At 64.0% G+C, this 57671-nt stretch carries 55 protein-coding genes (2 of these 55 cut by a window edge); 32 read left to right on the top strand and 23 right to left on the bottom strand.

Annotation, left to right across the window (positions count from 1 at the left end; genetic code table 11):
• From QQK43_RS04435 to QQK43_RS23455, 16 genes are all read left to right on the top strand, one after another.
• Positions 1–405, top strand: partial view of a TrbL/VirB6 family protein gene (locus tag QQK43_RS04435; RefSeq protein WP_079364884.1) — the 3' end only. It extends 663 nt beyond the left edge of the window; the window shows 405 of its 1068 coding nt (coding positions 664–1068); its start codon lies beyond the left edge, outside the window; it ends in the stop codon at positions 403–405.
• Positions 406–430: 25 nt separating this feature from the next.
• Positions 431–1126: a TrbJ/VirB5 family protein gene (locus QQK43_RS04430; RefSeq protein WP_284306833.1), complete on the top strand. Its 696-nt coding sequence runs from the start codon at positions 431–433 to the stop codon at positions 1124–1126.
• 23 nt (positions 1127–1149) lie between these two features.
• Positions 1150–1920 (top strand): VirB8 family type IV secretion system protein, encoded by a 771-nt coding sequence (locus QQK43_RS04425; RefSeq protein WP_284306832.1) that lies wholly within the window; start codon positions 1150–1152, stop codon positions 1918–1920.
• A complete protein-coding gene (locus QQK43_RS04420) occupies positions 1917–2837 on the top strand; it encodes a TrbG/VirB9 family P-type conjugative transfer protein (protein ID WP_284306831.1) in 921 nt (306 codons plus the stop codon). The genes QQK43_RS04425 and QQK43_RS04420 overlap by 4 nt, the downstream gene beginning before the upstream one ends.
• Entirely contained in the window at positions 2834–4153 is a 1320-nt protein-coding gene (virB10, locus tag QQK43_RS04415) for a type IV secretion system protein VirB10 (RefSeq protein ID WP_284306830.1), read from the top strand. Before QQK43_RS04420 ends, virB10 begins: the two co-directional genes overlap by 4 nt.
• A 20-nt stretch (positions 4154–4173) precedes the next feature.
• Complete coding sequence (gene virB11 / locus QQK43_RS04410) at positions 4174–5295, top strand: P-type DNA transfer ATPase VirB11 (RefSeq protein WP_284306828.1); 1122 nt, start codon at positions 4174–4176, stop codon at positions 5293–5295.
• Positions 5296–5360: 65 nt separating this feature from the next.
• A complete protein-coding gene (locus tag QQK43_RS04405; protein WP_284306826.1) occupies positions 5361–7343 on the top strand; it encodes a type IV secretory system conjugative DNA transfer family protein in 1983 nt (660 codons plus the stop codon).
• Positions 7340–7984: an OmpA family protein gene (locus QQK43_RS04400; RefSeq protein WP_079364891.1), complete on the top strand. Its 645-nt coding sequence runs from the start codon at positions 7340–7342 to the stop codon at positions 7982–7984. The genes QQK43_RS04405 and QQK43_RS04400 overlap by 4 nt, the downstream gene beginning before the upstream one ends.
• 39 nt (positions 7985–8023) lie before the next feature.
• A complete protein-coding gene (locus tag QQK43_RS04395) occupies positions 8024–9193 on the top strand; it encodes an LPD7 domain-containing protein (RefSeq protein WP_284306824.1) in 1170 nt (389 codons plus the stop codon).
• A 9-nt stretch (positions 9194–9202) separates the two neighbouring features.
• Entirely contained in the window at positions 9203–10516 is a 1314-nt protein-coding gene (locus QQK43_RS04390; RefSeq protein WP_284306823.1) for a DUF1173 domain-containing protein, read from the top strand.
• Positions 10517–10588: 72 nt separating this feature from the next.
• On the top strand, positions 10589–11749 hold the full coding sequence (locus tag QQK43_RS04385; protein WP_284306822.1) for a Fic family protein: 1161 nt from the start codon (positions 10589–10591) through the stop codon (positions 11747–11749).
• 251 nt (positions 11750–12000) lie between these two features.
• The gene (locus tag QQK43_RS04380) at positions 12001–13350 is read left to right on the top strand and encodes a metallophosphoesterase (protein WP_284306821.1); all 1350 of its coding nucleotides are present in this window, start codon (positions 12001–12003) and stop codon (positions 13348–13350) included.
• Positions 13351–13365: 15 nt separating this feature from the next.
• Positions 13366–14433: a GTPase-associated system all-helical protein GASH gene (locus tag QQK43_RS04375; RefSeq protein ID WP_284306819.1), complete on the top strand. Its 1068-nt coding sequence runs from the start codon at positions 13366–13368 to the stop codon at positions 14431–14433.
• 4 nt (positions 14434–14437) lie between these two features.
• Positions 14438–15460, top strand: coding sequence for a TRAFAC clade GTPase domain-containing protein (locus QQK43_RS04370; protein ID WP_284306817.1), 1023 nt, complete (start codon positions 14438–14440; stop codon positions 15458–15460).
• Positions 15453–16376, top strand: a complete 924-nt coding sequence (locus QQK43_RS04365) for a TRAFAC clade GTPase domain-containing protein (protein WP_284306816.1) — start codon at positions 15453–15455, stop codon at positions 16374–16376. Before QQK43_RS04370 ends, QQK43_RS04365 begins: the two co-directional genes overlap by 8 nt.
• A gap of 7 nt (positions 16377–16383) precedes the next feature.
• On the top strand, positions 16384–18441 hold the full coding sequence (locus QQK43_RS23455; protein WP_370465217.1) for a GAP1-N1 domain-containing protein: 2058 nt from the start codon (positions 16384–16386) through the stop codon (positions 18439–18441).
• Positions 18442–18515: 74 nt separating this feature from the next.
• Here QQK43_RS23455 and QQK43_RS04360 read toward each other — a convergent pair whose 3' ends face one another.
• From QQK43_RS04360 to QQK43_RS04315, 10 genes are all read right to left on the bottom strand, one after another.
• Entirely contained in the window at positions 18516–19487 is a 972-nt protein-coding gene (locus QQK43_RS04360) for a relaxase/mobilization nuclease domain-containing protein (RefSeq protein ID WP_284306815.1), read from the bottom strand.
• A gap of 16 nt (positions 19488–19503) precedes the next feature.
• A complete protein-coding gene (locus QQK43_RS04355) occupies positions 19504–20076 on the bottom strand; it encodes a hypothetical protein (protein WP_284306814.1) in 573 nt (190 codons plus the stop codon).
• Between the two features lie 321 nt (positions 20077–20397).
• Entirely contained in the window at positions 20398–21354 is a 957-nt protein-coding gene (locus QQK43_RS04350) for a ParB/RepB/Spo0J family partition protein (protein ID WP_079364932.1), read from the bottom strand.
• The gene (locus QQK43_RS04345) at positions 21335–22192 is read right to left on the bottom strand and encodes a ParA family protein (RefSeq protein WP_079364933.1); all 858 of its coding nucleotides are present in this window, start codon (positions 22190–22192) and stop codon (positions 21335–21337) included. Before QQK43_RS04345 ends, QQK43_RS04350 begins: the two co-directional genes overlap by 20 nt.
• A 225-nt stretch (positions 22193–22417) precedes the next feature.
• Positions 22418–23278 carry a DUF932 domain-containing protein gene (locus QQK43_RS04340; RefSeq protein ID WP_284306813.1) on the bottom strand — a complete coding sequence of 287 codons (861 nt, stop codon included), beginning with the start codon at positions 23276–23278 and terminating at the stop codon, positions 22418–22420.
• A gap of 77 nt (positions 23279–23355) precedes the next feature.
• Complete coding sequence (locus tag QQK43_RS04335) at positions 23356–23805, bottom strand: single-stranded DNA-binding protein (protein ID WP_284306812.1); 450 nt, start codon at positions 23803–23805, stop codon at positions 23356–23358.
• Between the two features lie 703 nt (positions 23806–24508).
• Positions 24509–25045, bottom strand: a complete 537-nt coding sequence (radC, locus tag QQK43_RS04330; protein ID WP_079364936.1) for a RadC family protein — start codon at positions 25043–25045, stop codon at positions 24509–24511.
• Between the two features lie 393 nt (positions 25046–25438).
• Positions 25439–26095, bottom strand: a complete 657-nt coding sequence (locus QQK43_RS23645; protein WP_256861422.1) for a hypothetical protein — start codon at positions 26093–26095, stop codon at positions 25439–25441.
• Entirely contained in the window at positions 26083–27459 is a 1377-nt protein-coding gene (locus QQK43_RS04320; RefSeq protein ID WP_284306810.1) for a ParB/RepB/Spo0J family partition protein, read from the bottom strand. Before QQK43_RS04320 ends, QQK43_RS23645 begins: the two co-directional genes overlap by 13 nt.
• Before the next feature lie 439 nt (positions 27460–27898).
• On the bottom strand, positions 27899–28291 hold the full coding sequence (locus QQK43_RS04315) for an ATPase (protein ID WP_284306809.1): 393 nt from the start codon (positions 28289–28291) through the stop codon (positions 27899–27901).
• 383 nt (positions 28292–28674) lie between these two features.
• On the opposite strand from QQK43_RS04315, the gene QQK43_RS04310 reads away from it, so the two are divergent.
• Positions 28675–28995, top strand: a complete 321-nt coding sequence (locus QQK43_RS04310; RefSeq protein ID WP_079364937.1) for a YnfA family protein — start codon at positions 28675–28677, stop codon at positions 28993–28995.
• Between the two features lie 28 nt (positions 28996–29023).
• Here QQK43_RS04310 and QQK43_RS04305 read toward each other — a convergent pair whose 3' ends face one another.
• Entirely contained in the window at positions 29024–29461 is a 438-nt protein-coding gene (locus QQK43_RS04305) for a Cd(II)/Pb(II)-responsive transcriptional regulator (protein WP_079364938.1), read from the bottom strand.
• 90 nt (positions 29462–29551) lie between these two features.
• On the opposite strand from QQK43_RS04305, the gene QQK43_RS04300 reads away from it, so the two are divergent.
• The 9 genes from QQK43_RS04300 (at position 29552) to QQK43_RS04260 (ending at position 36380) form a co-directional block, all read left to right on the top strand.
• Entirely contained in the window at positions 29552–30196 is a 645-nt protein-coding gene (locus QQK43_RS04300) for a cation efflux transmembrane domain-containing protein (protein ID WP_079364939.1), read from the top strand.
• Positions 30180–30563, top strand: coding sequence for a DUF3703 domain-containing protein (locus QQK43_RS04295; RefSeq protein WP_284306808.1), 384 nt, complete (start codon positions 30180–30182; stop codon positions 30561–30563). The genes QQK43_RS04300 and QQK43_RS04295 overlap by 17 nt, the downstream gene beginning before the upstream one ends.
• A 579-nt stretch (positions 30564–31142) precedes the next feature.
• Positions 31143–31571 (top strand): signal peptidase II, encoded by a 429-nt coding sequence (gene lspA, locus QQK43_RS04290; protein ID WP_241559594.1) that lies wholly within the window; start codon positions 31143–31145, stop codon positions 31569–31571.
• A complete protein-coding gene (locus QQK43_RS04285; RefSeq protein ID WP_066159776.1) occupies positions 31568–31984 on the top strand; it encodes a disulfide bond formation protein B in 417 nt (138 codons plus the stop codon). The genes lspA and QQK43_RS04285 overlap by 4 nt, the downstream gene beginning before the upstream one ends.
• A complete protein-coding gene (locus QQK43_RS04280; protein WP_066159774.1) occupies positions 31981–32685 on the top strand; it encodes a DsbA family protein in 705 nt (234 codons plus the stop codon). The genes QQK43_RS04285 and QQK43_RS04280 overlap by 4 nt, the downstream gene beginning before the upstream one ends.
• A gap of 100 nt (positions 32686–32785) precedes the next feature.
• A complete protein-coding gene (locus QQK43_RS04275; RefSeq protein WP_066159771.1) occupies positions 32786–33325 on the top strand; it encodes an SCO family protein in 540 nt (179 codons plus the stop codon).
• Between the two features lie 63 nt (positions 33326–33388).
• On the top strand, positions 33389–34693 hold the full coding sequence (locus QQK43_RS04270) for a M23 family metallopeptidase (protein WP_164868435.1): 1305 nt from the start codon (positions 33389–33391) through the stop codon (positions 34691–34693).
• A 20-nt stretch (positions 34694–34713) separates the two neighbouring features.
• A complete protein-coding gene (locus QQK43_RS04265) occupies positions 34714–35973 on the top strand; it encodes a L,D-transpeptidase family protein (protein WP_164868434.1) in 1260 nt (419 codons plus the stop codon).
• A gap of 122 nt (positions 35974–36095) precedes the next feature.
• A complete protein-coding gene (locus QQK43_RS04260) occupies positions 36096–36380 on the top strand; it encodes a CopK family periplasmic copper-binding protein (protein ID WP_066159762.1) in 285 nt (94 codons plus the stop codon).
• Between the two features lie 47 nt (positions 36381–36427).
• Here QQK43_RS04260 and QQK43_RS04255 read toward each other — a convergent pair whose 3' ends face one another.
• The 10 genes from QQK43_RS04255 to QQK43_RS04210 all read right to left on the bottom strand — a co-directional run bounded on the left by QQK43_RS04255 (position 36428) and on the right by QQK43_RS04210 (position 45889).
• Entirely contained in the window at positions 36428–36952 is a 525-nt protein-coding gene (locus QQK43_RS04255) for a metal-dependent hydrolase (RefSeq protein WP_127806697.1), read from the bottom strand.
• A gap of 30 nt (positions 36953–36982) precedes the next feature.
• A complete protein-coding gene (locus tag QQK43_RS04250) occupies positions 36983–39319 on the bottom strand; it encodes a heavy metal translocating P-type ATPase (protein ID WP_084397535.1) in 2337 nt (778 codons plus the stop codon).
• 4 nt (positions 39320–39323) lie between these two features.
• A complete protein-coding gene (locus QQK43_RS04245) occupies positions 39324–39557 on the bottom strand; it encodes a DUF2933 domain-containing protein (RefSeq protein WP_066159755.1) in 234 nt (77 codons plus the stop codon).
• 20 nt (positions 39558–39577) lie between these two features.
• Entirely contained in the window at positions 39578–40993 is a 1416-nt protein-coding gene (locus tag QQK43_RS04240) for a multicopper oxidase family protein (RefSeq protein ID WP_066159752.1), read from the bottom strand.
• A 281-nt stretch (positions 40994–41274) separates the two neighbouring features.
• Positions 41275–41775 (bottom strand): hypothetical protein, encoded by a 501-nt coding sequence (locus QQK43_RS04235; RefSeq protein WP_084397553.1) that lies wholly within the window; start codon positions 41773–41775, stop codon positions 41275–41277.
• A 159-nt stretch (positions 41776–41934) separates the two neighbouring features.
• Positions 41935–42297 (bottom strand): c-type cytochrome, encoded by a 363-nt coding sequence (locus tag QQK43_RS04230; protein WP_084397532.1) that lies wholly within the window; start codon positions 42295–42297, stop codon positions 41935–41937.
• Positions 42298–42437: 140 nt separating this feature from the next.
• Positions 42438–42776: a copper-binding protein gene (locus QQK43_RS04225; protein WP_066159747.1), complete on the bottom strand. Its 339-nt coding sequence runs from the start codon at positions 42774–42776 to the stop codon at positions 42438–42440.
• A 49-nt stretch (positions 42777–42825) separates the two neighbouring features.
• Positions 42826–43317 carry a cupredoxin domain-containing protein gene (locus tag QQK43_RS04220; RefSeq protein ID WP_066159744.1) on the bottom strand — a complete coding sequence of 164 codons (492 nt, stop codon included), beginning with the start codon at positions 43315–43317 and terminating at the stop codon, positions 42826–42828.
• Positions 43318–43377: 60 nt separating this feature from the next.
• Entirely contained in the window at positions 43378–44766 is a 1389-nt protein-coding gene (locus tag QQK43_RS04215; RefSeq protein ID WP_066159741.1) for a multicopper oxidase family protein, read from the bottom strand.
• Between the two features lie 13 nt (positions 44767–44779).
• Positions 44780–45889 (bottom strand): TolC family protein, encoded by a 1110-nt coding sequence (locus tag QQK43_RS04210; RefSeq protein WP_127806696.1) that lies wholly within the window; start codon positions 45887–45889, stop codon positions 44780–44782.
• Positions 45890–46035: 146 nt separating this feature from the next.
• Here QQK43_RS04210 and QQK43_RS04205 point away from each other — a divergent pair, with 146 nt between their 5' ends.
• From QQK43_RS04205 to QQK43_RS04180, 6 genes are all read left to right on the top strand, one after another.
• The gene (locus QQK43_RS04205; RefSeq protein ID WP_066159830.1) at positions 46036–46722 is read left to right on the top strand and encodes a heavy metal response regulator transcription factor; all 687 of its coding nucleotides are present in this window, start codon (positions 46036–46038) and stop codon (positions 46720–46722) included.
• Positions 46722–48119, top strand: a complete 1398-nt coding sequence (locus tag QQK43_RS04200; protein ID WP_066159733.1) for a heavy metal sensor histidine kinase — start codon at positions 46722–46724, stop codon at positions 48117–48119. The genes QQK43_RS04205 and QQK43_RS04200 overlap by 1 nt, the downstream gene beginning before the upstream one ends.
• Before the next feature lie 9 nt (positions 48120–48128).
• Positions 48129–48485, top strand: a complete 357-nt coding sequence (locus tag QQK43_RS04195; RefSeq protein WP_079364960.1) for a hypothetical protein — start codon at positions 48129–48131, stop codon at positions 48483–48485.
• A 110-nt stretch (positions 48486–48595) separates the two neighbouring features.
• On the top strand, positions 48596–49939 hold the full coding sequence (locus QQK43_RS04190; protein ID WP_066159728.1) for a TolC family protein: 1344 nt from the start codon (positions 48596–48598) through the stop codon (positions 49937–49939).
• The gene (locus QQK43_RS04185) at positions 49936–51567 is read left to right on the top strand and encodes an efflux RND transporter periplasmic adaptor subunit (RefSeq protein ID WP_066159725.1); all 1632 of its coding nucleotides are present in this window, start codon (positions 49936–49938) and stop codon (positions 51565–51567) included. Before QQK43_RS04190 ends, QQK43_RS04185 begins: the two co-directional genes overlap by 4 nt.
• Positions 51564–54686, top strand: coding sequence for an efflux RND transporter permease subunit (locus QQK43_RS04180; RefSeq protein ID WP_066159722.1), 3123 nt, complete (start codon positions 51564–51566; stop codon positions 54684–54686). The genes QQK43_RS04185 and QQK43_RS04180 overlap by 4 nt, the downstream gene beginning before the upstream one ends.
• Positions 54687–55224: 538 nt before the next feature.
• Here the strand turns inward: QQK43_RS04180 and QQK43_RS04175 are convergent.
• Both QQK43_RS04175 and guaA read right to left on the bottom strand, forming a co-directional pair.
• Positions 55225–56631: a tyrosine-type recombinase/integrase gene (locus QQK43_RS04175; RefSeq protein WP_241559593.1), complete on the bottom strand. Its 1407-nt coding sequence runs from the start codon at positions 56629–56631 to the stop codon at positions 55225–55227.
• 226 nt (positions 56632–56857) lie between these two features.
• Positions 56858–57671, bottom strand: partial view of a glutamine-hydrolyzing GMP synthase gene (gene guaA, locus QQK43_RS04170; protein ID WP_284306799.1) — the 3' portion only. It continues 803 nt past the right edge of the window; the window shows 814 of its 1617 coding nt (coding positions 804–1617); its start codon lies beyond the right edge, outside the window; its stop codon occupies positions 56858–56860.

Here is a 57671-nt window from a genome sequence, read left to right as displayed (position 1 = left end):
GCGATGTTCAAGGCCATCAACGACGGTGGTGGCTTCCTCGGGAGCACCTTCAACGTGCTGGGCGAGGCCACGCGCTACTGCGTGCTCATGATCCTCATGGCCATCCTCTGCTTCCAGGCGCCCAGCCTTGCCTCGGCCCTGACCGGTGGCGCCGCCATCCAGCAAGGCGTGCAAATGATCCAGAACGCCATGATGGTCTCGGGCCTGCGCTCTGCTTCCTCGGCACGCTCGGCCGCCACCGGCACGGGCCAGGGAGGCGTGATCCGTTCAGGTGCCGGCGCCACCGCTACGGCCGGTGCTGCAGCCGCAGCCACGGGCCGATACGCCGGAAACATGGCCCGAAAGGGCTACGGAGCCGCACGGTCTGCGGCATACCGACTTGCCGCCCTGCGCGGCCGGTCCTGATCGTCCACTCGCCAAGGAGCACACCATGAAGTACCGCCTCAAGGTCGCCGCCGCTGTGTTGATTTCGCTGGGCGCCAGCCACGCGCGAGCCACCGGCATCCCCGTGATCGATGTCGCCAACCTGTTCCAGGCGGTGCAACAGGTGATCAACGACATCACCCAGATCAACAACCAGATCCGCCAGATCCGACAACTGCAAGCCCAGATCGACAGCATCAACGGCATGCGCAACCTGGGCGATGTGTTCAACAACCCGCTGCTCAAGAACTACATCCCGGCCGAGGCCTACACCTACCTCAACGCGATCAACACCTCGGGGTATGACGGGCTCAATGCGACGGCCAAGGTGCTGCGCGATGTCGGGATGATCTACAACTGCCTGGACCGCAGCGGCGATGCGCGGACAGAGTGCCAGGCCACCTTGGCACAGCCTTACCAGCAGAAAGGACTGCTGCAAGACGCCATGAAGTCGGCCGCCATGCGTCTGGAGCAGATCCAGTCGCTGATGACCCAGATCAACGCCACCGAAGACCAGAAGTCGGTGCAGGAGATTCAGGCCCGCATCGGCGCCGAGAACGCCCTGCTGGCACACGAGTCTTCGCAGATCCAAATGCTTCAAGGCATGGCCGACAGCGAGGAGCGCATCGCCCGAAGCCGTGAGCGCGAGCGCCAGTACCAGATGCTGGGCCGGACCGGCAAGGTCTCCGACTTCCTGCCGTAAACACCACACCACCGGAGTCCTCCATGAGTGCCATCCTGATGTCAGGTGAGGCCGCCGCATGGCCGAAACAGCCGAAAACGCCACCTCCAGCGCTGGAAGTCCCGTCACTGCACGCGAACCGGGACTGGGAGATTGACCGCGCCCTGATGCTGGAACGCTCCGAGCGCCGTGCCTGGGCTGCCGCTGCGGCGGGTCTGGCGATAGGCCTGATCGGCATCGCTGCGGTCTTTGTGCAGGGGCCGCTGCGCAAGGTGGTGGAGATCCCCATCGTGGTGGACCGGGTGACCGGTGAAACCACTATCCAGCAGCGCCTGAGCGAAGAAACCATTCCCGCCATGGAGGCGCTGGACAAACACAACCTGGCCATGTTCGTGCGCTCTCGCGAGGCTTACAGCTGGATGTTCCTGCAACGGGACTTTGATCAGGTGGCCCGCATGGCGGTGCCCGCCGTCTTCTCGGAATACAACCGGCAGTTCGAAGGCGATGGGGCGCTGCAGAAGAAGGTGGGCTCCACCGAAGAGTGGCGCATCAACATCGTTGGTGTGCGGCTGCGCGCCTCGGGTCGCAGCGGCAATCAAAGCGACGCCACAGTCACCTACGACAAGGTCGTCCACATGACCGACCGCAACCTGCCGGACGTGACCACCCGACACGTGGCCAGCGTGGTCTACCAGTACCAGCCCAAGGTGCTGGCCAAAGAGGCGGACCGGTTGGAGAACCCCTTTGGTTTCGTGGTCACGGCCTACCGGTCCGATCCCGAGATCAACACCCCGACCACAGGAGTGAAGCCATGAACCTCCTGGTACTTCCCTTGTTGCTGGTGCCATTGACCCTGGCTCCCCTGCAAGTCTCTGCGGCACAGCCCGGCGACAAAGCCGACCCTCGTTTGCGCGAGGTGGTCTACGACGCCAATGCAGTGGTCACGGTGCCAGTCAAACGCGGCATGGTGACGCTGGTGGAGTTCGATCCGGGCGAAGTCATCGCCGAAGTGGCTGTGGGCCAGGGTGGTGATTGCAGCAAGCCCGATGCCGCATGGTGCGTCGCCGCCCAGCCGGGCGGGCGCCACCTGTACGTCAAGGCCAAGAGCGCTGCCGATGCGCCCAACAACCTCGCGGTCATCACCGACCGGCGATCGCACACGCTGCGATTTGTGGTCCTGTCAGACGGCGACCGCCAGCCTCCGGTCTACCGCCTGGCCATCCGCTCACCCAAGCCCGCGACGACTGCGCTCAGCCCAGCAGAGAAGGAACTGGCCGCACTGGCCAACCTGCCCCCGATTCCGCCCCCACCGACCGCCCAGCAGATCGTGGCGGAGCGCCTGGCGGCCAGGCCCACCGTGCTCAACACCCAGTACGCGCTTGCTGAAGGTGCGGCCTCGGCGGACATCGTTCCCACGATGGTCTTTGACGACGGCCGCTTCACCTACCTCCGCTTCCCGGGCAACCGCGAGGTGCCTGCGGTCTTCCATGTCCTCGGTGACGGCAGCGAAACCCTGGTCAACGTCCGCATGGAAGACGACACCTTGGTGGTAGACCGGGTGAGCCGCCGCCTGATGTTGCGTGCCGGATCGGCGGTGGTGGGCATCTGGAACGAAGCCTTCGATCTGGAGGGCTCGCCGGCCAAAGGCTCCACCACGGTGCCCGGTGTGCAGCGGGTTCTGAAGTCCGATGCCTCCGTTTCGTCGCCCTCAACGCTGGGAGCCAAGCCATGACCGAGCACACTCAAGGTTCGTCAGAACCGAGCGAAGCACCATCGCAACCGGAGAGTGGCAACACCATCAGTCCCCTGCCGGGCGAAGCGGGCATCCCCAACGTGGCCCGGCGGCAACCGCTGAACCTGTCCTGGAAGAACATCTCGGTCATCGGCCTGGTGGTGCTCATGGTGACAGCGATGTGCATCCTGTACGGGTATCGCTACTTCGCCGGCAGCGGCGATGCGGAGAAGGACAAGTCCTTGCTGCGGGATCGCCCATCAGCTGCGGGAGCAGGCACCCGGCAACTGGACATGACCCAGCCGGTCAAGCCCCGCGTACCCGCATTGGAGCCTACCCCTGCAGAGGCGGCCGACCCCATCAGCTTGAGGCATTCAGGCACGGCTGCCCCATCCGGACCCAAGACCTGGTCACCGGACGACGCGCCCGTGCTGGTGGTATCGTCCCGCCCGGGTGGCATCCCTGGCAACAGCGCCGACTCAACGCAGACGTCCAACGACCCTGCAGCCTCCACGTCCAGGCAGTTGCAGGACTACCAGCGCCGGCTGCAAGGGCTTCTGGACAACCTGACCCAAGGCAACGCCTTGCCGGCCGGTCTGGGCGCTGCAGCCAATGCGTCCCCACAACCGCCAGACAACGACCCCAACCTTCGATCGGCCGTGGCGGGGCTGTTCGGTGGCGAGCTGCAGGGCTCCGCCACACCACGCGTGAAGGCCTCCACCCTGGGCGACCGCAGTCTCACCTTGCCCAAAGGCATGGCCTTCGCCTGTGCACTCAAAACCCGGGTTATCAGCGCCACCTCGGGCCTGGTGGGCTGCCAAGTGCAGCGCGATGTGTACAGCGACAACGGGCGGGTACTGCTTATCGAGCGCGGCTCACACCTGGACGGCGAATATCGGATCGCTTCGCTGCGCCCCGGTACCGTCCGCATTCCCGTCCTGTGGACACGCATTCGGACGCCGAACGGCGTCACGGTGGACATCGAATCGCCCGGCACGGGTCAGCTCGGTGAGTCCGGCATGGACGGCCACGTGGACAACCGCTGGGGTGACCGCATCGGCGCGGCCATGCTGCTCTCCTTGATCGACGACTCGGTCAAGCTGGTGATTCAGAACCAGATGCAGGACCGCGAGGCGGACACCATCGTCCTGCCGTCCACCACAGAAAACACCAGCAAGCTGGCCGAAAAGGTGCTCGACAGCACTATCAACATCCCGCCCCTGATCTACCAGAACCAGGGCGGCATCGTCGGCATCTACGTCGCGCGCGACGTGGACTTCTCGTCGGTCTACGCACTGCAGCCGGTGGCACGATGAACTCCGAGGTAGACCTCCTCTTGTCCCTCTTCGAGGACCTGCAGCCCGACGGCTGGTGCGGCGATGCGACCTCGGTCGTCGAGTTCCTGCGCCCACTGCGCGAACAGCTGGATGCACCTGGCGTGCTGGAAGTGTGCGTGAACCGCCCCGGTGAACTGCAGGTGGAAACCGTGCACGGCTGGCAGCGCGTGGAAGCGCCGGCCATGACGCAAGAACGCTGCCTCTCGCTGGCCACGGCCGTGGCCACCTACTGCGACCAGCAGATCAACCAGGAACGCCCCCTGCTGTCGGCCACACTGCCCAGTGGCGAACGCATCCAGTTCGTCATCCCGCCTGCGGTGACGCGCGGCACCGTGTCGATCACGGTGCGCAAGCCGTCCGACCTGATCAAGCGGCTGACCGATTTCGAAAGCGAAGGTCTGTTCGATCGCATCGGCGAACGCGCTGCCTTGGGTGCGGAAGACGACGGACTCCAGCCGTTCCAGAAGCAGTTGCTCGCGCTGAAAGCGGCCGGTCGGTATGGGGAGTTTCTGCGTCTGGCGGTGCAGAAGCACCAGACCATCGTGGTCAGTGGCAAGACCGGGTCTGGCAAAACCACCTTCATGAAGGGACTCGTCGAGGAAGTCCCGCTCCATGAGCGGCTGATCACCATCCAGGACACGGCCGAACTCACCATCCCTCATCACCCGAACGTGGTGCATCTGTTCTACAGCAAGGACGCGCAGGGCACGGCGCGCGTGACGGCCAAGTCGCTGCTGGAAGCCTGCCTGCGCATGAAGCCCGACCGCATCTTCCTGGCCGAACTGCGTGGCGAAGAATGTTTCTCCTTCATTCGCCTGGCCGCGTCCGGCCACCCCGGCAGCATCACCAGCGTACACGCGGGCAGTTGTGCTCTGGCGCTGGAGCAGATGTCGCTCATGATCCGCGAGAGCGGCGCCGGGGGCGGCCTGCGACTGGACGAGATCAAGGGCCTACTGGGCATCGTGATCGATGTCATCGTGCAGTTCAACCGGGATGAACGGGGTCGCTTCATTTCCGAGATCACTTACGAGCCGCGCCGCAAGCGTTTCACCACCGACGACAAGCACTCTGGCAACGCAACCGATGAGCAAGCCGGCCTATTTGACGGAGCGCCGACATGAGCGCGTCCTTGGCATTTCCCATGGCGTCTTGGCCGACTGCGCGTAAGGTCGCGGCCGGTGTTTTCATGCTCGTCGGGATCGCTGCGCTGGTGGTCGCGGCGCTGTACCTGTCGGGCGTGCTGTTTCTGGTCCTGAGCAAGTCGAACCCCAGAGTGGCCGGCTGGAACAGCATCGTGGACTACTGGCTGATTTACGCCGACGAACCCGCGCTGCGCAAGCGGCTGCTGGTGTCTATTGGCATGGCCTACCTGCTCACGCTGGTGCTCTTGCCGGTGGCCCTGATCTCGACCAGCCGTCCGCGGCGGGCGCTGCACGGCGATGCCCGGTTCGCCACCATCTCAGAGGCTAAGAAGGCAGGTCTGCTGCTGAGCGGCAAACAAGCGCCTCCCCCCAGCATCCTGATTGGCCGCTTCCAGGGGCGTTTTCTCGCCCTGCCCGGTCAGCTCTCGGTCATGTTGTCAGCCCCCACGCGCAGCGGCAAAGGTGTGGGCGTCGTGGTGCCCAACCTGCTAACCTGGCCAGACTCCGTGGTCGTGCTCGACATCAAGGGCGAGAACCACGCCATCACGGCTGGCTACCGGGCTCAATACCAACAGGCCGTCTACGCTTTTGCCCCCTTCGACAAAGAAGCTCGCAGCCACCGCTGGAACCCGCTCACCGCCGTCCGCACCAGTCCCTTGCACCGCGTGGGCGATCTGCTGGGCATTGGCCAAGTGTTCTATCCCAACGACGGCAGCGGAACATCGTCTGAAGCCTTCTTCAACGACCAGGCCCGCAACCTGTTTCTGGGGCTGGGCTTGTTGCTGCTGGAAACCCCCACTCTGCCTCGCACCGTCGGCGAAATGCTGCGCCAGTCGTCGGGACAAGGCCGACCGTTGAAGGATCACCTCAACACCCTGATCGAACAACGCCAGGAAACCGGCAAGCCGTTCACCGATGAATGTGTGGATGCCTTGCAACGCCTGCTGTGCAACTCAGAAAACACGCTTTCCAGCGTGGTGGCTACCTTCCACGCGCCACTGACGATCTTTGCGGACGCTGTGGTCGATGCCGCGACCAGCGCCGACGACTTCGACCTGAGCCAGCTGCGCCGTCAGCGCATGTCGGTCTATGTGTGCATCCCACCGCACCGGCTGGCCAATGCCCGGCCGCTGCTCACCCTGTTCTTTTCGCAACTGGTCAGCCTCAACACCCAGCAGTTGCCGGAGCACGACCCGTCGCTCAAATACCAGTGCCTGCTGGTCAACGACGAGTTCACCGCCATGGGCCGCGTGGGCATCATCACGCACTCCGCCGCCTTCCTGGCCGGCTACAACCTGCGCCTGCTCACCGTGGTGCAGGCCATGTCGCAGCTGGACGCGGTCTACGGCGACAAGGAAGCCCGCACCTTCGCCACCAACCACGGTCTGCAGATCCTGTTCGCCCCACGCGAACAGCGGGACGCCGACGAGTACAGCGCCATGCTGGGCTACTTCACCCAACGGGTCACCACCCGGGGGCGCAGCCGCTCGTTCATCGGTCACGGCCACAGCTCCGTCAGCCGCAACGAAAGCGAACAACGCCGCGCCCTGCTCATGCCGCAGGAGTTCAAGGAACTGGGCAAAGACCGGCTTGTGGTGATTTGCGAAAACTGCAAACCCATCCTCGGCGACAAGATCCGCTACTTCCAGGACAAGGCGTTCACAGCTCGCCTGCTGCCGGCACCCAAGGTGCCGCAGATGAACATGGACCAGCACCTCGCCAGAGTCCAGCAGCGCTGGCGCTACGCAGACGACGAACTGCCGCCCGGGCAAACCGGCATGGACATCGGTGTTCTGAATCACGACGTCAAGCTGACCCAAGACCAGATGGAAGGCCCACCCGAGAAGCTGGCGGAAACCTGCATCGGTTTCTTTGACGACGGGCTGGCGGCTGTCGGTGAAGGCGGGTCCATCGAGCAAGTCCTTGAGAGCGACGACGACGAGCCCGACCCAGCCTCACTTTCCACGCCGTCCTTCGTCAGCACCGCAGACCCTATCCGGCTCGAAACCTTGGAGGAACAGCCATGACCACCCTGTCCCCGCGCACCGTGTTGATTGCCTTGTTCCCAGCAATGCTGGGCGCCTGCAGCTCACCCCCCAAGCCCCCCATCGTGGACGAATCTCAGAAGCGGCCCGCCAACGCGCAGATGGCCGTCGATCTGCAGGTGTGCAAGAACGATCTGCAAAACACCCGCATCCAGGCCAACGAATCCAGCCGCCTTGCAGAGACCACCACCGCCACGCTGGTCCACATGGCCGCACGCCAGCAACTGATGGCTTCGATCCAGGAAAAAGCGCAGGCCAACAGCATTCGCATCGTCCACTTCGGCTTCAACAGCACCCGGGTCTCGATCCCCACCGCGGATGCATCGGCTCTGATGGAAGAAGCCAAGACCGCGCCACTCGTGGTGCTGAGGGGGCGCACTGACGGCACCAGCGACTCGTCGGTTGAAAGCCGCATCGCACAGGCCCGGGCCAACGCCGTGCGCGACTACCTCGTCGCCGCTGGCGTGGACCCCGCACGCATCCGCACCACCCACCAGCCCATCGGCGATCACCTGGCCGACAACAGCAGCCAGCGAGGCAGAAACCTCAACCGCCGCGTCGAGATCGAGGTGTACCGGGTTCCCCCGGTGCCCGCCCAGTCTTCCGCCCCACCCCAACTCTGACACCTCACCTGCTGGCAACAGCCACCGAAGGAGACCACCATGGACGAAAGAGCAGCACCGGCCCGGCGTGTGGATCAGACCACGGCGGACACCAACACCACCCTGGGCGGCACAGTGGAACCCGTGGATCGCGCCGCCATTGCCATCCGGACCTTTCAGACACCCGAGCCTGAACCCGGCGAACGGTTCGAACTGCGCGACCCATTCGCCGAACTCACCTACCGCACCGACCGTTACCAAGACATGGTGGCCAAGGCCGATCAGCTCGGTGCGAACCGTTTCGTCGTCGTGGATGTGCGGGGCAAGAAGTCCTTCGTCCACAAGATCGAGGGCCAATGGCAGCGGGATGAAACCCGTGAAGTCCCGCCCCCCACGACAGCCCAGCCAGCGAAACCGGTAAACACCGATCCAGCGCGCCAGACGACAGAATCCAACGTCATCCCCCTCCCCTCCAAAGACAGAGGGACTGGCGCAGCCGACACGCCCAGCCAACAGGCGAGTGCACGCATGGACGCCCAGGCCGAACGCGAAGCACTCGTCGCCCGGCTGGAGGCCGCGTTGATGGACCGCTACATCATCAAACGCGCACCGGTCACGCTGGGTGATGTCAGCCTCGGCCTGACCGAATACCGCTTCCGGGGTGACACCTCTCGCGTCGCCTTCACCGAATCCACCTTTCGGTTGGCCACCGACACCAACAGCCCCTCGGTGGCCCGCTCCATGGTCGATGTGGCCGAAGCCCGCAACTGGCGGTCCCTTCGGGTCACGGGCAGCGAATACTTCCGGCGCCTGGTCTGGCTCGAAGCCGCAGCGCGCGGTGTCAAGGCCCTGGGCTACGAGCCCAACCCGGCCGACCTGGAACGCCTCAAGGTGGAGCGCGATCAGCGGTTGACCAACCGCATCGAGCCCACCCGTGACGCCAGCGCGCCACAGGCCGCCACCAACACCGACAAACCATCGGGCCGCGGCAGTGGTGGCCGCAAGACCGTGCTGGCCGCCATCGAAGCCATCCTCGTCGCCAATCGGGTGCCTGAGAAACGGCGCGAAGCCGTGATGGTGGCCGCCTCCGAAAAGCTCGCCCAGCGCATCCGCGATGGCCAGAACCCCAAGGTCCGGGTCTTCGACAAGAACGCACCGTCCCAGCGTCCGGTCGTGACACCGCAACAAGACCAACAGCGCGGTCGCGAACGCGCTGCACCTGCCCGCTGAAGTTGTGAGATGTACACGACCGCGGCCGTGGAGGCGGCCTACGCCATCGGCGATCAACGATGGGGCCGAGACGCCCCCGGCTTCGCAGACGCCATCGCTCAGGCACACGAGCGCCACCTGCGCCCACGCTGCCTATGCCAGCCCGGCGGGCCGGGCGTTGACATGTACGTGGCGCGCCTCCTGAACGGCTACACCGTCAAGCGCATGCCCAACACCGGCAGCCAACACGCCACCACCTGCCCGTCCTACGAACCACCAGCGGAATTCAGCGGCCGCGGCCCGCTGGTTGGCACTGCCATCGTCGAAAACCCGGCCACCGGCATGACGACGCTCAAGCTGGACTTCCCGATGTCCAAGCTGCCCGGTCGGGCCGTACAGCCGCCCTCGGCCAGCGCCAGCAGCAGCGTGGTTGCCCACGGCCATCGGCTCGGCCTGCGCGCCCTGCTGCACTACCTGTGGGACCAGGCCGAACTGACCCACTGGAAACCCGGCTTCGCTGGCCGCCGCACCTGGGGCACGGTCCGCAAGCACCTGCTACAGGCTGCCGACAACAAGTTCGTCCACGGCCATGCCCTGCTGGGCAGCCTCTACATCCCCGAGGTGTTTTCGGTGGAGCAGCGTGACGCCATTCAGTCCCGTCGCCAACGGCTTTGGGCCCATGGCGCCCCGAGACCCGGACAACCCCAAGCCCTTCTGCTCATGGTGGCCGAGGTCAAAGACATCGTACCCGCCCGCTTCGGGCACAAGGCGGTCTTCAAACACCTGCCAGACCAGGCCTTCGCGCTGGACGACGCGCTCTACCGGCGAATGGGCAGAAGCTTTGAACACGAACTCACCCTCTGGGGCACCGAGCCCGACCTTCACCTGGTCATGGTGGCCACCTTCCGGGTGGACGAAGCGGGTACACCGGGCATCTTGGAACTGTCCCTCATGCTCAGCACCGCGCAGTGGCTGCCGGTAGACGACGGCTGGGACAGGCAACTGGTCGGGGCACTGGTGCGGCAGGGCCGCAGCTTCGTCAAAAGCCTTCGGTACAACGTGCCCGGCAACCAGGCACTGGTCTGCGCCAGTCTTCTGGACTGCGGTGTGGCGCCCTTCCCTCTGTTCATCGACCGTGATGTTGGCCCTGAAGGCGCCGCATTGGGAGAAAGCCCGGAGTCCGGCGGTGACAGCACCATCTGGCGCTGGCGCCCTGCCCTCAGCGACATGCCCGCGCTACCGCCGCGCCAGCTGAAGACCAGCCCGATCCAGCTTCCTCAGGAAGCCTTTTCCAGATCCGACACCGAGGCATTTCCAGATACCAGAATTCAACCAAACGTATAAACCCATATCGTTAAACGATTTTTTGCCGTAGAGTCCAGATAAATCAATCCTCAATTCCAGATACCTGCAACCATGGTTCAGTTTGTTCACCACCCGCTGCGGCTGCTGAACCCCAGCTTCGACTCGCCACTGCTGGACGTGTTGACCGACCTGGAGCACCTGCGGCGCCTGCAGATCCAGGGCACCACGCCGCTACCGGTGTTCATGCAGCTCAAGCAGGTCTTCCACGTGCTGGAGAGCCTGGCCTCGGCCCGCATCGAGGGCAACCACACCACGCTGGCCGACTATGTGGAAGCACGGGTGATCGATGGCCCGAACCGGTCCGAACAGTTGCAGGAGATCGCCAACATCGAGCACGCGATGCAGCAGGTAGAAGACAGCATGGAGCCCGGCGCCCCGCTGACCGAACACCTGCTGCGCGGCCTGCATGCCACCACGGTGGACGGCCTCAAGCGTGAAGGCGACACCAACCCCGGCGCCTACCGCCAGGGCGCGGTGAAGATTGCCCAGGCTGACCACCTGCCACCCGAGGCGCCCCAGGTGCCGGACTACATGACCGAGCTGGTCACCTTCATCAACCGGGCGGACCCGCCCAAGTACGACCTGATGAAGGTGGCGCTGGCGCACCACCGTTTCGCCTGGGTGCACCCGTTCGGCAACGGCAATGGCCGGGTGGTGCGCCTGCTCACCTACGCCATGCTCATCAAGTACGGCTTCCGTGTGAACGCGGTCGGCCGGCTGCTCAACCCCGCCGCCGTGTTCTGCGCTGACCGCAACGCCTACTACGCCCGGCTGGGTGACGCCGATGCGGGCACCCACGAAGCGCTGGAGCGCTGGTGCGTGTATGTGCTCAGTGGCGTGCGCGACGAACTGACCAAGGTGGACCGCCTGGCCGACTACGAACACCTCAAAGCCAAGGTGCTGCTGCCCGCGGTGAACTACGCCCGCGAGCGGGAGTTGATCACCCCTATGGAACAGGGCGTGCTGACCACCACCATCAAGGCCGGCACGGTGAAGGCGGGTGACCTGGAAGCGGCCATGCCCGACCTCAATGCCAACCAGCGCACCTACCAGATACGAAAGCTGGTGGACGGCGGCATGCTGCAACCCATCAATCCGGGCGCCCGGCAATACAGCATCGGGTTCAGCCACAACATGCTGTTGCGAGGCGTGGTGCGCGCGCTGACGGATGAGGGATTCATACCTGCTGCAGTGGTGGCGCCCCCCGCCTGACCTGCCAGGAGCACAGCAGCGAAGAGAGTCGGTCGCATTGGCATACGAATTCACAGTGCGGACCGTCAAGCCGACAGTCGATGTTTTGACCGCCGTGTTTCAAAGTGCGACTGCCCGCATCGCGTCGAACTTGCACATTTGCGAGTGTCGCATGGCATTTCACGAGCAGTACTGACTAGAGTTCCGCATGGAACGCAGCAATTCCAGAGAGACACATCAGAGTAGTCGAAGCGAAGGGCTAAGATCTCGCGATGCGTCTATTGCACCTATCCGACATCCACTTCCGTGAGCCCGCGTGCCTGTCCGCAGGAGGGGACCGGGACACCCCGTTTCGAACGCGCCTTGAGGCCGACCTATTAGATCTCTGCCACAAAGACGGAATCCCGGTCGACGCAATTCTGGTAGGCGGCGACATCGCGTTCAAAGGCCATCCCGATGAATACAAGGCCGCAAAAGATTGGCTGTTGCGTATAGCGGATCGCTCCGGGTGCAAACCCGAGGGCATCTTGACCGTCCCAGGAAACCATGATGTCGACCGCGCGATCTGCGGCGCCGTGGATGTGTCAAACGCCCAGGAAGCAATCGCGAAAGAGGTTGGGTCGTTCAACCGAGACCGGCAACTGGTCAGGCAGCTTGGGTACGCCCCATCCGGTGAAGCTCTCTTTAAGCCGCTCCAGGCTTACAACGACTTCGCCGCGCAGTTCGGTTGCGGCATATTCCCGGCCCATCCTTTCTGGGAGAGAGATCTTAGGCTTGCTGACGGAGTAACGCTACGGGTATACGGCTTGACGTCGGTCCTAATTTCCGGCCTTGGCGACCGCGACAACGCGCCTGGCAGGCTGTTTCTGGGCAGCTCACAAGTAGTATTGAATCCACAAGAAGACGTGCTCAACGTAGTACTGAGTCATCACCCTCCTTCGTGGTTTTCGGATGCCGCCGACGTCGAGAACATCATCAATGCTCGAGCACCCTTGCAGTTCTTCGGTCACGAACATGACCAGCGCTGTTTGCGACCACCTGAGTTCTTCCGCTTCTTGGCCGGTGCAGTCAACCCAGATCGAGAAGAGCCTCGCTGGAACCCAGGCTACAACTTGGTCGATCTGAACGTGGATGGCGAGGGCCCGACGCGCTGCATTGATGTTCGTGCTCGCCTGCGCCATTTCCAGCAGGCGCCTTACGAACTGTTTGTCCCACTACTCACCCAGGAACGCGACGACGTGTGGAGGCTTCGGCTGAGATTGCCGAAGTTGCAGTCGTTTGGGTCGGCCTTGGCCGAGCGGAGAGTAGTTGCTCCTCAAAACGAAACTGAAATCGCCTCTGCGGTCCATACTGCTATGGAGGCGGTCGCAGCCGAAGCGCGCCCAATGCTTCCGACGGAGGCCAATATGACTGAGCCGTCCACCGAAAATCTCATCTTCAGGTTCTGGCAGCTCAATGGCAGCCAGATGCGGGACATTGCACTTCAGCTTGGCCTCATCACCAAAGCCGATCTGAAACGCCCGCCGCACGAGCGCTATCACAGCGCCCTGAAGCTCGCGAAGGAAAAAGGGCTGCTGGTCGAGTTGGCCAGGCTAATCGAGCAGCACGAGAAGAACGTCTAAACCAAGGGGAAAGAAGTGAAGGATCAGTTTTCGAGCTGGTACGCCAGCATGTCGTTCCAGCAGGATGCCGCGTTGACAGAGAAGCGCTGGACAGCCATTGAGGGTCATGTTGAGGGCGTCGCCAAGTCAGACCTCGCCTTGCTCGCAAAACTGGCATTCCGTCTAAAGGCTCAGATGGTCTCGTCGGAGGTGGCGGCACTTCGCCAGTCGCTGGCCGGTGAAGCTGCGCAGCCCGGCGACGACGAGCTCATCTTGTTGTCGGCCTCTGCACTAGCGGTCGCAATGGACTCTGACGAAGACTGTATCGCAGCCCTTGCAGCAACCGTCGTGTCGAGCATGTCGTGCAGTGGACTGCGCGAGTTGAAGCAACCAATGGACCTCGTCGGGATGGCCGACAACGTCCTTCGCCAGTTGTCCGAGACCGCGCGCCGCCGACCATCACTGGAGCAGGTCAAGCTGGTCACCCCTACAGTAGATAAGAACGACGATGCCCTGGTCCAAGCTGCCAACAGCGGGGTGTTGCTTAGCGTTGCACAGGCCCTTGCCACGACGACGAATAGGGCCATTTCGGCAATTGCCCGCCGGCAACGAGAGTTCGAGGCTGCAGTTCAGAAGTACGTCAACATCCAAGATGAGGAACTTGACATCCTATGGTGGCTTGAGGGCGGTCACAGCTTCGACCTCAGTCTCGACTTTTCAAAAGTCACCGCGGGGCACCTGCCCTTGGCGATTGCACGTGAGTTGGGCAATCTGACAAAGGTGTTACCTGGGCCGCCGGCCTTGTCGTCGCTGCTTTCCCGAACGGGCCTGCTGCATGCCCCGCTGCAGTCGATTCCTGATGTCGTCCAAGGCATGCCGCAGGAATGGCTAAACAAGGCTGTCGACGAGCTTCCAAACGACGGCATTTCAGCGCACTTGACTCCAATTCTGTTTGCTATGCAGCGGAGGCACGAGGTTCACGGCAAGGATGACTGGATTGCTGCTTGGACTACAACGACCGGGCTGCCATGCGAACCTTTGTTGTCGCCGATTCAGATCGCTGCTGCAGCGTATCGCGAGTTCTCACTGACTCGGCTTGGGTAACGACATGGCAGACATAGTTCAGTGCGACAACCCTGACTGCAAGGTCGCCCAAGATGGCCGCTGTATTGAAGGTCAAGACCTAGCCGCCTGCACCCATTACGGAAAGGCGCTCGTGATCGTTGAGCGGCCGGCGTCGACGGCCGCAGCCAAACTGCCCACAGGAGTGCGGCTTCCTAGCGCTGATGCGCTGACGCGCAGTGAAGCGCAATCCCTGCTACGCGGCCAGCCATGTAACGTCATCGCGCTAGTTGGCCCCTTCGACTCTGGCAAGACCAGCCTAATCGCCGGCGCGTATGACCTTTTTCAGCACGGGCCGGTCGGCGAGTATGCGTTCGCGGGGTCATCAACACTTCGTTCCTTCGAACTGGCCTGCCACGACACCCGTCGAGCATCGAAGCGCAAGAAGCCGAAGATGGAGCGCACGCCGACGGGCGACGCGACATACTTTCATCTTGACCTCGTAGCAACAGGTTGCCAGGTAAAACGCGCAGCTTTGCTTGCGAACCGCTCCGGCGAGGACTATATGGACGCTCAGAGTGATCCATCGCTGGCCAACGACTATGTGGAGCTGCATCGAGCGGATGTCCTCACAGTATTGGCAGACGGAGAGCGTCTACTGGACCTGGGGCTTCGGCACCAGGTAAGAGATGACATCTGCTTGACCCTCAGAGCATTTCAGGAAACGGGGGCCACCCGCCCTTGGCAGCGTCTCGCGGTCGTGCTCACCAAGCTAGACGCAGTCCTCAAGGACGAGGCCAAGACCGAGCGTGCACTGCAGTTCTACAAGAGCATCGTCCAAGACGTTCGCGATCAGTTCGCACAACACTTCATTGAGATTCAGTCGTTCCAAGTTGCAGCCTCACCGCAGTCCGCCATGGCGGCGCGCGGCACAGGCATGGAGGAACTTTTGAGCTACTGGATGTCCCCCCCCGCCTACCTTCAGCCTGCGAAGGAGCCCGCGGTGATTCCGAAAGCTACGCGTTCGTTCGGAAGGTTGCACCCGCGAGAAAGCGTTGACCATGGGTAAGGCCATCGTTGCAATCGGTCTCCCGGAGTCCGGGAAGACCACGTTCTTGGCTGCCTTGTGGCATCTACTCACCAACAAGAAGGTTTTGGCACGACTGAGTCTCGAGAAGCTCACTGCGGAGGAGGCGACGTACCTGCGTGCAATTGCGACGCGATGGGCTCAGGCCAAGAAACAGGAACGGACTTTCCACTCTGGGAACAAGACCGTCAAGCTCTCTTTAAAGTCGGATCGTGGTGCAGTTTTTGACCTCACATTTCCCGACATTGCTGGCGAAGCTTTCTCTCAAATGTGGGAAATGCGTGAATGCGCAACCTCGGTCGCTGACGCCCTACGAGCCACGGGCGTACTTCTGTTCATCCACGTTGACAAGATTAAGCCTCCAGGCTGGATCGCGGATGACACAGCGCTAGCCGAAAGCTTGGGACATGCCGATGCTAACGCTCACGCGGATGCAGTCGCTGATGCCCCGACGAAGGCTTTGGCGAACTCGCCTGATGAGGGCCAAGCAGACGAAATCGTGCAGTGGAAACCTGAATCCTCTCCTACCCAGGTTCAGTTGGTGGACATGCTGCGGTGTCTACAAATGCAGCCTTTCGATATTGGCCCAAGGAAGCTTGCTGTTGTTCTGTCGGCTTGGGACAAGGTCGAAAACGACGATGTGTCACCGGAACTGTTCCTAGAGCTGCACCTTCCTTTGCTACATCAGTACCTGACACACGGTTTATCCGACGGCTGGACACACCGAACCTTTGGCGTGAGTGCACAAGGTGCAGAGTACGACGACTCCAACGGGGCCCCCTCTCCTGAAGCAGACAGGATGCGCGACATGGAGGTCCCTTCGCAACGAATTAAGGTGGTCGTTGAGGGCTCGACCTCGCACGATCTCACCGAGCCGGTGAACTGGCTTTTGGAATAGCGCTGTTGTGATAGTCAAAGTTCATCAGGCACTTCATGGCTACGCCGACGGCCATCGCCAGTTGGCGTGCTCAGTTAGCCTTCCTACCAAGGATGCTAGGCTAATGCTTGTCATGAGCGACGTGGCGGGACCCGGCGTTGCGTCGCTAGGATTGCCTTACCTCACCGGCTACCCGTTGGCTGAGTCGGGTATGTATGCATTGGCCAAGACATGGCCGGCACCCGAGATGTCACGCCCCGGATGTGTCTGGACGCACACCGTTCTTATCGGCTTCGCTGACCTAGCAGCCTTAGCTGCGCCCTCGACAGTCGCAGGTCTCTTTCAACGGCCGACTACCCCGTCACTGGACGTCTATTCGAGGAGTGTTTTAGTCGAGCCTAACGAGCATTTCGTCGGGCGCCCGTTCTCACCCGCAGCGTCGTCATGGTTCGCAAAGCTTGCTAGTGCTGTCTACGAGCACCCAGATGCTCAGGTATGGGCGCGCCGAAGTGAAGGTGATGAAGTCGACGAAGCAGTGCTACGACTGTGGGACCAACAGTGGCCGCGCCTCAAGCGGTCCTTTCGGTTCTGCACTCTGACATCGCGAGATCGCTCTCAAGAGGGCATGCCTTTCGACCTTCAACTCATATCTGGCAGCGAGTCGAGTTCACACCTACACTTTGCCTCGACCGCGGATGGTTTTGAAGCAACGTCGAAATCGACAGGGCCATGGCTTGATGACCTGCTTCATGACGCTCAGTTTCCACAGACCTCAACGCTGAGACCGTTCTTGCGAAAGCTAGGTGCAGACATGCTTGGTGGCCGCGAGGCAATGCGCCCGTTCTGCAGCCTCCACGCAGCCTTGGAATCGACCGACACTGTTGGCGTGTCAGATGCTATTAGGCGTGTAGAGCTATCGCCCGTTTTCTCGGCATCAACGCTGGTAAGGTCTATCGTCACCCAAGCAGCGATGGCCAACTTCCCTTCAGCGGTCGACGATCACGTACTGGACTTCGTCATTGACAACTTCGCACTACTCCCGGAGACCGTAGTTAGCGAAAAGCAAGCCTCACTTGTCCAGATGCTATGGCGGCGCGACCCACGTCGACTGCTCCATCTGAGCAACGATGCACACCCAGAGCTTCGCGATGCAATCCGCGCTGGTGTTGACGCCATCCCTGCCGATGAGGTGATAGACAAACTTTCGCAAGTCGACGACCTAGCCCTTCCGCTCTTGAGTCTCCTTCCAGCGACGGCTGAAGTCCCACATTTCTGGGAACGAACACAGCTGCTACCGACGTTGGCAGCGCAGGCGGGAGTAGATCTCACCAAGGACGCTGTCCTGCGAGCAATGATGCTTGGGCTCACTGAGCCTATCTCAATTCAGGCAGCGGTACGGGTTGTTGGGTCCGTCGCCGCGCTCAACTGCCTGCAATGCTTGGCCGGTTCGTCGAACGTCGACTACATAGCTCGCCCTTGGTTGCGATTCGTGTGCGCGGATCTCAACGCAGTCGCGCAGTTCCTCACAAATGAGTCTGCTCCTACGAGCAAGCTGCTACTGCTTCTAGCGGCCACCCTTGATCCTGATGCTGTTCCAAACGATGTTGGCGTCGACCCCTGGTACACAGCGCTAAATAGGGTCACTGCCGCAGAAGGCCAGTTGCCTTTCGAACTGCAGGTCTTCGGGTTTCGTAGGGCTCTCGGTTGGCGTTCACGCAGCGTCGCGGAACTGCTCAAACTTACTTTCGAGCCACTTCACGCTGCTGCCGTAAGCGATAACTTCCCAGAGCAACAGTGGCGACTGTTCGAGAGCTCTCTTCCTTGGGCTCCATTTGGACAGCAGTGGGACTTCGCCATCCGGCTGCGCCGAGCCACGGCCCGAAAGTGCGCGGAGCTGCATCTTTGGGCAGATAGCCTAACCCAGCTTGTACGCTCAGACGACCTATTCCTTCAGCTGGTGGAGGAGATATGGAACCTCTGGGGTGGTTCAAAGTACCTTCGCTCCTTATGCGACTCCTTGGACCAAAGCGCGCCACGTACCCGACTGCTAAGAACCTTCATCAAGAAGCACTCGAAACCCTGGTAAGTCGCTCAGATCGTTCCCGATCCCTTGATCGGCCCATCCTGGCAACACCTTGCTAGTAGCAGCTCCCGTCTGCATCAACGGCACGTCTCAGGTCCAACTTCTGGCTCAAATCTTCGGTACCCGTTCGCCGCGTTTTGCGACTTCACCTGCTGCTTCCACGACTCTGAAACCTCCTGAACAAAGCTAGCGATCGAAGCGGCCAGCTTGACATCCCGTGCATCAGGTGACGCCGCCAAGGCCTGCCCAATGTGCAGCCAGCCCTTTATGGCCTCTTCCCGGCTGGTTCGCGCCTTGGCTCCTGAGTTATTGACGGGTCGGACCTTTCTCAACCGACCGCCCTCATTGGCCTTCAGCCGCCAGAGGTCCGGATAGCTGGTGTCTCGCCCTCGCGTGGCTTGCCGGGTGGCCTCGGCCTCAACCCCATAGCCGCGCAGCTTCTCGGCAAAGGTCTCGCGCCATCGCTGCAGGTCGGCCTTGCGGGGGTTGAGGCGCCTGCCGCTCATGGACTCTGCCCGCACGCTGATGTGCACATGTGGGTTGGCCTGGTGGTCGTGCAGCACCATCACGTACTTGTGGTCAGCCAGCTCGGTCTGCGCGAACTCGCGCGCTGCTTTCTGCACGATCAGCGGGTCAGTTCCTCGGGGCATGGACAGCATGATGTTGAAGGCCTCGCGCCGGTAGCCTTCTTCCCCGATCAGGCTACCGCCGTAGCGCCAGTCTTCGCCCAGCTCGTGCACAGCGGATTTGCCGCGCACCGTGTCGCCTTGTTCGGTCTCGATGTCGAGTCGGCCGTTCTTGCTGATGTAGCGGAAGTGGGCCGCAATCGCCAGCATGCCCCGCCCTCCCCCGGTGACCTTGACCATGACCTGCGGCGCTCTCTTCACCACGGTGGCTTCAATGCGCTTGCGGATGGCGTCTGCGCGCTGGCGCATGCCTCCATCGCCCAGCTTGGGCTGAGGCTTGACCTTGACCACCCGGTTGCCTGGGTAGAACAGGCGATCACCCCACTGGATGAGCACCCCGTCGATGTTGGGCGTCTGGGTCATGGTGTCCTCCTGGTGGTCATCGGCTCAGGTGCCGAGAAGTCAGTGCGGATGTCCCACGCGGCCGCAGGTCGGCCAGCAAGGCCGCTGCCTGGGCGAGGTGTCGCCGAACGTCGCCATCCAGCGTGTCGAGCATGTCCCGGTAGACCAGCGCCTTGGGCACGTTGCTAAGGGTCAGCAGGCGTGTGAGGGCGTGGATGTTGCGGCTGAGGTCAGCGAGATGGGCGTTGGAGCCTGTGAGTGCGGCCAGTTGCTCCGCCTTGCTGGCGCCGCTCACGAGCCAGGGAGCTCCCGCCACCAGTTCCGCCACGTAGCTACCAGGGCTCAGGCCCGCCTGCTTCGCAGCAGCCAGGATGGTCTGAATGTCTTCGCGGGTCATGCGCAGGCACAAGCGTGTTTTGGCCGATACCTGTTTGTGCTGCGGGTTCCCGGACACCTCCGACTCGGGGTCCGCAGGTACCCCCAGTGCTTGAACCAAGGCCGTTCTGACCAGGGTCGAGGGCGACATGCCCAATGCCTGAGACCGGTCCAGCAGCAGGCCCTTCAGGCCTTGCAGGTCGATGCTGATGCGCTCGCGAGAATGGGACTCCATGATCGCCTCCGGACACGAGATCACCCGGGGTGAACGTGTCGGACAACCGACGCCGCGGCGCCTATCCTGCAATCACCCATGCACTGATGTTCACCGAGGATCGATAGAACCGAGGCGCTGGATTCACCCTGAAATCCAGCAGACACAGGCAGGCTCCCGCCCACCAGGTTGTCAAGCTGCTTGACAACCTGGTGAGGCAGGTAAAGCGATCGGGAGGGGATTTGCAGCAAGCCGACGGAGTCAAAGCCGGGGCGCAGCTGCCAGGAAAAAGAAGTGGTTCAGGGCCACTTCAGGCGATGAGTTGTCAAGCTGCTTGACAACTCACAGCCCGGTCCAGCCGATCAAGGTCAGGCGGCTGGCTTGCACCGCTTGCAGCGGGCCACCCTTCACAGACACTACATAGACCTGCCCTGCCTGTGCTGGGGCCTGCAGGGCGTTGAGAACCACCTCGACACCATCCAAGCTCGCCAGCAGTCTCAACGAGGCTTGCAGAGGCATACGAGGCCTGGTCTCGGTGCTGGCGCCTGTTGTTGGACGGCTCTTCACAAGAAGGCCTTGATCGGAGCACTTCCCGAGGCTGGCCTCCACGGACTCGATCAATGCCGAAGTGCCGCGCCTCACACTGCCCGAACCCTCTGCCAGGTCGGACCGAAGTGACAGGACCATCTCGCGCGAGATGGCCTGGCGATCCGATACCCAGGCCTCGACGTACTGCGGATGTTCCCCGGCCAGCTTGCGCAGTTCATGCAGCTCGGTCAGCCCTCGACAACGCCCCTCCCGGTACGCGGCCATCAACCAGTCCGGCGGATCGATCAAGGCTGTCGCCAGGGTCACGTACTGCCGGCTCTTGCCGATGGCGCGCGCGATGTCGGCCTGTGTCTGCCCCTGGTTCAGCGCCCGTTGCACAAACAGCGCGATCTCCAGCGGGCTCAGGCCCTTGCGCTGTTCGTTCTCGATGAACTGGTCCACGCTGTTGGCGGTCTGGTCCACGAAGGCGGGGATCTCGGACAGTCCGACCCGCTGGCAGGCCCGCAAGCGTCGGGCGCCGAAGTTGAGCATCCAGCGCCCAGGTTGCGTGGGATGTGTTCGAACCGAGACAGGCTGACGCACGCCCCGTTCGCGAATGGTCTCCGCCAGCTCGTCCAGGCTCTGTTCGTCGAACTCCTGCCGGGGCTGGTCCGGGTCTTCGTCGATGGTGTCCAGCGGAATCCGCAAAGGGGTACCGCCCTCGCCCCCGGCCGGCGGCAGCAGGTCCAGACTATCCAGCGACAGGGCCATGGTCCGCTCCGTTGATGGGGGTGATGGGGGTTGTCTGTGTCGGCGCACCATCCAGCACAGCTTTGGCGATCACGACCATGGCCACCACGATCTCGCGCCAGGCGTCTCGCGCAGCGGTCTTCTTCATCTCCCACAGCACCAGACCTTCGGCCTGCGCTTCGGCCACGACCGAGCGGCGCGGCATGGAGGCGTACTGCCCAGGCCTGGTGCCGTAGGGAATCAGGATGGGGTGGAACTTCTGCACCAGTTGCAGGAAGTTCTCCCGCTGAAACGGGTTGGCCTCCACCATGACCGGCAACAAGCCAATCAGGCGCAGCTTCGGGTTGAGCATCGACGTGATCTTTCTCACTCCCACCCGAGGGTGGTTGAGCAGGGCGTGCACGCCGTCCAGGGCTTCCTGGTTGAGCTGGATCGGCGAGAGCACGCAGTCGGCCGAGGCCAGGGCCGAGATCATGCGAATGTCCGGGTTGGGGTTGGTGTCGATGAGGCATACATCGAACCGGTCGTCCATGGCCTTCAGGAAGGCGCGCAGGTGGTTCGCGAAGTCGTTGTGCAGGCTGGGCTGGCGCTCCAGCCCGGAAAGACCTTGGTCAGCGGCGACGAGGACGAAGTCCGCGGCCGGGATGACCGGGTTCACCTGCGTGAGCAAGGCACTGGCCGGGACTTCGGCCACGACCGCGCGCTGGGACTTGCGCAGCGGGTCCGAGAAATTGCCCTGGTGGTCCAGGTCGATGGCCAGCACGCGGCAGCCGAGTTTGCGGAAGTAGTGGGCCAGCAAGGTGGCGACGGCGGATTTGCCGACACCACCCTTCTGGTTGGCGAGCACAAGGGTCTTCATGAGGTGTCCTCCAGCGCGATCGACAAGGGAGGTCGAGGCGGAGGACGTTTCCCGGGTGCCGCGCTCGATGCGCCGGCGGCCGGGATCGCGCGAGCCGGCGCCGGCCGGCGAGCGCGTTTCAGAAGTTCACGCGCACGCACCGCTCGATGATGGATGCACTGCGGCGTGCGGGCGGCGCTGGATTCGAGGTTGAATCCAGCGCCGGGTTCTTTCATACCTTGTGGCTCAGGCCTTGAGCTTGCGCATCTCTTCGGCCAGCACCCACAGCGCCCGGTTCAGGCTCACGCTGCGGTCGATGCTGGCCACCGGGCGGGTGTGCAGACGTCGGCCCTTGGCACCGCGCCCGGGCTGACCACCACGCAGGGCGTTTTCCTGCACCCGCTGAAATGTGGTCCACAGACTGTTGCCGAAATCCTCCGGCCGGCGGGCTTCGATCAGCTGCTCGGCGGTCACCGGGGCCGGTGGTTCGCCCTCCCCCCGCTCACCGTAGCGCAGCGCCAGGGCGGCGGTGGCAAAGGCCTGCTGTTCCTCACGATGCAGCGGCAGCGCCTTCATGCGGTCGGTGGACGCGTCCACCACCTCGAAGTCCTCCAGCACCCGGAACGCGCCTTCGATCACCTCGTCCTGGATGTTGCCCTTGTGGGGGATGCGGATGTCGTTGGTAATGTCTCCGACCACCAGACCATTGCAACAGACGAACCTGAACTGACCAGCGAGCATCTGGTAGCTGCTGGCCCCGTCGTGGCTGTTGATCAGGATGATCTCGTTGGCCTCGGGCCGGGTGTTCACCTGCCCGGCGTGGCGCATGCGGATCATGTGCTTGGTGAACTCGGTCTTGCCTTCGATGCGGCTTTTGCTCTGGGCGACCATGAAGGGTTCGAAGCCCTCCTGGCGCAGACCGCGCAGCACGTCGATGGTGGGAATGTAGGTGTAGCGCTCGGAACGGCTGCCGTGTTTGCCTTCGGCAAAGATGGACGGGGCAGCGCGGCGCATCTGGTCTTCGGCCAGCGGGCTTTCGCTGCGGATGACGAAGGTGTTCTGGCCAAAGCGGGCGGCCAGACGGGGGGAATGGGCGGTAGAGATCATGGTGATGCTCCAGGTTTGGTGAAAGGGGAATGAAGAAATGGGGAATGCCGGGCGGCGGAACCGCCCGGCTTGCGGGGTCAGGCGTGCGCAGGTTGGCGCTCGTTGCGGGCCTTGCGGCTGCTGGCTGCGCTCGGGGCAGCAGCAGGTGGATCACCCGCACCCTCACGCGAGCGGCGGGCTTCGCCTTCGGCCTTGCTGTCGAGGTAGTCGATTTCGTCCACGGTGAACGCCAGCCCGTAGACCTCCACCCCGTCGTTGTCCTGGTAGTGGTTGTTGCGCACCCGCCCGACGATGTTCACGTGCGAACCTTTGCCCAGGTACTCGGCGGCGTGTTCGGCCTGCTTGGCCCACAGCGTCCACTGGATCGCGGTGGCTTCTTCGGACCGCTCTTCGCCGCTGCCCCGGCGGCTGTTGCTGATGGCGGTCAGCACCGCCTTGGCGACCTTGCCGTCGCGCCCGTTGACGAATTCGAGCTTGACGGCACCGGCCAGGTGCGCGTGGCGCTGGATGACTTGAACGTTGGCCATGATGGAACTCCTTGCAAGAGCGATCAGCCGGACCCCGATCCGGGTTCCTCAAAGCTGATCCTCTCGCTCGGACTCCCTCGCTCCCGCCCACGGGCGGGCGGGGGGTGGGCATAGCCCCTTCCCTCGGGAAGGGGTGGGGGATGGGGACACCTTGCAGCACGAAACAGTGAGCCAGTCACCTGGCCCACCGCTGAAAGATCCCCCCACAAGTCCCCCTCACCTGTGGATGGGGGCGCCGTGGGGGGATTGCGGTGGGCCCAATGGCGCACGCGCTGCCCCTAGCCTCTTCGGGCGACCAGCAAAGCGCAGGCGACCGCACCACTTGAGCAGCGGCGGCTCTGCGGACGGCGTGACACCAAGCGCAGCGACTGGCGCGGCGTTCGAGCCGCTGCGATCACTTCAGGGATTCGCCGTCTCCGGTATTCCCAGCGGCCCGGCTTCGGGCATGGCGAGTGCCCGGGGGGGACGATCTGGCGGGTGGGACGGGACCACAGCGCAGCGGCGGGAGCGAACCGAGCGTCAGTTCGTCCAGCGGGCTCGTTCCCGCGCAGCGGGAAGGAAACCAGACCGCGGTCCCCGGGCACGGGACAGGGCCGCTGCTCCCCGTGCTGCTGGTGATCACCGGCCATGCTCCGCCCTTCCCTGCGCTCGTGCGAAGCGCACTGTTCAGCAACAAGAAAATTGGGGCCGACGGCCCCATGGGTTACACCAGACCGCATTCGGCCATCGAGCAGATCACGTCGCCGGCGACGATGAAGTGATCGAGCACCCTCACATCGACCAGCGCCGCTGCGGCCTTGATGGTCTGCGTCAGGTGTTCGTCAGCGCGCGACGGACGGGCCTCGCCACTGGGGTGGTTGTGCACCAGGACCAATGCGGAGCTGTTCCGCAGCAGCGCATCGCGCACGACCTCGCGCGGGTACACCGATGTCTGACTGACCGTGCCGCGGAACATCTCGACGTAATCCAGCACGCGGTTCTGGGAGTCCAGGTGCACCACGGCAAACACCTCGTGCGGAAGGTTTCCGAGTCGGGCGCGCAAGAAGTCCTTCACCACAGCAGGCGAGTCCATCAGATCGCTGCCACGCACCTGTGCAGCCAGCAGCCTCTGTGCCGCCAGCAGCACCTCGTCGGCCTCGGCTGGCCGGTACTGGCCCGCCAGGTCGCGGATGAGAAAGCCTCCCGCCCCTGCGGGCACCGACAGGAGGGAATCGAGGGAAGAGAACAGATCGTGCTGCATGACCAACTCCGGTGATCGGGCGGGATTGCCCGAGACCGGAACCGGCACGCCGCAGCGCAGCGGTCACAGGTTCGAAGACGGCCGAATGGCCGCCAGCGCCCGCAGGGCGCGCAGACCTTGACGGCGAGAACGGTGTGCAAGGATGAAGGGAACAGCAAGCCAGCCCCACCACACATGTCCGAGTGAAACAGGCAAGCGCAGCGCGCAGGCCGGGGGCATGCCAACGGCCGGAGGCGTCAGCGATCGGCGCCCGACAGGGTCGAGACACCGGGTCACGCGTGGCCTGGTGGCTCGATGCGCAGCACCAGAGCGCGGTCCGGCTGCGCCGGAGACGCACAAAAAATCCCGGCCGAAGCCGGGATGTGAAGAGGCGTTTCGGAACTTGTCGCAGCGTCAAGCGGCCTGAGTTTCTTCCGGCTCTTGCTCACCCTGCCCTTCCTCAACCTGCACTGGCTCGGTCAGCATTTGCGGCAGCCAGCCCGAGCCAGCGGCCAGCCGCCCGGCCTCGGCGGCGATCTGGGCCTTCTTGAGTTTTGCCAGTCGTTGCACCTCGCCCGGCGCGAAGACCTGCACCGCCTCCAATGCCTTGGCCTTGGACACGTGGTCGAAGTAGCCCGCTGCGGTTGGAGCCCACCAACCATGCATGTCCAGCCCCACCGCCTGCGCCAGCAGCGCGGCGGGGGCTTCGTCTTCGCGGTGAGCGATGGCCGATACCGTCAGGCCCACGCACAGGGCCAGCAGCGACAGCAGTTCTTCCTGCTCCATTGCCAGGAATTCGGCAAACAGGGCCTTCGGGTCTTCCGGCAACCGCGCTGCCCAGGCCTCGCGCACGGCACGCAGGCCCTGCGAAGCCGGGGCCTCTGCAACGTCTGGCGCATGCTGCTCCAGCCGGTCCTGCGGTGTGGCGCTGATGTTGACCGGCGATGCACCGTAGCCACCCAGGATCACCCGCTGCGCCAACTGGTGCACCAGAGCCACCAGCGCGATGCGCGGATGGCGGGCCACCTCGGCTTGCAGGGCGGCGGTGCGGTGCGCGCTCAAGCGGCGCACCAGTTTCTCCGACAGACCGCCCCGGGTGGCGGGTGCATCTGTTGGCCCTCCTTCGCCTCCTGCGTGTGCGTCCGGCGTTGGCCGCTCCTGCGCCCGCAGTGCCTTGACCTGTTCAACGCGCAACAGCCCGCGATGCACCACCACAGCCCCATGGGGTCCACCGACACCACCGCGCCGGCCATGGACACGACGCCGGGCTCGTACACCACCAGGGTCTGTTCGATGGCGTCCAGTTGCTCGCCCAGCCGGTCCAGTTCTTCGTGCAGAGCCTGCGCACCGTCGTCGCTCAGGTCGTCGTACTCGTCGTCGAGCTTGTCCTGGAGCCGCGCCTGCTCCGCCTCCAGCTTCTCGATGCGTTTGGCCTCGGCTTTGGTGGGCTCCCGACGCGAGCGCCGCGCCCGCTGGAAGGTGTGCAGTTCGGCCGACGACACGCGCGGTGTGATGTCCACCCAACCCCAGCCTTCGGCCCGCACCGACTCGGCCGCATCGGTCAGCCGGTCGCGGGCCATCTTCTCCAGCAAAGCGGCATCGGTGAGGAACACCCCCTTCTGCTCGTCCGCGAACAGATCGCGCCGGATGCCACCGCCCGCTGCTTCGTAGGCCTCGACGCCGACGAAGCGGGCCAGCGCATCGCGGCAGGCATCCACCTCGTCGCGGGTCAGGTGGTCACGCAGGGATTCCGGGCTGCGTTGCCACTGTGGCACTTCGTAGAACGCGGCTTCCTGCGCCGCATGGTCGTCGGTGATCGCCAGGGCCATCAACTGCTCCAGCGACACCGCGCCTTGCTGGTAGTCGGCCAGCAAGCGGGGCGAGACGTTGGCTAGACGCAGCCGCCGCTTGACCACCAGCGGCGTGACGCCGAAGTCGGCGGCGATGTCTTCCAGCGACCGGCCTTCGGCCACCAGCGCCTTCCAGGCGAACAGTTCATCCACCGGGGTCATGGGCTCCCGCTGCACGTTCTCGCTCAGGCTCACGGTGCGGGCCGAGGTGTCGGGCACCAGCAGGCACGGCACCGGATGGTCTTTCGCGAGCTTGTGGCGCTTGACCAGCAACTTCAAGGCGGCCAGCCGCCGACGCCCGGCCACCACCTCGAACCATTGCCCATCGGGCGAGGTGATGACGGTCAGGTTCTGCAGCAAACCCACGCGGGCGATGGACGCGGCAAGTTCGGGAATGGCCGTGCCGCCGCTCTGTCGCACGTTGCGGCTGGAAGGCCGCAGCCGCGACAAGGGGATCAGGTGCAGCTCGTAGGGTGCAACTTCCGGCACGGTGACGGATTCACCGGCAATGGCGGCAGTGCTGAGGACTGCCGCAGCAGCCACGGCGCTCAAGGCCAGGGTTTCGGTTTGGGTAGCGGTGTTCATGTGAAATCTCCTGTCCCACACGGGGACCTTGTTCAAACAATGGAAGACATCGGGAAAAGGTTGGGAAGTCAGTCGGTGCTGTGCATGGGCGCTCTCCTTGGGTGTTGGGCTCCGCAGGGGCCGCGAAGCCCTTCGCGGCCATGGGCAGCAGCTGGGGCCGGCGCGGGTGCGCCGTCAAGGGAGGAAGCGAAGGCGCTGGCGCGGCCCACAGGCGCAGCCGAGGACACGGGCGCCGCAGCGGCCCTTGACGGGGGGAGCGCCCGCAGAGGCCAGGCAAGCCGGTGAAACCGGCGCGCAGGGGGTGCGAATCGCGCAGCACTGCCGGAGAGAAAGGGATCGGCCTATTGGGTTGAGGGTCAACCCCAACAGCGCAGCACAGCAACAGAAAAGCGCCGCTCCCGCGATGTACGGGGCGGCGCCTCAAGGCCTCAACGCAGCGTCAATCTGTCGCAGGCACCATCGCCTGCAGTTGTTCGATTACGCCAAGCTCGACAAAGACACACGGCTGCTCGGCCGCGACCGGAACGTTGAACACCCGGGCGAAGGCATCCCGCTTCAAATGCGCCAGCCGCCCGGTGCGGTACGCCTGATCAGGCTTCATCAGGCCCGAACCCGACGGCGTTCCGCTGCGCTGTGGATCGCATTCGACCAAGGCCACGAAGCCCTCCGAGAACAAACGCTGGTGCTCGGGACACAGTCCCCAGCCCGTCGTCGTGTGGTGCTTCATGCTCGCGCGCAGGCGACGATCCAGCAGGATGTTGCCCGTGTCAAAAGAGGTGCCGCACACCAGACAAAGCTGCTGCTCCAGCGAAACGTGTGACTTGTCGTCCATGGTGATCTCCGATTGATCGGGCGGGATTGCCCGAGACCGGAACCGGCACGCCGCAGCGCAGCGGTCACAGGTTCGAAGACGGCCGAACGGCCGCCAGCGCCCACAGGGCGCGCAGACCTTGACGGCGAGAACGGTGTGCAAGGATGAAGGGATCAGCAAGCCAGCCCCACCACAACAGCAGGCGTGAGACAAGCAAGCGCAGCGCGCAGGCCGGGGGGATGCCAACGGCCGAAGGCGCAGGGATCGAAGCCGAATGGCCGTGACCCGGCATGGGGCGCGGGGCACAGCCCACAGAGCCCGACGGCGGCACGCCGGGACGCACCACCAGAAAAAGTCAAGCAGCACGTCTTTCTGGGTTATCCACCGGCCAGCACAATGCCATCATGAAAATCCTGCTGCTTTTCGTCGCCACCGCGCTGGCAGAAATCATCGGCTGCTATCTGCCCTACCTGTGGCTCAAGCAAGGCCGGTCCATGTGGCTGTTGGTGCCCGGCTTCCTGAGCCTGGCCTTGTTCGCCTGGCTCCTGACCTTGCACGACACGGCGGCCGGTCGCGTGTATGCCGCCTACGGCGGCGTCTACATCTCTGTGGCGCTTTTGTGGCTTTGGGCTGTCGATCAGGTGCGTCCCACCGTGTGGGATATCGCGGGCGTGGCGATGGCTCTGATCGGCATGGGCATCATCATGTTCCAGCCGGCCCGCTGACCCCAGCCAGGGGGACCGTGCAGATGCCTCAGGGCAGCTTCACCGAGTGGCAAGCGCAGGCTTCACCGTGTGCGGCGGCCACCAACTCCTTGAGGATGCCGCAATCGGCTCCGTCGTCGTCACAACGCCCGCAACTGGCCTTGAGCAGCAGCAACTGCTTCTCCAGCGCTCGCATGCTCTTGAGTCTTGCCCGCACCCGCTCGATCTGCTCCTGCACCAGCTGGTCCACGTCCGGGTGCGGCTTGCCCGGTGCGTCCAGCGCACTCAGCAGTCGGCGGATGTCGGCCAGCGGCATCTCCAGCGCTCGGCAATGCCGGATGAAGGCCAGTTGTTCCAGGTGGGTGTCGGTGTAGTCGCGGTAGCCGTTGTCTTGGCGCGCCGGTGCTGGCAGCAGGCTTTGCTTCTCGTAGTAGCGGATGGTTTCCACATCCACGCCAGTGGCCTGGGCCAGTTCCTTGATACGCATAGGGTTTTTCAGGTCGTTTGAGGAGTGGAATTGACTCTGGAGCCGCTCCAGGTTTTTCAATACCCTCATTCTGTACCTGTAGGAGTTCCCATGTCCGCCCACTGCTGTGAGCACGAAACCCCCAAGCCCGCCCAGATTGCCAACCTGACCCGCTACCGCCGGGTGTTGTGGATCGCTCTGGCGGTGAATGCCGCGATGTTCGCTGTTGAACTGTCGGCCGGGTTCACGTCTGGCTCCCTGTCTCTCATAGCCGATGCCATCGATTTCGCAGGTGACGCGCTGAACTACGGCGTGTCTCTGGCGGTGCTGGCGTCGGCAATGGCATGGCGGGCGCGTGCCGCCATGCTCAAGGCCGTCAGCATGATGGGCTTTGGTGTGTATGTCCTGGGCCAGGCCATCTGGTCGATCTGGAACGGGGGCACGCCCGACGCGCCGACCATGGGCGTGGTGGCCCTCATGGCGCTGGTCGCCAATGTGGGTGTGGCCTGGATGCTCTACGCCTTCCGGGAGGGCGACGCCAACATGCGCAGCGTCTGGCTGTGCTCGCGCAACGACGCGATTGGCAATGTGGCTGTGTTTCTGGCCGCACTGGGGGTGTTCGGAACTGGAAAAGCATGGCCTGACCTGATCGTGGCCAGTCTGATGGCAGTGCTTGCCCTTCACGCCGGCTGGCAGGTGCTCCGCCAAGCCCGTGGTGAATTGCAAGCGGATGATCACCATGGCCACGCCCACTGACACTTCGCACACCGTTGATTTCGACGCTGCGGTGTACATGCGGCTGCTGTCGAGCTACAAGCAATCCAGCGACGCCCAGCCCGGGCAGCGCTGGCTCTTGCTGGAAGCCCTGCATGTGCTGGGCCAGACGCGGTTCTATCCGCACCTGGAGACCCATGTGCTGATGCTGGGGCTCGGATGGCGCACCCGAAACTGGGCCGAAGTCCGCGGGCAAATCGTCCGCCTGATGCTGGTTCCTCTGGGACATGCCTTGGGGCGCTTGCCCCTGGGCAACAGCGGCCGCTCGAACATCAGCGCCTTCCAGCCCATGCCCGTGCGGCAGGACATTGCAGACGCCATCAGCAGAGCCCGCGATTCAGGCCGCTAGGGTTTTGACCGGTTTTCATGAAGGCCAACCACTACAATTCCATCATGCGTTCTTGGCTGCTAGTCGTGTTGATGATGTGGATGCCGCTGCAGCTGTCCTGGGCTGCATCGGGGTCTTATTGCGCGCACGACCAGGATGCCACGGTGCAGCATCTCGGGCACCACGCCCACCAGCACCAGATCGCCGAAGAGTCTGCTGCCAACCAGTCGGCCGCTGGCGCCGTGTCGCCCGATTTCGATTGCGGAACCTGCCACGCCAGTTGCTCCATGGCCTTGCAAGCATTGCCCTCTTCAGGGTGCGTTCAAGCCAGCTCGGTGGTTCTGCCTCGACCTCGCCCATGGTCGGATTCTTTGCTCATAGACCGCCCTGATCGGCCACGGTGGACATCCCCGGTTTGACCGGGGATTGGCTCACCGCGCGGTAGCTCCGCGCACCCATCAATCCCTGCAAAGCGCACCAATCCCTTGGGGTTGGTGATGTTTTCATTTTCGGGATTGATTCATGCATTTTTCTCTTTGGCGGGCCCACCCCCGCTTGCTCTGGCTCTTCGCAGTGGGGGGCATGATCGCTTTGGACCAGATGACCAAGGCCTACTTCGCCGCGACGATTCCCTTTGGATCATCGGTGGAGGTGACGAGCTGGTTCAACCTGGTTCATGCCCTGAACGAGGGGGCCGCTTTTTCGCTCTTCGCGGATGCGGGTGGCTGGCAGCGCTGGTTTCTCATTGCCATCAGCATCCTGGTGGTGGTTCCCATCACCTTCACCAGCCTGGTCAAACACGCCACCCCCCTGGATCGTCTGGTCGGGTCACTGATCGTGGCCGGTGGAACAGGCAACCTCCTGGATCGCGTTTTCAACGGCGCGGTGACCGACTTCCTGGACGTGCACTGGCGCGGTCTGCACTGGCCGGCGTTCAACCTGGCGGATGTCTTCATCGTCCTGGCCGTGATCGGCTGGGGATTGATGTCGTTGCCACTGTCGTCCGCCAAGACCCGGAGCGAACCATGAAGAAGGACTGGACCCTGCTGCTGATGGCCTGGCTGGTGGCGACCACTGCCACCCTGGGCGCGCTGTTCATCGGTGAAGTCATGGGCATGACGCCCTGCGTGCTGTGCTGGTACCAGCGCATCTTCATGTTCCCCATCGCCATCGTTCTGGGCATCGCCTGTTTCAACGATGACCGCCGGGGCGCCGTCTATGCCCTGGCCCTGGCCTTGGGCGGTCTGGCCATGGCCGGCTACCACACCCTGCTGGTCGCGGGCCTGATCCCCAAAGCCTGGGTGCCGTGCAGCGCAGGGGTGTCTTGCGCGGACCAGAAGCTCGAAATCCTCAATGGTGTCCAGATTCCCTGGCTGTCATTGGCCGCGTTCTTGGCGCTGGTCATCCTTCTCGTCGTCTACCTCAGAAAGTCCTCCCGATGAATTCCAAAAAAATCACCGTCGCAGCCCTGGTCGCCATCGTCCTGGTGTTCTTCTTCCTGGGCATGAATGCCTACCAGAAGCGGGTCCAGAACTCGCAGGCGGAAAAGGTCAATCAGGTCGTCAAAGAGTCCACCGGTCAGCCGGTCAACCCGTCGGGCAGCCAGGCAGACAACCGCCTGGTCCGCTTCCATTCGCCGGTCTTTGGGCCGCGCAACGCGCCGGTCACCATCGTCGAGTTCTTTGACCCTGCGTGCGAAACCTGCCGCGCCTTCTACCCCATCGTCAAAGACATCCTCAAGCAGTACCCGAACGATGTGCGCCTGGTGATCCGGTACGCCCCCTTCCATGCGGGCTCCGATCAGGTGGTCAAACTGCTGGAGGCCGCCAAACTGCAGGACAAATACCTGCCCGTGCTGGAGATGGTGCTGGCCGCCCAGCCCCAATGGGCCGACCACGGCAAGCCCAACCTCGATCTGGCGTACCGCGCAGCGCAAGATGCTGGTCTGGACATCGCCAAGGCACAGGCCGACGCACAGACTCCGGCCATTGACGGAGTTTTGAAGCAGGACATCGAGGACCTGACCGCCCTGGAAGTGACCAAGACGCCCACGTTCTTCGTCAATGGCCGCGGACTGCCGTCTTTTGGCGATCAGCAGTTGATGGCGCTCGTGGCCGAAGAAGTAGCCAAAGCCAGGAAGTGACATGACACAGCGCTCTTCAACCATTTCAGACGACTCGTCCATCGACCGTCGGCGATTTGTTCAGACGTCTCTCGCTTGCTTGGCAGGTATCCCTGCGTTGATGGCCTGTTCACCAGAAGCTCCCAAGTTCAAGAGCACCGATGTGACCGGCGCCTCCTTCGCCCAGGATCTGCGGCTCAAGGATCACCTTGGCAACCTGAGGACGATGAAGGACTTCAAGGGCAAGATCGCGGTCGTTTTCTTCGGCTTCACGCAGTGTCCGGACGTCTGCCCCACCTCGATGACCACCATGGCGGAAGTCAAGCGCCTGCTGGGCGCTCAGGGTGACCAGTTGCAGGTGCTCTTCATCACGGTGGACCCCGAGCGGGACACGCAGGCGCTGCTCAAGGAGTACATGGCGAACTTTGACCCGAGCTTCATCGCGTTGCGGCCCGAGCCCGACGAACTCAAGGACGTCGCGGCGGGCTTCAAGATCTACTACAAGAAGGTCCCGGGCTCGACCCCGACCTCCTACACCATGGACCATTCGGCAGGCAAGTACATCTTCGACACCGAAGCCCGGGTCCGCCTGTTTTCCGCCTACGGAACCGATGCCGCCACGATCGCGTCGGACATCCAGATCCTTTTGTCCAATGCTTGAGGCGCGTCAAGCCTTGGCAAAGCCACCGTCTGTCCTGCCATGAAGCCAGTCCACTTGCTCCCTTTGAAAACACTGATCCAAAGCCACCGACGGCCCGTGCTGGCGGCCCTGGGCAGCCTGATGCTGGGCACGGGTGTCGTGGCCTTTGGCGTCTCACCCAACTTGCCCGACGCGGCCCAGTGGCCGGTTCGGCAGGTGGTGGAGACCGTGGATGCGCCTCTGGCGGAGCCTGCGCTGACGGCATCGACGCCCGAGTTCCTGATTCACCAATCGCAGCTCACCCGCCGTGACGACTCCCTCCAGGCCTTGCTCAAACGGCTGGGTGTCGATGATCGTGAAGCACAGAGCTTTCTCGCGCGTGACGTCACATCGCGCCTGCTGCTGACCGGTGCATCTGGCAAGCTGGCTTCTGTCACCCGGACCCCCGAGGGGCAATTGAAGACCTTGTCGGTGCGCTGGGTGGACGCCAACAACCAGCGCGTCAGCCGACTGGTGGTGGAACAGCAGGACGGAGGATTCAACGCCCGACTCGAACAGCCCACGCCACGTCGCCTGGTGCAGTTTGGCTCGCTCACCATTCGCTCCTCGTTCTACGCGGCCACCGATCAGGCCGACATTCCGGATGCCATCGCCGCGCAGACGGTGGAGGCTTTTTCCGGGGACCTCGACTTCCAGCGCGACCTGCGGCGAGGCGCGCGTGTCGGCCTGGTCTATGAAGCCTTCGAGCTGGATGGTGAAATCCTGTTCGCAGGGCAGTTGCTGGGCGCCGAGATTCAGAGCGGCCAGGAAACACACCAGGCCATGTGGTTCCGGGCGCCCGGCAAAGCGGGCGAGTTCGTCAGCCTCGATGGGGAGAGTCAGCGACGCGCCTACCTGGCATCGCCCCTGGCGTTTTCCAGGGTCACCAGTTCTTACGGGCCACGCATCCACCCTGTGTTCGGGGGGCAAAAAGCCCACAAGGGCACGGACTACGGCGCGCCGGCCGGAACCCCGATCCGAACCGTGGCCGACGGCGTGGTGAGCTTCGCCGGTCGCCAGGGTGGCTATGGCAACTACGTCGTGATCCAGCACCCCGACAAGGCCGCCACCGCGTATGCACACATGGAACGCATCACCGTCCGCTTGGGCCAACGCGTGCAGCAAGGCCAGACCATCGGAACGGTCGGCTCCACCGGAACGGCGACAGGCCCGAACCTGCACTTTGAATACCTCGTCAAAGGCGTGCAAACCAACCCGTCGCGGATCGCCAGCGATCCATCGGTCTCGACCGTTGCGGTGGCCCAGCTGCCCGGCTTCAAGCAGGAGTCCAAGGCCATGCGGGAACAACTCGCCATGGCCGCTTCCGTCGCCCTGGCCCACGCGCAATGACCTTTGGACAGAACGACGCCATGTTGGTACCACCCGATCGGGTCACCACCCGACGAAAGTTGCTCTCCCGAGCCGCGCTCGCGGGTGCGTCTCTGGTCCTGCCATTCGGGCAAGCCAGCGGCCAGACCCCCAGGAGCAGCCTGAACGATGGCGCTGTTCTGGCCGGCTCATTGCGTTCGTCGCCGGAAGCACGCCTCATCGCGGTCTACCGCGCCATCGCAGCCGGGGACCGGCAAGCCCTGCCATTGGCTGCGGCGCTGGTGCGTGACGTGCCAGGTTTCCAGTTGGGACAACTCGTTTACGGGGACCTTCTGATGGCCCAGAGTGGAACGCTTCCCAGCTTCGCCACGGTGACGGATGGCCCTCCCGCGGTTCGGGAGCAACTGCAAAAACTGCGCGCCGAGGCCACCCGGCGCTTGGGTTCGCTCAGAGAGATGCCACCGCCCGGCACCGTGCCGGAGCAGGTGCTGGAGCTTGCCCGCAATGTTCGGCATGTGGTCGTCGTGGACGCCAGCCATTCACGGGTCTATGTGTTCGCGCAGCAGTCCGGCGGCCTGCAGCTGATCCGCAGTTTCTATGCATCCATCGGTCGAGCGGGGTTCGACAAAGAGGTGGAAGGCGATCTGCGCACGCCGCTGGGTGTGTACCACATCACCAGCCGGCTGGACGACCAGCAGGTCGAAGAGCTGTACGGCATCGGCGCGCTGCCGCTGAACTACCCTAACGAGCACGACCGCCGGATGGGCCGCACGGGCGGCGGCATATGGTTGCATGGCGTTCCTCGCGTGTCCTACGTCCGCAGCCCCTACGCCACCGAAGGTTGTGTCGCCTTGGCCAACGACGACATGGCCTACCTCATGCGCGAGCTGGAGCCGCGCCGCACGCCGGTCATCATTGCCGACGAGGTGACTTGGGTCAGACCGGACACGCTCTCCAGCCACAGAGCGGAGTTCCGCGAGTTGCTCTCCCGCTGGACGGAAGCCAGGTCATTGGGCGACCGGGCGACGATCCAGGCCCTGTCCACCCGAGATTTCCAGGCAGACGAAGGGGTGCAGGACCGGCCGCTCAAGACGCTGGTGCGCGCTGCAGCGCCAACGCGCCAGAACCGGCGCATCGATCTCAAGGAGGTGTCGATCTTTCGCTGGAAGCGCGGCACCGAAGTCACGGTGGTCAACTTTGCCGAGGTCGTGGCGGGGGAGACACGCGGGCTGGTCAAGCGCCAGTATTGGGGCAAAGAACAGGGCCGCTGGAAGCTGTTCTACGACGGCGTGACGGGCTGACAAATAGCAGTCAAAACTGTCATCTGCAGGCAAGCTAGCGGTCACCCGCACCTCACTACATTGCATCTGTACACGGTACCTCGTTGCATCACCCGATCAACGTGAAACTTTCAGGAGCAACCATGATTCGCAAGTTCAACATCCTCGTCCTTTCGCTCGCCGCAACCCTCCCGGCTTTTGCCATGGATGCGGCCCAATCCGAGGCCAAGCAGACGGTGCCGCTGGTCAATGGCGAGACCTTGTACGTCTTCAAGGACGGGAACATGGCCAAAACCAACCAATTTGGACGCACTGCATACCTCGCCAAAGGAGAGGTCGTTCAATCGGTGGACGGTCAGAAGATCAGCACGGTGGGCAACGAAGTCGCTCGTCTTGATATCCTGGCGCGCAAGGGTCACCACAACTGATCGCGACCTCTGCGCAGAAACAGCCACCCTGTCTTGGGGTGGCTTTTCTATTTGTGGCGGAACATCACGGTGGCAACAGCCAACATAGCCAGATAGTTGACCACCATGAACCACGGGGTGTTCCACGCTATACCGTCGAACCCCCAATAGGTCACCGGATAAAAAACCGGGGATGGGTAGAAATCAGCCGAGTGGGTAAAGACATCGATCAGGATGTGGGACCACCAGCCCAGCAAAGGTATCCAGAGGCGTCTCAACCACAGCCAGCAGCCGGCAGTGACCACACCGGCCACCAAGGCGCTGTGCATCACACAATGCAGGTGGTGCGTGAGTGCCGTGATGGTTGGAGACATCGCCGGCTCATAGCCCGGCAGCGCATTGGCATAGGCCTGCAGGACAGACCAGCCATTCGAAGTGAGCAGTGCAAGGTATCCCAGAGGAAGCAACTGGACCAGATCAGGCACCACCGCCATACCGATCGCCAGGGTTGCAGTGCGACGGTCCAGGCGTCGATGCCTATGCATCCACGCTGCGCCAAGGCCCACCCACACCCCATGCGCAACAATGTCCATGGTCAGACCTCGTTGTAGGGTGAGCCTGCGCTAGAGCCGTGCCGACCTGAGGCGCAGCGCATTGCCAATAACCGACACAGAGCTCAGGCTCATGGCCAGCGCAGCAATCAAGGGCGACAGCAGCCAGCCCGTCAACGGGTACAGCACACCGGCGGCCACCGGGATGCCCAGTGCGTTGTACAAAAAGGCAAACACCAGGTTCTGCTTCATGTTGCCCACGGTCGCTTCCGACAGCGCCCGCGCTATAGCAATCCCGCGCAGATCGCCTTTGACCAGGGTCACCTGCGCGCTGTTCATCGCCACGTCGGTCCCGGTCCCCATGGCCACGCCCACATCGGCCTTGGCCAGTGCCGGCGCATCGTTGATGCCATCACCGGCCATGGCCACCACGCGGCCTTCTTTCTGCAAGCGCTCGACCAGCAGCAGCTTGTCAGCCGGCTTGACCTCGCCATGCACCTCGTCGATGCCCAGGCGGGCGGCCACAGCCTGGGCCGTGGTCAGGCCGTCACCGGTCGCCATCACGATGCGCAGACCCGATGCCTTGAGGGTCGCCAAGGCCTCCGGCGTGCTGGCCTTGACCGGATCGGACACCGCCAGCAGGCCCATCAGCTGGCCATTCACGGCCAGGTGCATCACGCTGGCACCTTCTGCGCGCAAGGCCTCGGCCTGTGGCACCAGCGCCGCGACGGAGACACCGAGCTGTTCCATCAGCGTGGTGTTGCCCAGCGCCAGCTGGCGCCCGGCCACCTGACCACGCACGCCGATGCCCGAGCCGGATTCGAAGTTCTCGGGTTTGTCCAGCGCCATCCCGCGTTCGCGGGCGGCGCGCACGATGGTTTCGGCCAGCGGGTGCTCGCTGCCCTGGTCCAGGCTGGCGGCCAGGCGCAGCACCTCGTTGGCTTCAAAACCGGGCGCGGGAATAGCGCGCTCGAAACTCGGGCGGCCCTCGGTCAGGGTGCCGGTCTTGTCGATGATGAGGGTGTCGATCTTGCGCATGTTCTCGATCGCCGCGGCGTCCCGGAACAACACGCCGTGCGTGGCGCCCCGACCGGTCGCGACCATGATGGACATGGGTGTGGCCAGACCGAGGGCGCAGGGACAGGCAATGATCAGCACCGACACCGCATTGATCAGGCCGAACACCCAGCGCGGCTCGGGGCCGAACAGGCCCCAGCCGAAGAAAGTCAGCAAGGCAATGCCCACCACCGTGACGACGAAGTAGCCCGCCACCACGTCGGCCATGCGCTGCATCGGCGCGCGGGAACGCTGTGCCTGGGCCACCATCTGCACGATCTGCGACAGCATGGTGGACGCACCCACGCGCTCACTGCGCATCACCAGCGCGCCGCTGGTGTTAAGCGTGGCACCAATCACCTTGTCGCCCACCCGTTTGGCCACTGGCATCGGCTCGCCCGTGAGCATGGATTCATCGACCGAACTGCCGCCTTCGGTCACCTCGCCGTCCACCGGGACTTTTTCGCCGGGGCGCACACGCAGCAAGTCACCCACGTGCACATGGGTCAGCGGCACGTCCTCTTCCGTGCCGTCGGCGCGGATGCGGCGGGCGGTTTTGGGCGCCAGGCCCAACAGCGACTTGATGGCGGCCGAAGTCTGCGACCGTGCCTTGAGTTCGAGCACCTGGCCCAGCAGCGTGAGCGAGATGATCACAGCGGCGGCCTCGAAGTACACGGCGACGCGGCCCATGGAGATGAACGAGTCCGGGAACACCTGTGGCGTGACCGTCGCGACCACGCTGTAGACAAACGCGGCCCCCGTGCCCAGCCCGATCAAGGTCCACATGTTGGGACTGCGGTTCATCACCGATTGCCAGCCACGCGAGAAGAACGGCCAGCCGGCCCACAGGACGATGGGAATGGACAAGACCAGCTCGACCCAGCTCTGCACGGTCATGTCCATCCACTGGAGGCGGTGGCCGAACATGGCGAGCACAAAGACCATCACGGTCAGCGGCAGCGTCCACCAGAAGCGGCGCTGGAAATCGCGCAACTCGGGGTTGTCGTCGTCTTCGAGTTCCGGCAGCAGGGGCTCCAGCGTCATGCCGCACTTGGGGCAGTTGCCTGGATGCTCCTGGCGAATCTCGGGGTGCATCGGGCAGGTATAGACCGTGCCGGCAGCCGCTGGCGCGGAGTCTGCAGGCGCCGTGGACACCAGGTACTGCAGCGGGTTGGCCGCGAACTTGCCTTGGCACTTGGCACTGCAGAAGTAGTAGGGACGACCTTCGTGTTTCAACGTGTGCGCCGACTGCGCCGTGACCTTCATGCCGCACACCGGGTCCTTGAGATCGGTGGGCGAGACGGGCTGGGGCGGCGGGTGGTTGTCGTGGTGATGCTGTGCATGCATGTCCATGGCCCTATTCCTTGTCGTTGTAGGTGCGCCGTGGCGTCTGTGCATGGTTGCCGTGCCCATGCATCAGGTGCATCAGCGGGCACGCCAGCAACAGCAGGTAGGGCCAGTAGCCCGTGACATGGCCCCAGTGCTCGCGCAGCAGATAGAACCCGGCGATCAAGGCAGCTGTCGCCAGCGCCATGCCGGCTGGGCGCCGCCAGAAAGAAGGCACATGGGGTTCGTTGTCATCGTGGTTCATGGTGTCTGGTGCTCCGTTGGCTAGGCTTTGACCGCGTATCGCATCATCATTCCCGCCTCGGCGTGTTCAAGCGTGTGGCAGTGAAAGACGTAGTCCTGATCGCCTTGGTGCGCATGCGAAAAGTCGATGGCGATGCGCACGGATTCACCTGGCCACACCTGCAGGGTGTCGACCACGCCCTGGTCCTGAGGCAGCAGGCCGCGTGCACCGGCCAGGGTGCGAACCAGCGCGGGACTGCCCAGGCGTTCGAGCACCCGGAACGAGAACCCGTGCAGGTGCATGGGGTGCGGCATGCTGCGTTCGGCGTTCTCGATCAGCCAGGTTTCACGCGTGCCCCGCTGGACGGTCAATGGGACCGCAGCGTGGTCGAACACCCCGCCGTTGATCGTCCAGTGGCCCTTGCCATCGTGGCCCAGTTGCATGCGCCGCGCAGCGCCCGCCGGCTCAGCCGGAGCGGTGAGGCTGGACAGGCGTGCAGGCAGACGGCGGTCGTAGGGTGTGCTGGACGGCTCCAGGTCGATGCGCATCAGCGCCAGTGCATCGCCTTCCATGGCCATCGCCACGGGCGAGGCGGCGCCTTGTGCCGCCCCATGCTGGCTGTGGTCCATCGCGGCCATGTCATGACCACCCTCCTGGTGCATCGGGTCGAAGGGCAAGGATGCCAGGGTCACCGGGCGGGTGGGGTTGGCTTCCCGGAAATCCACCAGCACATCCAGCCGCTGGCCCGGGGAGAGAAAGGTCTGATCGATACGCAAGGGCTGCGCGAGCAGGCCACCGTCCGTGCCCGCCAGGTAGAAGCCCAGCGCCTTGCCGTCCTGCAGGAACGCGAGCCGGTAGCTGCGCGCGTTGCTGCCGTTGAGGATGCGAAAGCGCACGATGCGACGCCCGGCCTTCAGGTGGGGACGCTCGGTCAGGTTGACCATCAGCCGGCTGCCCACCCAGCCACCGAAAGACTGGGCGGCGCTGGGCGCGTACTGGAGGCGCCCTTGCGCATCGAACTCCTTGTCCTGGAGCACCAGCGGGATTTCGGATTCCCCCAGCGCCAGCGCCAACTCCTTGCGCAGGGCGGCTTCATCGTCGTCTTCGACAAACAGCAGGCTGGCCAGGCCGTGATAGGCCTGCTGAGGAATGTATCCGTGGGCGTGGGGGTGGTACCAGTACATCGACGAACGGTCCTGCAAGGCGAACGCATAGTCCATGCTCTGGCCCGGCGCCACGACGTCGAGGCCATTGCCGTCGTTGCGGGAGTCGACACCCAGGCCATGCCAGTGAATGACCGTCGGTTGATCGATGTGATTGATCAGCTTCACCCGCATCTCGTCGCCACGGCGGGCCAGAAGCGCCGGGTTGAGGAACTTCTTGCCACCCGATTCCACGGCATAGGCCAGGATGGGTGTGCGCTGCCCCGGCAACACTTCAATCTCGCTGCGGACCACATGGACTTTCTTGAAGTCTGTCGCAGGCAGAACGCCAAAGAGACCACTGCTTCCCGGGAGTCGCAAGGGGTTGGAGAAACCCGCCGCCTGTGCCTCAAGGCGAAGGATCTGTTCTGAGGACAGGCCTGACTGGGCAAGGGTGGCCGCCCAGATGCCTGGGCAGGCCGTCGCGGCCCCCAGAGCACCCACGCTACCCAGAAACTGCCGCCGCGAATACATCGACATCACAAAATCTCCTGAATGAAAACGAAAGCTGGCGCTGCGTCAGAACGTCGACGCGGTCACTGGGCACCGGTGCTGGCAGGCGACTGCGGCATGCGCTGCATCATCATTTCCATCATGTTCTGCATCATGTCCATGCGCATCTCCATCATTTGATGGCGCTGGGTCAGGTCCGGCGTGGCGGCGCCAGGCGTCCCCATCCCCGGCATGCCAGACATGCCACCCATGGACTTCATACCCTTCATCATGTCCATGCCCTCCTGCATCGCCTTCATGTGCTCTGCCATCAGAGACTGGCGGTCGGCCGGCGTTTTGGCCGCGGCCATCTTGGCGCGAAGTGCCTGCATGGTGACCATGTGCTGCTGCATGTGCTCCTGCATCTGCGGCATCGAAGACATGCCCATGGGCATACCGGCCTGAGGTGCGATTTGTTGGGTTGCGGTGCTGGCCGCCGAGGTGGACGGGTGGTGCTGGGTATGGTCTGCGGTTTGCTGCGCAGCGGCCGCGAACGCAATGCCGGCGATGGCGGCTGCCACCAGAGAGCGAATCAACTTGGACATGTCCATTTCCTTTCATGACTGGCTGCTGGCGGGATTGCCAGAGCTGGCATGGAGGTGATCGGTCACCGGGTGGTGCGTGTCACACCTTCACGCCATGCAGTCACTGTAGAAATCGATCAGGGTCGGCAAGATGACCCGAGGATGACAAAAAAGTCAGATTCAGTGTTGCGAACGCTGGCTCGCCTGGCGGTTGAGCTCGTCGTGCTGGGAGCGGGTCTCGGGTGGCCACTGGGATTTGATCCAGGACAGCACGGCGACGATGTCGGCGTCGCTGATGGAATCGCCGAAGGCGGGCATGTTGGTCGCGTAGTCCGCTAGCCCTGCGGCTTTCGCCACGCCGTCCTTGGTTAGCTGAAACAGCACATCGTCCGGGTGGTGCCAGGTGTGACCGCTTTCGTCATGGGGCGGCGCTGGCAATCGCCCGTCTGGGGCCCTTTCTCTCCAGTTGGCTTGACCCTCCAGCTTCACGCCATGGCAACTGGCACAGCGGACCTGGTAGATCAGCGCGCCTTGCTTGAGCATCACGGCGTCGTCAGGTCGAAGCAGCCCGACAGGCTCTGATCGGAAGAGGTCAGGAGATCGCCACCCGAAAAAGGCTGCGGCAACCCCTGCCAGAGCAAGGACGGCCGCAGCTAACCGGAGTGACTTGAAACGGTGAAGGATCACTTCGCCGGTTGGATGTCCGTCACCGTCATCTGACCGTTCTCGTTCGTGGCCATGAACTGAATCTTGGCGCCGACGCTGGTCTTCTCCAGCAAGGCCTTGTCCTTGACCACGAAGACCATGGTCATGCCAGGCATTTCCATGTGCTTGATTTCACCGTGCTTGATGGTGATCTTGCCCGCCTCTTTGTCGATCCTGCGGACCTCGCCGTCGGTCATGCCGGGCATGGCTGCCATGCCCATTTTTCCGTGGTCCATGTTCATCTGAGCGAACACGGGGTTGACTGCAAAGGCCGTGAAGGCCAGAGCGGTTGCACTCAGAACCAGTCGCAGTTTCATCGTGAATCCTTGTGTCGTTGGGTAGAGGTTGTGATGATCGGAAAGCCGCTTACTTGGCTGCCACCTTGACCTGGCCCTTCATGCCGGCCTCGTAGTGGCCCACATGCAAGCAGGCGAAGTTCACCACGCCGGGCTTGGTGAAGCGCCAGATAACTTCACCTTGCTTGCCAGGCTTGAGCGAGATCTTGTTGGCTTCTTCGTGCTCCATGCCCGGGTTCTTCTTCATGACCTCGTAGTGCTCTTTGAGCTCCTTTTCCGTTCCGAGACTGAACTCATGCGGCACTTTGCCGGAGTTCTTGATGACGAAACGGATGGTTTCACCCTTTTTCACCGACACGTTCGAAGGCGTGAAGCGCATGCTGTCTGCGGCGTCCACTTCAATCGTGCGTGTGACGTTTGCGGCGACACCGGCCTCGCCGATCGGCGACTCATCGTGCCCACCGCCGTGGGTGCCACCAGCGAACGTGGCGGAAGCTGCCAAAGCCGCAGCAGCGAAAACAAAGCCAGCACGGGAAGCGCTATTGAACTTGACGAATTTCATGGTTGTCTTTCAGGGTTGTGGTTGGGAAACAGTTGAGGAGAACTTGGATACGCTGAGCGCTCAGTGCGACATGCCTTTGGCGGTGGGCTTGATCGCCTGGGCGGTGGCCGGTGTGGTGTCGCTGCTGGCCGCAGGACGCGGTGTCGGGGGAAGTGCGCCGTTCCACTCGTAGGCCACGGTGCCTTCGGGGAACTTGTACGGGCCTGGGTCCTTGTAGTCACCCGGCTTCTGGTCCTTGCGGACCTTGAAGACCGTGAACATGCCGCCCATCTCCAGCGGGCCGAACTGGCCGGTGCCGGTCATCATGGGGGCCGTGTTGTCGGGAATGGGCATCTGCATTTCGCCCATGTCGGCCATGCCGCGTTCACCCATGAGCATGTAGTCGGGCGCCACCTTCTGGATCTTCTTGACCAGGCCGCGGTGGTCCACGCCAATCATCGTGGGCACGTCGTGCCCCATGGCGTTCATGGTGTGGTGGCTCTTGTGGCAATGCATGGCCCAGTCACCTTCTTCGTCGGCGATCAGCTCGATCTGGCGCATCTGCCCCACGGCCACATCGGTGGTGACCTCGTACCAGCGGGTGGACGGTGGCGTCGGCCCGCCATCGGTGCCGGTGACCAGGAATTCGTGACCATGCAGATGGATCGGGTGGTTGGTCATGGTGAGGTTGCCCACCCGGATGCGCACCCGGTCGTTCAATCGCACGTTCAGCGTGTCGATGGCCGGGAACACCCGGCTGTTCCAGCACCAGATGTTGAAGTCCGTCATGGTGTTGATCTTGGGCGTCTTGCTGCCGGGCTCCACGTCAAACGCATTGAGCAGGAAGCAGAAGTCCCGGTCCACCTCGCTGATGTGCGGGTGTTTGGCCTTCGGGTGGGTCACCCACATGCCCATCATGCCCATGGCCATCTGCACCATCTCGTCGGCGTGCGGGTGGTACATGAAGGTGCCGGGGCGCCGTGCCTCGAATTCATACACATAGGTCTTCCCCACGGGGATGGCGCGCTGGTTCAGACCGCCGACGCCATCCATGCCGCTGGGGAGGCGCTGGCCATGCCAGTGGATGGTGGTGTGCTCGGGCAGCTTGTTGGTCACGAAGATGCGCACGCGGTCGCCCTCGACCACTTCGATGGTTGGGCCTGGGCTCTGGCCGTTGTAACCCCACATGTTGACCTTGAAGCCCGGCGAGACCTCGCGCACCACCGGTTCGGCCACCAGGTGGAATTCCTTGACGCCGTTGTTCATGCGCCAGGGCAAGGTCCACCCGTTGAGCGTGACCACCGGGTTGTAGGGCCGACCGGTCGTCGGGATCAAGGGTGGCGCCGTCTCCACCGAAGTCTGGATGACGGGCTCGGGCAAACCAGCCAAAGCGGAACGGGCCACGGCCAAGCCGGCCACGGATGCGGCGGCGCCGGCAAAAAACTGTCGTCTGGAGTTTGTGTTTGTCATGTGTTGTGTCCTTTCAATGTGCGGCCGCAGTCGGTGCATCTCCACCGGCACCACCCAGCGAGACGAAGCTGTCCGGTTCTCCGCCCTGCAAGACCCACTGAAGATCGGTCTCGGCGATCCAGAAGTCGCGCTGTGCGCCAATGGCGTCTACCGTGGCTTGGGACTGGTTGCGCACCTCGTCCAGCAGATCCCAGACGCTTTTGAGCATGCCGTTGTAGTGCAGCACCGTTTCTTCGGTGATGAACTCACGGGTCTTCAGCACATCCCCTTGGCTGTCCTGCGCCAGCGCATGGGCGGCCCAGTAAACCTTCATGGCGCCTCTGGCCAGCGCTCGGTTGCGCAGGCTCTCAGCTCCAGGCAATTGGTTGCGGATCGCGTCGGCACGCTTTTGCAGATCGGCTTCCGTCATGGCCTGCGCCGGGATGGCGGGAAGCTGGTCTGGGAGCACAAACCCATCCTGCAAACCCGTTTGCCCCATCGTCTTGACCAATTTGTTTTGGGCCTGGGCGGCGGCTTGCTGCGCCCGCCGGAGATTCATGCGGGCGGTCGATGCCGCGAGTTGAACTTGCGACAGTTGCAACTTGCTCCAGTTGCCCACCGTCACCATGCGCTGCCCCAGTTCAAGGGCGGCCTGGGCGGCCTCCATCATGTCGCGCTGGTGTTTCAGAACCTGTTGAGCGGCCACAGCTTCAACCCAGGCTTTGCGCCCCGCTGCAGCCACCTCCAGCACCTCACCAGCATCTTCGACGCGCCGTTGTAGGCTGGAGTCGAGTTCTGTCCAGCGGCCTTCTGCGATCAGTTGTTCATTCAGGGGACCCAGTTTCGACAATGGACGAGCCAGTTCACGATGGACCGTCCAGGCCATACGAACTGCGGCCTCTGCGTTGGGAATGGCAACACCCGTGGTACTACCCGGCGTCGTGGTGGACGCCCCCGCATTGGCCTGTTCCCACTTGAGCACGTCGGCATGCCCACGCTTGAGTGCACCCACCGCGTCGTTGGCCCGGCGCCAGTCGGGTTCTTGCGAAGGGCTGGCCGTTTGCGCTGAGAGCGCCAGCGGCAGGGCCAACAGGCCCGCCACCAGTAGTTGGCTTGTGGCTCGGTGACAAAACAAAGATTTCACTGCTTTCGCTCCTTTTGATGCAGATCAAGTGGTGCGGATTCTGGCGGCGCGAGTTCGTCACTTCCCTGTCGGTCAGATTACAAAAATGTCAGCTTCGATCACGCCCGCTCCGCTGAGGGCAAACTTGCGGTCAGGAGAATGTGAACGTGAAAATTCTGATCGTTGAAGACGAACCCAAAGCCGGCGACTACCTGAAGCAAGGTCTGCGCGAGGCGGGCTACGCCGTGGACCTAGTCACCAATGGCGTTGATGGTCTGCACCATGGCCTGGAAGGCGATCACGATCTGGTGATCCTGGACGTCATGCTGCCTGGCATGGACGGATGGCAGGTGCTCAAGAACCTGCGCAGCCAGGGGCGCCAGATGCCCGTGCTGTTCCTGACGGCACGCGATCAGGTCGAAGACCGTGTCAAGGGCCTGGAGCTGGGGGCCGACGACTACTTGGTCAAGCCGTTTTCTTTTGCCGAGTTGCTGGCCAGGGTCCGGACGATCCTGCGGCGCGGCCGTTCAGGCCTGGAAGCCACCTCGATGAAAGTGGCCGATCTGGAGCTCGATCTGCTGCGCCGACGGGTGACCCGGTCCGGCAAACGCATCGATCTGACGGCCAAGGAATTCGGTCTGCTGGAATTGCTGATGCGCCGCCACGGAGAGGTGCTGCCGCGCTCCCTGATCGCATCCCAGGTGTGGGACGTGAACTTCGACAGCGACACCAACGTGATCGAAGTGGCCATGCGGCGTTTGCGGGCCAAGGTGGACGATGGATTCGAACCGCGCCTGATCCAGACCGTGCGCGGCATGGGCTACGTGCTCGAAGCACCCGAGGACGCCCACTGATGCTCGGCCGGTTGTCTCTGACGGCGCGACTGACCGCACTGTACACCCTGGTCTCGGCCTGTGTGCTCGTCGGGCTGGGCCTTCTGGTCTCGATCGCGGTGGGGCGGCACTTTGTCGAACTCGACCGGGATTTCCTGAAGGACAAGATCGAACTGGTGCAGACCATCGTCGGCGAGGCCTCGTCATCGGAGATGCTGGCATCCCGGCTGGATGAGCTGCTGACCAGTCACCACGGCTTGTCCGTCGAGCTGCGCAACAGCGACCGGCTGGTCTATGGCAAAAAGGGTTCGGTGTTCTCAGCGCTGTCACCATCCATTGGTTCAGATGGGCGCACTTTCGACTGGACGGTCGGCGACCAACCGCTGCGAGGTCTGAAGGCGGGCATACGACCGCCTGCCACCTGGAAGGACTTGGCCGCTGACGGTCAACCGCTTGAACTGCTGATCGCGCTGGACACGGCGCACCACACCCATTTCATGCAGTCGCTCAGGCAGACCCTGGCGCTTTACCTGATCGGCGCCATCCTGGCCAGCGGCTTGCTGGGCTGGTGGGCCGCCCGCTGGGGCCTGGCACCGCTTCGAACCATAAAAGAGCGCGCCATGACGGTCACGGCCCAGAAGCTGGACCAGCGCATGCCCGTGGACGCGGTGCCGGCGGAGTTCGCCGACCTGGCGCAGAGCCTGAACACCATGCTCGAACGTCTGCAATCCGACTTTGCGCGGCTGCAGGAATTCTCCAGCGACCTGGCGCACGAACTGCGCACCCCCATCAACAACCTGCTGACCCAGACCCAGGTGTCGCTGACGCAGAAGCGGGAGGTGGGCGTGTACCAGGACATCCTGGCCTCCAACGCCGAGGAGTTGCAGCGGCTGGCCCGCATGGTCTCCGACATGCTGTTTCTCGCCAAGACCGAGCACGGGATCGAGCTGCCGCACCGCGAGACCGTGTCACTGCGCGACGAGGTGCTGGACCTGTTCGACTTCTACGAAGCGCTCGCCGAGGAAAAGCTGATCCGCCTGAACACCGACGGCGATGCGCGCATTGTGTGCGACCGGCTGATGATCCGCCGCGCGATCAGCAACCTGCTGTCGAACGCGATCCGGTACTCACCGCCGAACGCGCCCGTGCGAGTGTCGGTGAACCAGGGCAACGGTCAGATCCAGCTTTGCGTGCACAACGCCGGCCCCGCCATCCCGGCGGCCGATCTGCCGCGGCTGTTTGACCGTTTCTACCGGACCGAGAAGTCGCGCAGCCACCCCGACTCAGAGGGCACGGGCCTTGGCCTGTCCATCACCAGAGCCATCATGGAAGCCCACGGAGGCTCCGCATCGGTGGCGTCCAACGATCTGGCGACCACCTTCTGCCTGAGCTTTCCCACGCGGGACGCATCGTCCTAGAATCCGCCCATGCGCCTGTTCCTGGCCTTCCTCTTGTGCCTGGCCCTTCCTCTGCAGGGTTGGGGTGGTGGCGTGCGCCTGCAACCACCATGCCCGATGGAAGCGGCCATGGCCCTGCAAGGCGACACGGCCGGCACCAGCCCGGACATGGCGATGGACGATTGCTGCAACGACGCCGAGACTTTTCAGCTCACCGGCAAGATGTGCAAGACCGGGCAGGAGTGCCAGGCCCCTACGGGCTTTGTGGTGCCACCGGTCATGGCCGTGGCGCAGGCGCTTCCTGTGAACGATCTGCACGTACCCGCGCCCCCCGAGCCACTGCGCGGCTCGCCCGCCAGCATCTGGCGCCCCCCTTCCCTGCTCTGACGTTTCCACCCTGACACCGACCAGCCCTTGGAGGCGGGCCGGTGCTCAGCAGCGGCGACCGCGCATCCCTGCGCGTGCTCAGCCCGTGTGCATTCTTTTGGAGCAGAAACATGGAACCCCTTTCCCCGGCGTCCGGTGGGTCGGTCCGCGCTCGCGGCCGCATCCTCACCCGCCACCGCACCACGATCACAACCGCACACATCGCAGTCCTGATCGGCCTCGCGATGTCCTCCATCGCGCACGCGGCAGAGGCGCTCTCGCTGCCTCAAGCCGTTCAGGCGGCGCTGGCGCGCTCCCCCGCGCTGGTCGCCCAGGACGCGGCCGCCCGCTCGGCACGGGACATGGCCGTGGCCGCCGGCCAGCGCCCCGACCCGGTCCTGCGTCTGTCGCTGGACAACGTCCCGCTGTCCGGGCCAGACCGGTTCAGCACCAGCCGCGATTTCATGACCGCGAAATCGGTGTCGCTGATGCAAACACTGCCCAGCGCAGCCAAGCGCCAGGCACGCACGGCGCGCTTTGAACGCGAAGCGCAAACCGCCGAAGCCGGGCGCGTGGAGCAAGCCGCCACCATCGGCCGAGAAACCGCCATGGCGTGGTTGGAGCGGCACGCGCTGGAGCAGCGCCTGGCGTTGTTGCACGAGCAGCTGGGCGAAGCCCGCCTGCTCGTGCAGGCCAGCGAATCGGCCGCACGCAGCGGCAGCGGATCGCCGGCCGACTGGATCGCGGCGCGGGAGTCGGTCGCCCAGTTGCAGCAAACCCTGTTGGGCGTCGAAGCCGAGCGCCAGAACGCCCGCCTCACCCTGACCCGCTGGACCGGCAGCACCCCCGATCAGCCGCTGGCCGCACCGCCCGATCTGGCGTCTTCACCCTTCGGAACGGGCGATGTGAGCGAGCGTCTGACGCACCACCCCGAACTGCTTCGGCTCTCGGCGCAAGAGGCGGCCATGGTCGCCGAGGCGGAGGTGGCGCGACAGGAGCGCGAACCCGACTGGAGCACCGAACTCATGCTCAGCCTGCGGGGCTCGGGTTACCCGAACATGGTCTCGCTGGCGGTTTCGGTCCCACTGCCCTGGGATCGCCCCCAGCGACAGGACCGGGAACTCGCGGCCCGTCTCGCCCAGGTGGACGGCTTGCGTGCCGAACGCGAGGAACGTGCCCGGGAACACCAGGCCGAAGCCCGCCGCTGGGAGGCGGGCTGGCGGGCCGGTCTGGCCCAACTCGCCCTGATCGATGCCGAGCGGCTGCCTTTGGCCGAGCAGCGCATCCAGACCACCCTGGCTGCCTACCGGGGTGGCCGGACGCCCTTGAGCGAGGTGCTTGCCGCGCGGCGCATGGCGCTGGACCTGCGGATGGAGCGCATCGAACTGCAACGCTCGACCGCCAGCCTGTGGGCCCAGCTCGCTTACCTCATCCCCGCCGAACCGGCTGCTGCAGCCAAAGGAGTGACACCATGAACGTCCGAACAACAATCGGCCTTGGCGTTGTGGCCGTGGCGACCCTGGGAGCGGTGGGCTACGGCGCGTGGACCGCCGGCATGCGCTCTGGCATGGAGATGGGGTCTTCCCAGCCGGCACCCCGCGCCGCCAGCGCCCCGCAGGACCCGGACGCCTGGAGCGTGGTTCAAGGCGGCGAAGCCACAGCCCGCCACCTCCGAGACGGGCTCAAGGCGGGCGACGTGGACCCGGTAACCGGCCGGGTGATCCTGAGCTACCACGACCCCATGGTGCCCGGCAAGAACTTCGAGGCCCCGGGCAAATCGCCTTTCATGGACATGATGCTGGTGCCGCGCTACGCCGGCGGCGCGAACGCAAGTGCCGACACCGGCGCCGTGGCGGTGAGCCCGCGCATCCAGCAAAGCCTGGGGCTTCGCACGGGAGAGGTGGTTCAAGGCACGCTGGCGGGCGGTTTTTCAGTGGCGGGCAACGTGGCCTGGAACGAGCGGAACCAGGTGGTGGTCAGCGCCAGGTCCATGGGCTTCGTGGAGAAGCTGCACGTCCGGGCCGCACTGGACCGCGTGGCGGCCGGTGCGCCTCTGGCCGAGATCTACGTTCCCGACTGGGTGGCCGCGCAGGAAGAGTACCTGGCCATCACCCGCATGCCCGGCGCCGACCTGGGGCCGCTGCGCGACGCCGCGACCCAGCGCCTGCGCCAGGCCGGCATGGACGCGGCACAGATTCAACACGTGGTGCGGACCGGTACGGTGCAACCCCGTTTCACGCTGCGCGCGCCGATCAGCGGGACCCTGACCGAGTTAATGGTGCGCGAGGGCGCGACCGTGATGCCGGGCATGCCGCTGATGCGCCTGCAAGGCACAGCCACGGTCTGGGCCGAGGGCCAGGTGCCCGAGGGCCAGGTGGCACAACTCCAGCCCGGCGCGAAGGTCAGCGCCACCAGTCCGGCAGCGCCGGGGCAGACCTTCGAGGGACGGGTGCAGGCTATCCTGCCCGAGGTGGACCCCGCCACGCGCACGCTCAAGGCGCGACTGGAGCTGAACAACCCCGGCGGCAGACTGGTGCCGGGCATGTTCGTGCAGATGCGGTTCGCCGAACCGGTACGCCAGCCGGCCCTGCTCGTGCCCAGCGACGCGGTGATCCACACCGGTCGCCGCAGCGTGGTGATGCTGGCCGAAGACGGCGGGCATTTCCGGCCCGTGGAGGTTCGTGCGGGACGTGAGGCCGGTGGCCAGACGGAGATCGTGCAAGGTCTTCAGGCGGGTCAGCGGGTGGTGCTGTCGGGCCAGTTCCTGATCGATTCCGAAGCCAGCCTGCGTGGGCTGGAGACGCGCCTGAACCAGGCCCCGGCTGCTGCTGCGGCCCCTGCTGCGGCTGTGGATCTGCACCGCACCGATGCCGTGATCGACGCGGTGGACGGGGACAGCGTGACCCTCACCCATCCCGCCATTCCGGCGCTCAAGTGGCCCGGGATGACGATGGCGTTCCGCCTGCCGCCTCCCGAACAACGGCCCAGCGGACTGTCCCGAGGAGACCCGGTGCGCATCGAGTTCCACACGCAGGATGGTGCCGAACCGCAGATCACCCGGATCGAGCGCGTGGCACCTCCCGCTCAAGGAGCGAAACCATGATCGCGCGGCTCATCCACTGGAGCATCGGCAACCGCTTCCTGGTGCTGCTGGCCACCGTGATGCTCACCGCCTGGGGCGTGGTGTCGATGCTGCGCACGCCCCTGGACGCGCTGCCCGACCTCTCGGACACCCAGGTCATCATCCGCACCAGCTGGCCCGGCCAGGCGCCGCAGATCGTCGAAAACCAGGTCACCTACCCGCTGACCACCACCATGCTGTCGGTGCCCGGGGCCAAGGCGGTGCGGGGCTACTCCCTGTTCGGCGACAGCTTTGTCTACGTGCTCTTCGATGACGGCGTGGACCTGTACTGGGCGCGCTCGCGCGTGCTGGAGTACCTCAACCAAGTGCAGTCGCGGCTGCCGCCGTCGGCCAAGTCCTCCCTGGGGCCCGACGCCACCGGCGTGGGCTGGATCTACCAGTACGCGCTGGTGGACCGCAGCGGCCGACAGAGCCTGGACCAACTGCGTTCGCTGCAGGACTGGTTCCTGCGCTTTGAGCTCAAGACCGTGCCGGACGTGGCCGAGGTGGCCAGCCTCGGCGGCATGGTGCGCCAGTACCAGATCGTGCTCGACCCCGACAAGCTGGCTGCCTACCGCATCACGCAGACGATGGTGAGCGAGGCGATCGGCCGCGCCAACCAGGAGGCCGGGGGATCGGTGCTCGAACTGGGCGAGGCCGAATACGCGGTGCGCGCCAGCGGCTACCTGAAGACCCTGGATGATTTCCGGGCCATCCCGCTGATGACGAGCGACCTGGGCGTCTCGGTGCGCCTGGGCGACGTGGCCCGGGTACAGCTCGGGCCGGAGATGCGGCGCGGCATCGGCGAACTCGATGGCGAGGGCGAAGCGGCCGGTGGCCTGATCGTGATGCGTTCGGGCAAGAACGCGCTGCAGACCATCAAGGCCGTCAAAGCCAAGCTGGCCGAACTGCAAAGCGGCTTGCCCAAGGGCGTGGAGATCGTCCCGGTGTACGACCGCTCCGGGCTGATCGCGCGCGCGGTGGACAACCTCGGGTTCAAGCTGCTAGAGGAGTTTCTGGTGGTGGCCGTGGTCTGCGCGCTGTTCCTGTTCCACCTGCGCAGCGCCCTGGTGGCCATCGTCTCGCTGCCGCTGGGCATCCTGATGGCGTTCATCGTCATGCAGCAGCAGGGCGTCAACGCCAACATCATGTCGCTGGGCGGCATCGCGATCGCCATCGGTGCGATGGTGGACGCTGCGGTGGTGATGATCGAGAACGCGCACAAGCACCTGGAGCGCTGGGGCCACGAGCACCCGGGGCAGGTCCTCGCGGGCGAACCGCGCTGGCGCGTGATTGGTGAGGCCGCCGCCGAAGTCGGGCCCGCGCTGTTCTTTTCTCTGTTGATCATCACGCTGAGCTTCATTCCGGTGTTCACGCTGCAGGCGCAGGAAGGAAGGCTGTTCGCGCCCCTGGCCTACACCAAGACCTATGCCATGGCGGCAGCGGCAGGGCTGGCCGTCACGCTGATCCCGGTGCTGATGGGCTACCTGATACGGGGTCGCATCCCCGATGAACACGCCAACCCCTTGAACCGGCTGCTGATCGCGCTCTACCGACCCTGCCTGAACGCGGTGTTGCGTGCACCGAAGCTGACGCTGGTGGTGGCCACCGTGCTGCTGCTGGCCAGCTTGTGGCCGCTCAAGCACATCGGTGCCGAGTTCATGCCCCGGCTGGACGAGGGCGACCTGCTGTACATGCCGACCGCGCTGCCCGGCCTGTCGGCCGGCAAGGCCGCCGAACTGCTGCAGCAGACCGACCGCCTGATCAAGACCTTGCCCGAGGTGCAGAGCGTCTACGGCAAGGCCGGTCGCTCAGACAGCGCCACCGACCCGGCACCGCTGGAGATGTTCGAGACCACCATCCAGTTCAAGCCGCGCAGCCATTGGCGCGCCGGCATGACGCCCGACCGGCTGGTCGAGGAGCTGGACCGCACGGTGCGCGTGCCCGGCCTGTCCAACATCTGGGTACCACCGATCCGCAACCGCATTGACATGCTTGCCACCGGCATCAAGAGCCCGGTGGGCGTGAAGGTGGCCGGCGCCGACCTGGTGACTATCGACCGCCTCACGGGCCAGATCGAGGCCGCCATCAAGCAGGTGCCCGGGGTCAGCAGCGCGCTGGCCGAGCGCCTGACCGGCGGGCGCTACATCGATGTGGACATCCGGCGGGACGACGCGGCGCGCTACGGCCTGAACATCGCCGACGTGCAGGAGGTGGTCGCGGGTGCGGTGGGTGGCATGGAGGTCGGACAGACCGTCGAAGGCCTGCAGCGCTATGCCATCAACCTGCGTTATCCGCGCGAACTGCGTGATTCGCTGGAGGCCCTGCGCGCCCTGCCCATCGTGAGCCCACGGGGGCAGCGCCTGGTGCTTTCGGACGTTGCCCGCATCGCCATCTCGGACGGTCCGCCCATGCTGCGAAGCGAAAACGCCCGGCTGGCAGGCTTCGTTTACGTGGACATCCGTGGACGCGACCTGCGGGGTGCCGTGCGGGAGATGCAGCGCGCGGTGGCCGAGCAGGTGGATCTGCCACCCGGCTATTCGGTGTCGTGGTCCGGCCAGTTCGAGTTCCTGGAGCGGGCCGCCGCCCAGCTCAAGCTGGTGGTCCCGTTCACGCTGCTGATCATCTTCGTGCTGCTGTACCTCACCTTCCGACGCTTCGACGAAGCGCTGCTGATCATGACCACACTGCCGTTCGCGCTGGTGGGCGGCGTTTGGCTGCTGTGGGCACTGGGTCACAACCTGTCAGTGGCCAGCGCGGTGGGCTTTATAGCGCTGGCTGGCGTGGCGGCCGAGTTCGGCGTGATCATGCTGCTCTACCTGAAACAGGCCTGGGCGGCACGCGAGGCCGTTGGTCAGGACACCGATGCCGATCTCCTGGACGCAATCCGCGAGGGCGCGGTCCTGCGAGTGCGCCCCAAGGCCATGACCGTGGCCGTGATCGTGGCGGGCCTGCTGCCGCTGTTCTGGGGCAACGGCACGGGCAGCGAGGTGATGCAGCGCATTGCCGCACCGATGGTGGGAGGGATGATCAGTGCGCCGCTGCTGTCCATGCTGGTGATACCGGCGGTGTATCGGTTGATGCGGCGGCGCGGGAGGTAGCCGACTCGGTTGTGCGCGAGCATCACTTGAGTCTTGATGGCATCGAGTTTGATGCGCGCGCACCACAGGTTTTTGCACCCTGAACAACTGGCTTTCTCCAGGAGAAACAGAGCACCAAAAAGGTCATCGTCCGCTATAGGGTGGCGACTCTTGTCGTCACACCACACGCAAGGTTTGACCAGAGCGGGCTCTATTTACTGTCGAGTGTTCACAAAGGACTGATCATGATTTCTGGCTTCACGAAGGCCGCCATCCTCAGAGCCGTACTAAACGGATCGACCCTTGCAGAAGCAGCTCGTCAAGAGCACATCACAACCGCGCGCGGGCGCTCCGCCCTCCAGCAACTGTGCCGCCGACTTCGTTTACCTGCCGAGGCCTCCGAGATTCAAGCGCACGTTGTCTGTGATTTCACAATGGTCTCTGAAGGGTTGAACAGTCCCTTGAGCATCGACAAAACGGTGGAAACCCCTGACGCATTCAAGGCAAGTATGTGTCCAACCCAGTCGCCCCGAGGCGTTAAACCGGGTGTTGCTTCAGCCTACAAGTTCATACCTTCTGCATCGTGCGCCGCGGCATCGATTTTCACCTTGCCCCTGACGATGACCTCCCTCGCGGTTTCGCCGCGCATCCAGCAGTCCACCATGTCCGCCCATACCTGCATAAGGACCCGCCGAGGCCCGGAAAATCGAGCATGGTTGTAGGCGGCAGCGACTTGGTCCTTTTTCTGGTGGGCCAGGCAGGCTTCGACCAAGGCCTCCGGGAAGAGCGCGTCGTTGAGCCGTGACGAGAATGTTCGGCGCAGATCGTGCACTGAGACCGGCAGAAACAGATCCTGACTGGGTGTTCGATCCTTGTTGATCCGATCCACCGAAGCGGCGATCGTCCGGTTCAGCGTTGCCTGGCTGATCGGCTCGGCGGAGTCATACCGGCTTGGATGGAGAAAGTTGCTCGACGGGAAGCAGGTTCGAAGCGTTGTCAGGATGTCCAGGGCCTGCTCTCCCAAATACACCGTGTGCGGCTTGCCAGCCTTCATCCTCTCAGCTGGGATCAGCCACTGTGCCCGTTCCCAGTCCACTTCCGCCCAAGTAGCTCCGATGAACTCACCTTTGCGCACACCCGTCAGCAGCAAGAACCTGACTGCCAGCCGTAGTGTCGGCGCAGTGCCAGTCATCTCCAGACCGTCGAGCAACGTCTTGATTTCATGGCGGTTCAAGTTGCGCTCGCGCGGGACAAACGTCGCGTAGGCCTTCCGAGCGAGCGCTTCCGCCGGATTGGCGATATCGACGCCTTTGCCGTTGGCAAACCGGTAGACCTGCAACACGAGTTCCCTGGCGTGCACAGCCGGTCCTGGGCCTCGTTCAGTCTTGACGCGGTCGAGCAACTCACCCAGCGCGACCGGCTTGATCTCGTCGAGGTTCAGCTTCCCGAACGGACCGACCAGGATGCGGTCATAGATCGAACGCCGCAACGCCAGCGTGCTGTCGGCCAGCCGCTCGGCGCCGCTTTTGGCGTCGGACTTGAACTCGAAGTACCGTACCGCCCAGCGCCCAAAGCTCATGGCGTCTGCAACTTCATTGCGCCGCTCAACCTTGGCTCGAGCGGGAGATCGCCCGGAACTGACATCGACACGCGCCCGAGCCAGCAGCAGGCGCGCCTCTTCCAGCGTCACATCCATGCCGTAGGCAAGGTGAGATCGCTGGGCATGGCGGGCAACCGGTTCATGTCGTCCGATGGTCAGCGTCTCGCGTCGGCCGCTCAGTCGATAGTCGTAGCGGAAGGACCTGCTGCCACTGGGTGAGACGACGACGTAGAGACCATTGCCTCCGTCGCTGACCTTGTAGGCCCGCTCGCCCGGCAGTAGTTCTCGCAGTTTGGCTTCCGTCAAACCGTGGCGTGTTCTCGCGCTCGCCAGCCCAACCCGCGCCCGTTCCATCAAGGTGTTCATGAGATCTCCGATCCGTTGCTTGTCGCAGGACCGAGGTACCGTCATGGGGTCTGACGGTATCGCTGCAGGCCTGCCAGCTTAGGTGCCCGGATACCGTCAGGTCAACCGTCAGAACGCATGGGACGCCCTGGGATTCGATGGGACGCCGTGGGACGCTAAGTCATTGTCCCCACAGCAAAATCGGGTTTTCCTGGGATGTTCCGAAACACCTTGGGACGATCTTGACTCATTCCCACTCGATCGTCGCGGGCGGCTTGGAGCTCACGTCGTAGGTCACGCGGTTGATGCCGCGCACTTCGTTGATGATGCGGCTGGACACCTTCTTGAGCAGCGCGTACGGCAGCTCGGCCCAGTCAGCGGTCATGAAGTCGCTGGTCTGCACCGCACGCAACGCGACCACGTAGTCGTAGGTGCGGCCATCGCCCATCACGCCCACACTCTTGACGGGCAGGAAGACCGTGAAGGCCTGGCTGGTCAGGTCGTACCAGGTCTTGCCGCTGGCGTCGTCCTTGAAGTTGCGCAGTTCCTCGATGAAGATCGCGTCGGCACGGCGCAGCAGGTCGGCGTAGTCCTTCTTGACCTCGCCCAGGATGCGCACGCCCAGGCCCGGGCCCGGGAACGGGTGGCGGTAGACCATCTCGGGCGGCAGACCCAGCGCCACGCCGAGTTCGCGAACCTCGTCCTTGAACAGGTCGCGCAGCGGCTCCAGCAGCTTCAGACCCAGTTGTTCGGGCAAGCCGCCCACGTTGTGGTGGCTCTTGATGGTCACCGCCTTCTTGCTCTTGGCGCCGCCGGATTCGATCACGTCGGGGTAGATCGTGCCCTGGGCCAGGAAGGTGGCGCCCTTGGTGCCGTTGCCGGCAGCCTTGAGCTTGGCGGCTTCGGCCTTGAACACGTCGACGAACAGGCCGCCGATGATCTTGCGCTTCTGTTCGGGCTCGGCAACACCGGCCAGCTTGCCCAGGAACAGCTCGCTGGCGTCGACCCGGATCACCTTGGCGTGCAGCTTGCCAGCGAACATGTCCATCACCATGTCGCCC

This window comes from Hydrogenophaga electricum (assembly GCF_030160815.1).
Lineage (GTDB): Bacteria > Pseudomonadota > Gammaproteobacteria > Burkholderiales > Burkholderiaceae_C > Hydrogenophaga > Hydrogenophaga electricum.
This window is presented reverse-complemented; position numbering and strand designations above follow the sequence as displayed.

Bases quoted from the DNA above. Each gene is read 5' to 3' on its own strand.
- QQK43_RS04430 (WP_284306833.1), top strand. From the start codon at position 431: ATGAAGTACCGCCTCAAGGTCGCCGCCGCTGTGTTGATTTCGCTGGGC.
- QQK43_RS04425 (WP_284306832.1), top strand. From the start codon at position 1,150: ATGAGTGCCATCCTGATGTCAGGTGAGGCCGCCGCATGGCCGAAACAG.
- QQK43_RS04420 (WP_284306831.1), top strand. From the start codon at position 1,917: ATGAACCTCCTGGTACTTCCCTTGTTGCTGGTGCCATTGACCCTGGCT.
- virB10 (WP_284306830.1), top strand. From the start codon at position 2,834: ATGACCGAGCACACTCAAGGTTCGTCAGAACCGAGCGAAGCACCATCG.
- QQK43_RS04405 (WP_284306826.1), top strand. From the start codon at position 5,361: ATGCTCGTCGGGATCGCTGCGCTGGTGGTCGCGGCGCTGTACCTGTCG.
- QQK43_RS04400 (WP_079364891.1), top strand. From the start codon at position 7,340: ATGACCACCCTGTCCCCGCGCACCGTGTTGATTGCCTTGTTCCCAGCA.
- QQK43_RS04395 (WP_284306824.1), top strand. From the start codon at position 8,024: ATGGACGAAAGAGCAGCACCGGCCCGGCGTGTGGATCAGACCACGGCG.
- QQK43_RS04390 (WP_284306823.1), top strand. From the start codon at position 9,203: ATGTACACGACCGCGGCCGTGGAGGCGGCCTACGCCATCGGCGATCAA.
- QQK43_RS04385 (WP_284306822.1), top strand. From the start codon at position 10,589: ATGGTTCAGTTTGTTCACCACCCGCTGCGGCTGCTGAACCCCAGCTTC.
- QQK43_RS04380 (WP_284306821.1), top strand. From the start codon at position 12,001: ATGCGTCTATTGCACCTATCCGACATCCACTTCCGTGAGCCCGCGTGC.
- QQK43_RS04370 (WP_284306817.1), top strand. From the start codon at position 14,438: ATGGCAGACATAGTTCAGTGCGACAACCCTGACTGCAAGGTCGCCCAA.
- QQK43_RS04365 (WP_284306816.1), top strand. From the start codon at position 15,453: ATGGGTAAGGCCATCGTTGCAATCGGTCTCCCGGAGTCCGGGAAGACC.
- QQK43_RS04360 (WP_284306815.1), bottom strand. From the start codon at position 19,487: ATGACCCAGACGCCCAACATCGACGGGGTGCTCATCCAGTGGGGTGAT.
- QQK43_RS04355 (WP_284306814.1), bottom strand. From the start codon at position 20,076: ATGGAGTCCCATTCTCGCGAGCGCATCAGCATCGACCTGCAAGGCCTG.
- QQK43_RS04350 (WP_079364932.1), bottom strand. From the start codon at position 21,354: ATGGCCCTGTCGCTGGATAGTCTGGACCTGCTGCCGCCGGCCGGGGGC.
- QQK43_RS04345 (WP_079364933.1), bottom strand. From the start codon at position 22,192: ATGAAGACCCTTGTGCTCGCCAACCAGAAGGGTGGTGTCGGCAAATCC.
- QQK43_RS04340 (WP_284306813.1), bottom strand. From the start codon at position 23,278: ATGATCTCTACCGCCCATTCCCCCCGTCTGGCCGCCCGCTTTGGCCAG.
- QQK43_RS04335 (WP_284306812.1), bottom strand. From the start codon at position 23,805: ATGGCCAACGTTCAAGTCATCCAGCGCCACGCGCACCTGGCCGGTGCC.
- radC (WP_079364936.1), bottom strand. From the start codon at position 25,045: ATGCAGCACGATCTGTTCTCTTCCCTCGATTCCCTCCTGTCGGTGCCC.
- QQK43_RS04320 (WP_284306810.1), bottom strand. From the start codon at position 27,459: ATGAACACCGCTACCCAAACCGAAACCCTGGCCTTGAGCGCCGTGGCT.
- QQK43_RS04315 (WP_284306809.1), bottom strand. From the start codon at position 28,291: ATGGACGACAAGTCACACGTTTCGCTGGAGCAGCAGCTTTGTCTGGTG.
- QQK43_RS04310 (WP_079364937.1), top strand. From the start codon at position 28,675: ATGAAAATCCTGCTGCTTTTCGTCGCCACCGCGCTGGCAGAAATCATC.
- QQK43_RS04305 (WP_079364938.1), bottom strand. From the start codon at position 29,461: ATGCGTATCAAGGAACTGGCCCAGGCCACTGGCGTGGATGTGGAAACC.
- QQK43_RS04300 (WP_079364939.1), top strand. From the start codon at position 29,552: ATGTCCGCCCACTGCTGTGAGCACGAAACCCCCAAGCCCGCCCAGATT.
- QQK43_RS04295 (WP_284306808.1), top strand. From the start codon at position 30,180: ATGGCCACGCCCACTGACACTTCGCACACCGTTGATTTCGACGCTGCG.
- lspA (WP_241559594.1), top strand. From the start codon at position 31,143: ATGACCAAGGCCTACTTCGCCGCGACGATTCCCTTTGGATCATCGGTG.
- QQK43_RS04285 (WP_066159776.1), top strand. From the start codon at position 31,568: ATGAAGAAGGACTGGACCCTGCTGCTGATGGCCTGGCTGGTGGCGACC.
- QQK43_RS04280 (WP_066159774.1), top strand. From the start codon at position 31,981: ATGAATTCCAAAAAAATCACCGTCGCAGCCCTGGTCGCCATCGTCCTG.
- QQK43_RS04275 (WP_066159771.1), top strand. From the start codon at position 32,786: ATGGCCTGTTCACCAGAAGCTCCCAAGTTCAAGAGCACCGATGTGACC.
- QQK43_RS04265 (WP_164868434.1), top strand. From the start codon at position 34,714: ATGTTGGTACCACCCGATCGGGTCACCACCCGACGAAAGTTGCTCTCC.
- QQK43_RS04260 (WP_066159762.1), top strand. From the start codon at position 36,096: ATGATTCGCAAGTTCAACATCCTCGTCCTTTCGCTCGCCGCAACCCTC.
- QQK43_RS04255 (WP_127806697.1), bottom strand. From the start codon at position 36,952: ATGGACATTGTTGCGCATGGGGTGTGGGTGGGCCTTGGCGCAGCGTGG.
- QQK43_RS04250 (WP_084397535.1), bottom strand. From the start codon at position 39,319: ATGGACATGCATGCACAGCATCACCACGACAACCACCCGCCGCCCCAG.
- QQK43_RS04245 (WP_066159755.1), bottom strand. From the start codon at position 39,557: ATGAACCACGATGACAACGAACCCCATGTGCCTTCTTTCTGGCGGCGC.
- QQK43_RS04235 (WP_084397553.1), bottom strand. From the start codon at position 41,775: ATGTCCAAGTTGATTCGCTCTCTGGTGGCAGCCGCCATCGCCGGCATT.
- QQK43_RS04230 (WP_084397532.1), bottom strand. From the start codon at position 42,297: ATGCTCAAGCAAGGCGCGCTGATCTACCAGGTCCGCTGTGCCAGTTGC.
- QQK43_RS04225 (WP_066159747.1), bottom strand. From the start codon at position 42,776: ATGAAACTGCGACTGGTTCTGAGTGCAACCGCTCTGGCCTTCACGGCC.
- QQK43_RS04220 (WP_066159744.1), bottom strand. From the start codon at position 43,317: ATGAAATTCGTCAAGTTCAATAGCGCTTCCCGTGCTGGCTTTGTTTTC.
- QQK43_RS04215 (WP_066159741.1), bottom strand. From the start codon at position 44,766: ATGACAAACACAAACTCCAGACGACAGTTTTTTGCCGGCGCCGCCGCA.
- QQK43_RS04200 (WP_066159733.1), top strand. From the start codon at position 46,722: ATGCTCGGCCGGTTGTCTCTGACGGCGCGACTGACCGCACTGTACACC.
- QQK43_RS04195 (WP_079364960.1), top strand. From the start codon at position 48,129: ATGCGCCTGTTCCTGGCCTTCCTCTTGTGCCTGGCCCTTCCTCTGCAG.
- QQK43_RS04190 (WP_066159728.1), top strand. From the start codon at position 48,596: ATGGAACCCCTTTCCCCGGCGTCCGGTGGGTCGGTCCGCGCTCGCGGC.
- QQK43_RS04185 (WP_066159725.1), top strand. From the start codon at position 49,936: ATGAACGTCCGAACAACAATCGGCCTTGGCGTTGTGGCCGTGGCGACC.
- QQK43_RS04180 (WP_066159722.1), top strand. From the start codon at position 51,564: ATGATCGCGCGGCTCATCCACTGGAGCATCGGCAACCGCTTCCTGGTG.
- QQK43_RS04175 (WP_241559593.1), bottom strand. From the start codon at position 56,631: ATGAACACCTTGATGGAACGGGCGCGGGTTGGGCTGGCGAGCGCGAGA.